Source organism: Streptomyces sp. 8N706, assembly GCF_052245415.1.
GTDB lineage: Bacteria > Actinomycetota > Actinomycetes > Streptomycetales > Streptomycetaceae > Streptomyces.
On the sequence record NZ_JBQQBW010000030.1, the window covers coordinates 1 to 55350 of the forward strand.

The following is a 55350-nucleotide window of genomic DNA, read 5'->3' on the forward strand; positions in this document are numbered from 1 at the left end:
ACCGCGACATCACCGGCGAAGGCCCGCGAGACGGTCTGATCCATCGTCGCCTTCAGCGAGGCGCCGAAGACGGTGAAGAGGGAGACCACCGCGACACCGATCATCAACGCGGTGGCGGTGGCGGCCGTCCGCTTGGGGCTGCGCAGGGCGTTGCGCAGCGCCAGTGAGCCATTGACTCCGCGGAGACGGGCGAGCGGAGCCCCCAGGATCCGTACGGCGCGGGTGGACGCGACCGGCCCGAGCACCACGAACGCGCCCAGGGTGAGCGCCGCTCCGGCCGCGGTCGGCACGATCGACCGACCGGAGGCGACGCCGAACACGGTCAGTCCGGCACCGGCGGCGAGGGCCAGGAGGTCCGTGACCGCCCGGGCCCGGGAAGCGCCGGTGCCGTCGACGGCCGTCTCGCGCAGGGCGGCCAGCGGCGCCGTCCGGCCTGCCCGCAGGGCAGGCAGCAGGGCCGAGCCGAGGCAGACCACGACGCCGACGGCGAGCGGCAGCAGCAGCGAGACCGCGCCGATGACGAGCCCGCTCTCGGGGAAGGGGAATCCGACCGCGGGGAAGAGTGCCTGCAGACCGGCCGCGACACCGATGCCGCCGAGCAGCCCGGCGAGCGAGGCGAGGACCGCGACGACCGCCGCCTCGGCGAAGGTGGCGGCGGCCACCTGGCGGCGGGACGCCCCCAGGGCCCGGAGCAGCGCGTTCTCCCGAGTGCGCTGGGCGACGACGATCGCGAACGTGTTGTGGATGCTGAAGACCGCCACGACCAGGGCGATCCCCGCGAAGACCAGCAGCAGGGTGGTGAACAGGGTGAGGAACTGACCGGTCACCAGATCGAGGTTCTCCTCGGTCGATTCCTGTCCGGTGATGGCCTCGGCGCCCTGCGGCAGCACCGGTTCGATGGCATCGACGAGCTGCTGCTGGCCGATGCCCGGATCCGCGCGCACCTGAAGGCTCGCGGCCCGGCCGGGCTCGAGGGCGAGATACCTCTCCGCGTCCGCGAGCGTCATCCCGGTGAAGGTCACCTTCCCCATACCGTCCTCGCCGCCGAAGGTGGCCAGTCCGACGACCGTCACCGTCATCGGGTCGGGCGTACGGAGCACGGTCCGGTCGCCGATGTCCAGCCCACCGGCCTTCGCCGCCCCGCGGTTGATCACGACCTCGCCGGATGCGCGCGGCTCGTGGCCCTCGGCGACGCGGTACGGGTTGAGCCGGGGATCGTCGATCCAGTTCCCCGCCAGGGTGGGCGGGCCCTGCCCGCCCACCGGCTTTCCGTCGCCGCCGACGAGTTGGCCCGCGCCCTGGACGACCGGCACCGCGGCGGCGACGCCCGGCACCTTCTCGATCCTGTCGGCGAGGGAGCCGGCGATGGGCTGCCGGGTGCCCTGGCCCTCACCGGGAACCGTGATGACGTCGGCGCTGCGCACGACCGCGTCGGTGCCCTTCGCGGCGTTGCCGAACATGGTGTCGAAGCCTGCGCGCAGCGTGTCGCCCATCACGAGCGTGCCGCAGAGGAAGGCGACGCCGAGCAGCACGGCCACGAAGGTGCCGGCGAAGCGACGTTTGTGGGCGCGCAGCGAGGCGTAGCTGATGCGCAGAGGGGCGCGGACGGTGCTCATGTCGTCACCGGACCGGCTTCGTGGTCGACGGCCCGGAGGCCGGGCGCTCCTCGGCGCGGGCCGCCGAGTCCGCCGTATCCGGCAGGAAGCGCTGCATCCGGTCGAGTACGCGCTCCGCGGTCGGCCGTGCCATCCGGTCGACGAGGCGGCCGTCGGCGAGGAAGACGACCTCGTCGGCGTGGGCCGCGGCGACCGGGTCGTGGCTCACCATGACGACGGTGCGGCCCATGTCGCGTACGGCGCGGCCGAGCAGGCGCAGGACCTCCTCACCGGAGCGGGAGTCGAGGTTGCCGGTCGGCTCGTCGGCGAAGACGACATCGGGGCGCCCGGCGAAGGCACGGGCGACGGCGACGCGCTGCTGCTGGCCGCCGGAGAGCTCACTGGGCCGGTGGTGCAACCGGTCCCGCAGGCCGACGACATCGATGAGGGCATCGGTCCACTCCCGGTCGTCCCGCCGCCCGGAGAGATCCTGGGGAAGCGTGATGTTCTCGGCGACCGTCAGGGTCGGTACGAGGTTGAAGGACTGGAAGACGAAACCGATGCGCTCACGGCGCAGCAGGGTGAGCCTACGGTCGTCGAGGCTGCTCAGATCGGTGCCCGCGATGAAGGCGGACCCGGAGGTGAGGGTGTCGAGACCGGCCGCGCAGTGCATCAGGGTGGACTTGCCGGACCCGGACGGGCCCATGATCGCGGTGAAGCGGCCGACGGGGAAGTCGACGCTCACCCCGTCCAGGGCCCGCACCGGGGTGTCGCCCGTGCCGTAGACCTTGACGGCGTCGACGACACGGGCGGCGATCGCGGAGGCATGCTGGGGGGCCGGAGCGGGGGCGTGCCGGGGGGCCGGGGTGGGTGCGGTCATGCCGCACCGCCCTTGTGACGGCCGAACTCCTCGTCCAGGACGGAGAGCCGGCGCCAGTACTCGTCCTCGTCGATCTCCCCGGCGGCGAACCGGCGGCCGAGCAGATACAGCGGCGAGTTCTCGTCGTGCGTCGCGGGGCGCGGCTGCCACGGGGCGCGGCCACGGCCGGGGAAACGCCCGCGCCAGACCGTGCGGCGGAGCAGGATGACGACGCCGGCCACGGCGAGCGCCCAGATCAGGGGGAAGAAGAGGATCCACGGGCCGGGCCCGCCGCCGTCGTAGGCGATGTTCGCCAGGGTGTCCATGGTGGTTCAGCTCCTCGGTAGCGGTGTCGTGCTCACTGCCGAGAATCGCCGCGGAGGGGGCCCACGTCGTCGTACGCCTGTCGGCTCCTGCACTACCTCCCGGGGAGTAGGGCGGTCGCGGAGCTGCCGCCGGGACGCGTACGACGGGGCAGGGTTCACGGCTCCTGGGAGTGCCCGGCCACGGCTCGGGAGTGCCCGGGGCTTCCGCGTACCGCTCTCGGCGCAATTCCCCCGCCTGCGGCTCCGGTCGGAGAGCCTCAGCGCCGAAGGCGGCGGGCCACCGGGCAGGGACGTCCGAGGCCGCGGCGGGGAGTCCTGGTGACAGGCGCAGGCGCGAGGCCCGCGGTTACGCGCCGAGCGCCGCCAGCGGGTCGTCGAGCACCGGCTGCCAGGCCAGCTCCGCCGCGCCCACCAGACTGTTGTGCTCCAGCGTGCACGCCAGGATGGGGACGCCCCCGCTCCGCCCCCACAGACTCCGGTCGGCGACCACGGCACGCAGCCGCTCCGGGTCCGCCTCGAGCAACTCGCGGTGGAGTCCGCCGAGGATGATCCGGTCCGGGTTGAGGATGTTCACGAGCCCGGCGAGGCCGAGGCCCAGACGGTCGGTGAGCATCTCGGCGGCGGTCCGTACGGACGCGTCCTCGTACTCCGTGCGGAGCAGGTCGCGGGCCTGCTGAAGCAGCGACGGCTCGGGGCCGGGGGCACGGCCCGCGGCTGTGAGGAAGGCGAGCGGATCGGCTTCCACATCGAGGCAGCCCCGGCTTCCGCAGTAACAGGCCCGGCCCTCCGGATTGACCGTCAGATGGCCGACCTCGAGCGCGAGGCCCGCACTGCCGCTGTGCAGCCGTCCGTCGAGCACGAGGGCGCCGCCGACCCCCCGGTGGCCCGTGGCCACGCACAGGAGGTCCCGCGCGCCGCGGCCCGCTCCGTGCCGGTGTTCGGCGAGCGCGGCGAGGTTGACGTCATTGCCCGTGAAGGCGGTGATGCCGCTGTCCGCCGCGCCGAGGATGCCCGCCTCCCGTACTCGCTCGGTGAAGACGTCGCGTACGGGGGCGCCCGCGGGCCAGGCGAGATGCAACGGGTTGAGGGCGGTCCCCTCCGGTTCCGCGACGGCCGACGGCACGGCGAGGCCCGCGCCGAGGCAGCGTCGGCCACTGGCGCGCAGCAGTTCCGCGCCGGCGTCGACGACCGCGCTGAGGACGTGCACGGGGTCCGCGGGCACGGTCATGCAGCCGGGGGTGGTGGCGACGATCCGTCCCCCGAGGCCGACCAGGGCGGCACGGAAGCCGTCGGCGTGCACCTGGGCGGCGAGCACGACCGGCCCGGCGGGATCGACCGCCAGCCGGTGCGAGGGGCGGCCCTGCGAACCGGCGGCGGCGCCCGGCCGGGAGTCGACCTGGATCAGTCCGAGCGTCTCGAGTTCGGCGGCGACGGCGCCCGCGGTGGCGCGGGTCACGCCCAGCTCCGCGGTCAGCACGGCGCGGGTGGGCGCGCGGCCGGTGTGTACGAGCTCCAGGGCCGGTCCGAGGGCACTACGGCCTCTCTCCAGGCGTGTTGTCCGAGTCAGGGTCACACCTCTATTCTGACTTTGTGCCGAGCCTAAACAAAATACGGACGGCCCTTCCGGGGGGACAGCGCGGCGACACCGCGGATCCTGCCCTGAACCGCCTCCGTACCGCCCTGACCGCATTCTTCGCCCTCGACGGATTTCTGTTCGCCGGCTGGGTCGTCCGCATCCCCGCGATCAAACAGCAGACCGCCGCCTCCACGGGCGACCTCGGGCTGGCTCTGCTGGGGGTCTCGGCGGGCGCGGTGGCGACCATGATGGTCACCGGACGGCTGTGCGCCCGCTTCGGCAACCACCCGGTCACCGTCGCCACCGGCCTGCTGCTCTCGCTCAGCATCGCGCTGCCCCCGCTCACCGGCTCCGCGCTCGCCCTCGGGCTGGTCCTGCTCGTCTTCGGAGCGGCGTACGGCGCGATCAACGTGGCCATGAACAGCGCTGCTGTCGATCTGGTCGCCGCGCTGCGACGGCCCGTCATGCCGAGCTTCCACGCCGCCTTCAGCCTCGGCGGCATGCTCGGCGCGGGCCTCGGCGGCCTGCTGGCGGGCCATCTCTCCCCCACCCGCCATCTGTTGCTGCTCACCCTCGCCGGCCTCCTGCTCACGGCTGCCGCGGGCCGCACGCTGCTCGCGCACCCGGCGCCGCGCAGGAAGCGGCGGGAGAACCGGAGCGAGGCACCCTCCGGCGGACGCCTCTCGGGCCCTCACCGCCGGTTGGTCGCCGTCTTCGGTCTCATCGCCCTGTGCACGGCGTACGGGGAGGGTGCGCTGGCCGACTGGGGCGCACTCCATCTCGAACAGGACCTGGGCGCACACCCCGGGGTGGCCGCCGCGGGGTACTCCGTCTTCGCGCTCACCATGACCGTGGGACGACTCACCGGCTCCGCGGTCCTCGAACGGCTCGGCCAGACACGGGCGTTGGTCGCGGGCGGAGCGATGGCCGCGGCGGGCATGCTGCTCGGCGCCCTCGCGCCGTCCGTATGGCTCGCGCTCGCGGGGTTCGCGGTCACGGGCCTCGGGCTGGCCAACATCTTCCCCGTCGCCATCGGGCGAGCGGGGGCACTGGCCGGACCGAGCGGGGTCGCCGCCGCGTCCACGCTCGGATACGGCGGGATGCTGCTCGGTCCGCCGGCCATCGGCTTCCTCGCGGACGGCTTCTCGCTGCCCGTCGCGCTCACCACGGTGGCGCTGCTCTCCGGGGTGGCGGCGGTCGTCGCCTACGCCGTCCGGGGCGCGGGCCGGACGGTCGGCGACTGAGCGCGCGGGAGGGGGGCCGAGGTTCCTGACGGCGCCCGGGTACTGACCGCGGACCGTCCGGCGCCGAGTACCCAAACTCCGGGCGGTGGCCGACCGCTGGGAGGTACCGCACTCCGGACGCCAGGCCATCGGCACGGACCCTCGGGACTGGCGCTCCCGACTGACCCTCGGAGATCGCCCGGACCTGGAGCCTCAGGCGCCGGTGTGCCGCTCGGCCAGCATGCGAGCGAGAACGGCACGCTGCAGCGGCAGCACCTCGGCGTGCCGCGCACGACCCTCGTCGGTTAGGACGACGCGCACGCCGCGCCGGTCCTCGCTGCACATGTCGCGCTGCACCAGACCGTCCTTCTCCAGCCGGCCGATGAGCCGGGAGAGCGCGCTCTGACTGAGATGGACGCGGTCGGCGAGTTCCTGGACACGATAGGAGCAGCCGCCGTCCTCCCCGCTGCCCTCGGCGAGCACGTCGAGGACCTCGAAGTCACTGGCGCCGATGCCGTGCCGATGCAGCTCACGGTCGAGTTCGCACACGGTGTGCGCGTGGACGGCGAGGATGTCCCGCCACTCCTCCACGATCACTCGCTCGGCCTTCTTGGCTGCCATGCCCGTACCGTACCAGAAATCACCCCTTCGTTGCACAGGAATTAAATGCGCTTGCATTCAATGCGTGTGCATGTAGTGTGGTCCGTATGACCTCTCCGTCCCCTCTTCCCGCCCCGCAGACGCAGTGGAGCCCACGCCTCTGGGGCACCCTGCTCGTGCTCTGCGCGGCGATGTTCCTCGACGCGCTCGATGTGTCGATGGTCGGTGTCGCCCTGCCGTCCATCGCCGACGATCTCGATCTGTCCACCGCGTCCCTGCAGTGGGTCGTCAGCGGCTACATCCTCGGTTACGGCGGCCTGCTGCTGCTCGGTGGCCGGGCGGCGGACCTTCTCGGCCGCCGCCGGGTCTTCCTCGTCGCCCTCGCGGTGTTCGCGGTGGCGTCCCTGTTCGGGGGGCTCGTGGACTCCGGTCCGCTGCTGATCGCCAGCCGCTTCGTCAAGGGCCTCAGCGCCGCGTTCACCGCCCCCGCCGGCCTCTCGATCATCACCACGACCTTCGCCGAAGGCCCGGTGCGCAACCGTGCGTTGAGCATCTACACCACCTGCGCGGCCACCGGGTTCTCCATGGGGCTGGTGCTCTCAGGCCTGCTCACCGAGGTCAGCTGGCGGCTGACCATGCTGCTGCCCGTGCCCGTCGCGCTGGTGGCGTTGCTCGTGGGCGTCACCCTGATCCCGAAGAGCCCCCGGGACGGCGGCAGGCGCAGCTACGACGTGCCCGGTGCGCTCACCGGCACGGCGGCGATGCTGCTCCTCGTCTTCACGGTCGTCCAGGCTCCCGAGACCGGCTGGGGCACGCCCCGCACGCTGCTGTCCTTCCTCGCCGTGGCCGCGCTGCTCACCCTCTTCGTCATCATTGAGCAGCGGACCGCGCACCCGTTGATCCGTCTCGGACTGCTGCGCTCCGGGAGCCAGATACGGGTGAATCTCGGCGCCGCCGCCTTCTTCGGCTCCTACGTCGCATTCCAGTTCCTCGTCACCCAGTACATGCAGTCGCTGCTGGGCTGGACCGCCTTGCAGACGGCGCTGGCCTTCCTGCCCGCCGGTGCGCTGGTGGCCCTGTCCTCCACGAAAATCGGCGGAATCGTCGACCGGTTCGGCACCCCGCGGGTCATCGCGACCGGCTTCGCCCTGCTCGTGGTCGCCTACACCCTCTTCCTGCGGATCAGCCTGACCCCGCAGTACGCAGTGGTGATCCTGCCGTCGATGCTGCTGCTCGGCGCCGCCTGCGCACTCGTCTTCCCGTCGCTCAACATCCAGGCCACCAACGGCGTGGAGGACCATGAGCAGGGGATGGTGTCGGGCCTGCTGAACTCATCGATCCAGATAGGCGGCGCGATCTTCCTGGCCGTCATCACCGCGGTGGTGACCTCGGACGGCGCGGGAGGCGGCTCCCCGCAGCAGGTGCTCGACAGCTTCCGGCCGGGTCTGGTCGTGGTCACGGTCATAGCGCTCGCCGGACTGCTGATCACCCTCGGCGGGCTGCGGAGCAGGCCGCCGCATCAGACCATCGTGGTGGCGAAGTCCGTTCGGCCGGAGGCCGACGCGGAGCGCGTGACGGCCCACGACGGCAGCTGACCACCGGCCGTGTCGCCCGCGGTCTGCCGCCGCCACGGGGAGTGGCAGACTGCGGGCATGCCCCGCTCCCGTACTCAGGCCGAACGCGACGCGAAGACCGTCGAGATGATGTTCGCCCTCGTCACCGGTGCGGCGCTCGCGGCCGTGCTCTTCCTGGCTGTGGCGAGTCCTGCGCTGCTGGGAGAGCTACCCCGCCGCGAGGAGGAACCGCTGCTCGAGGCGGCCGCGGTCACGGCCGCTGCGGGCGGCCTGATACGGGTGGTGCGGGTGCTGCGGCGTCAGCCGAGCCAGCCGGGGCGGACCAAGCCCGACTCGTAGGCGAGGACGACCAGTTGGGCGCGGTCTCGGGCACCCAGTTTCACCATGGTCCGGCTCACATGCGTCTTGGCCGTGAGCGGGCTGACGACCAGACGGCGAGCGATCTCCTCGTTGGACATCCCGATCCCCACCAGAGCCATGACCTCCCGTTCCCGCTCGGTGAGCCCGCTCAGCCCCTCTGCCGCCGCGGGCTGCTTCGAGCGCGCCGCGAACTCCGCGATCAGGCGCCGTGTCACCCCCGGTGAGAGCAGCGCGTGGCCGTCCACCACGGCGCGTACGGCGCGCAGCAGTTCCTCCGGCTCGGTGTCCTTCACCAGGAATCCGGAAGCTCCGGAGCGGATGGCTTCGAAGACGTACTCGTCCAGCTCGAAGGTGGTGAGCATGACGACCTTCACCTGCTCCAGCGCCGGCTCCTCGCTGATCCGGCGGGTGGCCGCCAGGCCGTCCAGCTCCGGCATGCGGATGTCCATCAGCACGATGTCCGGACGGAGTTCGCGCACGAGCGCCAGAGCTTGGCCACCGTCCGCGGCCTCGCCGACGACCTCGATGTCGGGCTGGGCGTCGAGCAGCGCGCGGAAGCCGGCCCGGACCAGCAGCTGGTCGTCGGCGAGCAGTACGCGGATCACGGAGTCTCCCTTTCCGGAGCGGGGGCCACGGTCGGCGGGGCCGGGTCCCCGGCCACCGTAGCCGCCGCTCCGAGGGGGATGCGGGCAAGGACGCGGAACCCCCCGTCGGGGCGCGGGCCCGCCTGGAGGGTGCCACCGAGCGCCGCGGCTCGCTCCCGCATTCCGACCAGGCCGTTCCCACCGCCGCTGTCTCCACCCGCCGTCACCGGGCCGTCGTCGTCCACCCGGATCTCCAGCTGCCGTGGTTCATGGCTCAGCAGAACCCTGGCCGTGCGCGAGCCGGAGTGGCGCACGACGTTGGTCAGGGCCTCCTGCACGATCCGGAAGGCGGCGAGATCGACACCGGCCGGCAGCTCGGTCCGTACGCCTTCGGTCGTCACATCCACCGTCAGCCCTGCGCCGGACGCCTGCTCCGTCAGCTCGGGCAGCCTGGCCAGCCCCGGGGCGGGGGAGCGCGGGGCGTCGCCGGGTGTGCGCAGGGTGTCGAGGACCTGCCGGACCTCGCCGAGCGCCTCCTTGCTGGCCGCCTTGATGGTGGTCAACGCGGTACGGGCCTGCTCCGGTTGCTGGTCGAGGAGCGCCAGACCGACGCCTGCCTGGATGTTGATGACCGAGATGCTGTGGGCCAGGACGTCGTGCAGCTCGCGAGCGATCCGCAGCCGCTCCTCGTCGGCGCGGCGGCGCTCGGCCTCCTCCCGTTCGGCCCGCTCACGGGCCGTCCGCTCACGGCGGACCCGGGCCAGCTCCGAACCGGCGACGATCGCGACCGCCCAGGCGGCGATGACCCCTTCCTGGTCCCATGGCGCCGGGCCGTCATCGCCCGGCGGCAGCCAGCGGTAGAGCCAGTGGGCGATGAGCAGATGGCCTGCCCAGAGCATCACCAGCGCGGACCAGGCGGCCGGGCGGTGACCGGCGACGATGGCGGTGAAGCAGGCGATGACGACACTGAACAGGATCGGGCCGAGCGGGTACCCGGCACCGAGATACAGCATCGCCGCGGCGGACGCGCCGAAGACCGCGACCCGCGGATATCGATGGCGTACGAGCAGCACGGCCGGGCCGATGAGCAGCAGAACGCGGGCGAAGGTGTCGAGCGGCGCCCGGTCCGGCTGTTTCTGCCCCGCGAAGTGGGACCCCGCCATCTGGACGACGGCCACCGCGACCGAGACGGCGAGGACGGGGAGCCAGGACAGCCGTCCGGCAGGCAGCCCCCGCCATCGCTGCCACACCCGCCCGTCGTACGCCCCGCCCTCCGCCTCCGGCGCCCGTCCCTCGGTCATACGGGCAACGCTAGACCGGGCCGGGTCCGTGCGGCGTCAACCGGGCGTGGTGATCACGCCTACTCCCCGCGGAGTACGCCGCCCCGCTCGGTACTGCGCCACCTCCCCGCGGAATGCCTGCCGCCGCGTATCGCATGGGCCCCGCCCGGGCTCGGTGCCCGGACGGGACTCACGTGAGCTGTTTGTAGAAGAAACAGCAGTCCTTCGGGGTGCCGGCCGGGTCGGTGGCGTAGTCGGGGACGACGCCGTAGCGGGTCCAGCCGGCGGTGCGATAGAGGCGCTCGGCGGCGCTGCCGGTCTCGGTGTCCAGGAGCAGGAGCGTGGCTCCTGCTCCGGCGGCGGCCTGTTCGGCGGTGGTGAGGAGTGCGCGGCCCAACCCCCGGCCACGGGCGTCGCGGCGGACCATCAGCTTGACGATCTCAGCGCGGTGCCGGCCGTTGGGCTTGCGCTCGAGGACGAGGCTGACGGTTCCGGTGATGCCGTCGGGCCCGTGGGCCGCCCAGACGCGGAGGCTGCCGTCGTCGACAGCGGGCTGCCGGGTGTGCCACCAGGCCTCTGCCGCGCTCTGGTCGAAGGGGTCCAGAAAGCCGAGGGAGTCACCGGAGGCGACGGCATCGGCGAGAACATCGGCCAAGCCTTTCACGCTGTCGCGAAACTCGTCGGGAGACAGACGGAAGATGTCCATCGTGGCTCCTTCGCTCTCTGCGAGGTACGGGGGGTACGGGGGTACGGGGCCGGGGAGGCCGCGACGGTTCGTACCGCTCACGGCGGGACGATCACCAGGGCGTACCGGACCGGGTCGGGTCCCGGGCAGCGGAACCGCGAACGGTCCCACACCCGGAAACGCAGGCAGTCCCCTGCCCCGACCTCGTGCACACCACCGCCGACGGTGATCTCCAGTGCGCCCTCCAGGACCCAGATGTGCTGCTCCAGGCCGGGCACGGGCGGCCCGTCGTAGGAAATGTCCGCGCCCGGCCGCAGGGTGCCCTCGACGATCTCGCAGCGCAGCCCGGGGTGGGGTGGCGACACCGACCGCCGGCTGAAGCCCGAGGTCGCGTCCCGCCACACCACCTGCCGGTCGGCCCGCACCAGTTGCGGGGGCTCCGACTCCACCTCGGCCAGCAGCTGCGACATGGTCCGCTCGTACACCGAGCACAGTCGGCCGAGCAACGCCGCCGTCGGGCTGATCTCCGCCCGCTCCAGCCGCGACAGCGTCGAACGGCTCACCCCGGTGCGCCGCGCCAGCTCATCCAGTGACCAGCCGTGCTCCACGCGCAGCGTGGCGAGCCGGCCCGCCAAGCGGGCCTCGAGTGGCTCCGGGCCCGGCTTCTGAGCTCCTCGCCCCTCGCTGTCTCTCATATGCGAGAAGATATCCCAGATATGGGAGGCGGACATGGGGTTCCGCACAAACAAGCGCGTCCGCGGGGCTGCACACAGAGTTCACGGCGAGGCCCGGTGCGAGGCGAGGGGATGATGCACTCACAACGTGAGCAGCGCTCCCACCATCCGCGGAGGTCACGATGGCGCATTACCTCAAGCCCGGCCCGCTCGGCACCCGCTTCAACGCCGCCGTCGGCTGGCTCGCCCGCCACGGCATCAGCATCTTCGGATCGGCCGAGCTCGCCGTACTCGGCCGTACGAGCGGCGAGTGGCGGCGTATCCCCGTCAACCCGCTGGACGTCGAGGGCAGCCAGTACCTGGTCTCCGCGCGCGGCCACTCCCAGTGGGTCCGCAATCTGCGGGCGGCGGGCGGCGGCGAACTGCGGGTGGGCCGCAGAGTCCGCCGCTTCACAGCCGTGGAGCTCCCCGACGGCGACGCCAAGGCCGTCGTCCTGCGCGTCTATCTCAAGCGCTGGGGCTTCGAAGTGGGAACGTTCTTCGGCGAGATCAATGCCAAGTCCTCCGACGAGGAAATCCTCCGGGCCGCCCCCAGGCACCCGGTCTTCCGCATCACAACGGCCGAGTGACCTCGGCCTGATCTGCTTCACCCGGCCCGGCTGCCGCCTCCCCGGCTCCGGCCCCTCCGGCCCCGGTCCGGCCGGGCTCGATGCGATCCAGGGCCATCAGGGCCCGCCGCGCCATCGGACGGGTCCGTACGATCTCGGCGAGCGTCGTACCGCCACGGGTGATCTTCGCAAAGGCGTTCCAGGCCGGGCGGAATCCGGTGATCGCCGCGTGCAGCAGCCCCGGCCGCCGCTCGAAGACGGCCAGCATCCTGCGCCCGACGCCCATCTCGACGCCGAGCCCCGCCTTGATGGCGAAGGCGTAGTTGAGGGCCTGGCGGCGGGCGTCCACGCCGTCGTGCGCCTCCGCGACCCGTACCGCCCACTCCCCCGCGAGCCGCCCCGAGCGCAGTGCGAAGGAGATGCCCTCACGGGTCCAGGGCTCCAGCAGCCCCGCCGCGTCGCCGCACACCAGCACCCGGCCCCGTGAGAGCGGCGAGTCGTGCGCCCGGCAGCGGGTCAGATGGCCGGAGGAGATGCTCGGTTCGAATCCGGCGAGTCCGAGACGGTCGATGAAGTCCTGGAGGTAGCGCTTGGTCCCCGCTCCGTCGCCCCGCGCTGAGATCACCCCGACCGTCAGGGTGTCGCCCTTGGGGAACACCCAGCCGTAACTGCCCGGCATCGGCCCCCAGTCGATGAGCACCCGCCCCGCCCAGTCCTCCGCGACGGTCTCCGGGACCGGGATCTCCGCCTCCAGACCCAGGTCGATCTGGTCGAGCTTCACCCCGACATGGGCGCCGATCCGGCCGGCGCTGCCGTCCGCGCCGACGACCGCGCGCGCCGGCACGATCTCCCCGTCGCTCAGCACCACGGCGACGGTGCGCCGGTCGGGCACGGACGGCCCGTGCTGTTCGACCCGCGAGACGGCGACGCCCGTGCGCAGCCGGGCTCCGGCGGCCTGCGCGGCGGCCACCAGGCCCTGGTCGAACTCCGGCCGGTTGATCAGGCCGAAGAGCATGTGCCGGGAGCGGCGGGTGCGCGCGAGCCGGCCGTTGAGCGAGAAGGTCACGGCGTGCACCCGGTCCCGCAGCGGCAGCTCGAAACCGGGCGGCAGAGCGTCGCGCGACGGGCCGATGATCCCGCCGCCACAGGTCTTGTAGCGGGGCAGCTCCGCCTTCTCCAGCAGGAGCACCCGGCGCCCGGCGACAGCCGCGGCGTACGCCGCCGAGGCGCCCGCCGGGCCGGCCCCGACGACCACCACGTCCCACACCGGGTCGTTTCCCTGTTCCGCGTTCTCGCTGCTCACCTGTGCTTCTGCTCCTGCTCGGCCTGGAGTCCCGCCTGCGGAGCCCCGAGGAGGCTCCGGCTACCGCTCGCATCCTACGGCTCATGGTCACCGAGGCTCACTGTGGGAGGATCGGCAGCGTATGCGCAGTACGGACCCCACGTATGCGTGGTATGGACCCACCCCTGGACGTACCGTCGAACGCCGCACTGACAAGGAGGGCTGCCCATGGAGCCGACCGCGGTCGCCCCGCTCGCCGAATCCGTCGCCTCACTGCTGCCCCGCGCCCGGGCGGAGCTGGCCGAGCTCGTCGGCTTCCCCTCGGTGGCCGACCCCGCGCAGTTTCCCAGGAGCGAGTGCGAGGCGGCGGCCGGCTGGGTCGCCGAGGCGCTCCGCGGCGAGGGATTCCAGGACGTCGCCCTCCTCGACACCCCGGACGGCACCCAGTCCGTCTACGGCCATCTGCCGGGCCCCGCGGGTGCGCCGACCGTCCTGCTCTACGCGCACTACGACGTCCAGCCGCCGCTCGACGAAGCCGCCTGGCTCTCGCCGCCCTTCGAGCTCACCGAGCGCGACGGCCGGTGGTACGGGCGCGGCGCCGCCGACTGCAAGGGCGGCCTGATCATGCACCTGACCGCATTGCGCGCCCTCAAGGCGAACGGCGGCATCCCGGTCGGTGTCAAGGTGATCGTGGAGGGCTCGGAGGAGCAGGGCACGGGCGGCCTGGAGCAGTACGCCGAGGCGCACCCCGGACTACTCGCCGCGGACACCATCGTCATCGGCGACGCGGGGAACTTCCGGGCCGGCCTCCCCACGGTCACCGCCACACTGCGGGGTATGACGCTTCTCCGCGTCCAGGTGGATACCCTCGAAGGCAACCTGCACTCCGGCCAGTTCGGCGGCGCCGCCCCCGACGCGCTCGCCGCGCTGATCCGCGTCCTCGACTCCCTCCGGGCGGAGGACGGCTCGACGACCGTCGACGGGCTCAGCTCCGACGAGCGGTGGGAGGGCCTGCAGTATCCGGAGGAAGACTTCCGCAAGGACGCGAAGGTCCTCGACGGCGTGGGGCTGATCGGCTCCGGGACGGTCGCCGACCGTATCTGGGCGCGGCCGGCGGTGACCGTGCTCGGCATCGACTGCCCGCCGGTCGTGGGCGCCACCCTGTCCGTACAGGCGAGCGCCCGCGCCCTGGTCAGCCTGCGGGTTCCCCCGGGCACCGACGCTGCGGTGGCCACCAAGCTCCTCACCGCGCATCTGGAGGCGAAGGCTCCGTGGGGGGCGCGGATCACGGTCGAGCAGACCGGTCAGGGCCAGCCGTTCCGCGCCGACACCGGCAGCCCGGCGTACACCGCGATGGCGGCGGCCATGCGGGCGGCCTATCCCGGCGAGGAGATGCAGACCGTCGGCCACGGCGGCTCCATCCCGCTGTGCAACACCCTGGCCGCGCTCTACCCGGAGGCGGAGATCCTGCTGATCGGCCTGAGCGAGCCGGAGGCGCGGATCCACGCGGTGAACGAGAGTGTCTCCCCGCAGGAGCTGGAGCGGCTGTCCCTCGCGGAGGCCGTGTTCCTGGCCGACTACGCCGCTTCCCGAACGGGATGACGGCGCCCCGCTCTCGCAGCTGACCGTTTGTCGCAGGTGACCGTGGGCGGCGAGTACGCCCCTGGCGAAGCGTCCGCCGGTCCCCGCCCACCCCGCCTACGGTCGCGGCATGGATGTCATCGACGTGTTTCCGCGGCTGCAGATGTTCCGTTTCCGCATCGGCCAGGCGTATCTGTGGCGCGACGGGCCGGAGTTGACGCTCATCGACGCCGGCACCGTCGGCGAGGGCCCGGCGATCGCGGCGGCGATCCGCGATCTCGGCCATCGCCCCGAGGACGTCCGGCGCGTCGTCCTCACCCACTGGCACCCGGACCACGCCGGCTCCGCCGCGGAGGTCGCCGCGTGGGCCGGAGCCGAGGTGCTGGCGCACCGGCTGGACGCGCCGGTGGTGCGCGGCGAGGTGCCGGGCCCGCCGCCCGTGCTCCTGGACTGGGAACGGCCGTTGTGGGAGCACGCCATGACCGTGCCTCCGGCACCGCCGACGCATGTCGACCGGGATCTGGCGGACGGTGATGTGCTCGACTTCGGAGGCGGGGCGCACGTGGTGGGCGCTCCCGGCCACACCGGCGGCAGCATCGGGATCCATCTGCCGGAGCACGGCGTACTGTTCACGGGCGACAGCGTGGCCAACGTCGGGCAGTTGATGCTGGGCACCTTCAACGTGGACCGGGCCCGGGCCCTGGAGTCGTACGGGCGGCTGGCCGCGCTCGGCGCCGACACGGCCTGTTTCGGGCATGGAGACCCGTTGGTCGGCGGCGCCGCGCGCGCCCTGCGCGAGTCGGCCGAAAGGGAAGCCGCAGAAGCCGCGCGCCCTACGCCCTCAGCCGACCGGGACTCCCGCCTCGAGGTTGAGAACCGTGGACCGCTCACGGGCGCGTAGGGCCCAGCGGAGCCGGTGGAAACGCGCCTCCGGCAGCAGCTCCTCGGCCTCCGTCTCACTGACGAAGCGCCAGCCGCGCAGCTCGGCGCCCGGCAGCAGCACCCGCTCGGCCGAGCTGCTGCCGAGGCGCCCCCCGTCGAAGAGGAGGCGCAGCCCCCCGAACGCCGGAGGCCGGGGCGGCTCCCAGTCGACGAGCAACAGGCCCGGCACACGGTCGAGTTCTATGCCGATCTCCTCGGCCACCTCGCGCATCGCCGCGCGGGCCGGGGGCTCACCGCGTTCGACGACTCCGCCGGGGAACTCCCAGCCGGGCTTGTAGGTGGGGTCCACCAGCAGCACACGGTCCTGCTCGTCGAAGAGAAGCACCCCGGCGGCCAGCGTCTCGGCGGTGGGCTCGGGGGTCTGTACGATCTCGCAGGCCCCGGCGGCGCCGGTGCGTATCGCCTCGGCGATCCGCTCGGCGGTCTCACGAGGGGTGAGCGAGCCGTTGTCGACGACATGGGCGTCGGCGGTGAGCCAGGGCAGCGCCTGGCGGTACGGCGTCAGGTGATCCCGGGGTGTCCGCCGCGTGGCCGCACGGCGTCCGGGGCCGTCCTCGCACTCCTCCCTGGCCATGATCCGTTGCTGCAGGATCGTTTCGTCAGGAGCCAGCAGCACATGCCGGACGGGAATGCGGCGCGAGGCCAGCCCACCGAAGATCTCGTCGCGGTAGTCCTGGCGGAGCACCGTCATGGGGATGACCAGAACCCCGCCCACCTCCGCCAGCAGGGCTGCCGCGGCGTCGACGACCAGCCGCCGCCAGACCGGCAGATCCTGGTGGTCGCTCACCTCGTTCAGCCGCTTCTTCGGGAGCAGATGCGAGACCGCGCCACTGATCGCCGCGGGGTCGTAGAAGGTGCTGCCCGGGATCAGGTCGGTCAGTTCATGAGCCGTACTGGTCTTTCCCGCACTCAACGCCCCATTGATCCAGACGATCACGTTTCCCCCTCATCCGTAGCCCTCTGTGGGTTGCCCGCTACACCTTGCCACGGAAACGCCCGGCGGCAAGGTGGCCCGCCAGGCCATCGATCACCCCTTGCCGGCGCCGAGGGCGAGCCCCGCGATGAACTGCCGCTGGAGGACCAGGAAGACCAGGACGGTGGGCAGCGCGACGATGACCGAGCCCGCCGCCAGCAGGTTGTAGTCGGTGAAGAACTGGCCGCGGAGGTTGTTCAGCGCCGAGGTCACCGGGAGCTTGTCACCGTCGGAGACGAAGACCAGCGCCCAGAGGAAGTCGTTGTACATCCAAGTGAATTCGAGCGTGCCGAGGGCCGCCAGGGCGGGACGGCACAGCGGCAGGGTGATGCGCCAGTACTGCGTCCACACCCCGGCTCCGTCGACCACGGCAGCCTCCAGGATCTCGTACGGCAGGGCCCGCATGAAGTTGGCGAGGACGAAGACGCAGAAGCCGAGCTGGAAGGCGACCTGCACGGCGATGACGGCCCAGTACGAGTCGTACATCGTCATCGACTCGGACATCCAGTACGGCAGCGGGAGCCGGTTGAAGAGGACGTAGAGCGGGGTGACGACGACCTGCTGGGGCAGCAGGTTGCCCGCGGTGAAGAGCATCAGGAGCGCGATGCCGCCGCGCATCCGCACACGGGCGACCGCGAACGCCACGAAGGAGGCGAGAAAGAGCGTCAGCAGTACACCGGGGACGGCGATGAGGAGCGAGTTGGCGAAGTACCTGCCCATCCCCGCCTCGCCGAACGCCTGGAGGTAGTAGTCGAACGACAGCCTCCGGGGCAGCGAGAAGTAGCCGTGCTCGGCGGTCTCCTCGTACGGCCGCAGGGAGGCGTACACGGCCAGCAGCAACGGCGCGAGGAACCCCAGCGAGACGGCCGTCAGAAAGGCGTGCGTACCGAGCCGCCGAGGGTGGGTGCGCCGCCGGGGACGTACGGACACGGGGGCGGCGCTCATGCTCTCCTCTCCCTTCGGAGCTCCTGCAGCACATGGATGACGAGGAAGGACAGGGAGACGGTGAGCAGGATGACGGCGATGGCCGAGCCGAAGCCGATCCGGCTCGCCTCACCGATGATGTTGTCGGTCACCAGCACGGAGAGCAGTTCGAGACCGTTTCTGCCGTGGTTGACGGCGTAGACGATGTCGAAGGCGCGCAGGGCCTCGATGACGGTGACGGCGCCGACGATGACGTTCACCGGCCGCAGTGTGGGCAGCACGACCCGGAAGAAGGTCTGGGTCCGGCTCGCCCCGTCGATGGCCGCGGCCTCCTTGAGCGAGCTGTCCACCGCCTTCAGACCGGCGAGGTAGAGGACCATCACATAGCCCGTGTGCCGCCAGCCGGCGGCCAGCAGGACCACCCAGATGTTGAGGCCGGGATCGCCCAGCCAGTCGGTGGGACGGTCCTGATGGCCGAGCATCGCGTTGAGTGCCCCCTGGTCACGGGAGAAGACCAGCTGGGCGATGAATCCGACGAGGGCCAGGGAGAGCACCACCGGCATGTAGAGGGTCGACTGGTAGAAGCGGCTGAAGCGGACGCCTTGGTCGATCAGGACGGCGAGGAGGAGCCCGAACGGAGTGGCCACCAGTCCGAGGAAGCCCAGCCACAGCAGGTTGTTGCGCACAGCCGGCCAGAACTGCGGGTAGTCGGTGAAGAGGGTCCGGTAGTTCCGGCCTCCCACCCAGGTGATGTCGCCGATGCCGTCCCAGCTGGTGAAGGACAGGGCGACGGAGGCCACGGTCGGGCCCCAGATGAGTGCGATGTCCAGCAGGACGGGTATACCCAGCAGCACGCCGAGGACGGCGAGGTCACGGCGGGTGAAGCGCCGCGGACCCCCTCGTCCGGCGGGCCTCGCGGTCCGGAGCGGCACGACGGATGACTCCTCGTCTCGGGGATTACGCGGCGAAGATGTCCTTCTTCTGCCTCTCGATGTCCTTGAGCAGCCCGTCGATGTCGTCGGGGTTGTGGATGAACTCCTGGATGGCCCGGATCATCACGGTCGAGGCGAAGTCCGGCCGGGTGTCACGGTCCATGAACTGCGATATCTGCCGGGCACCGGCGACGAGTTCAACGGCCTTCTTCTGCAGGACGTTGTACGCACCGGTGTCCGCGCCGTCATGGACGGCGACAATGGTGGGGTCGCTCTCCACATAGACCTCCTCGGCCTCCGGTGTGGCCAGAGATCTGAGCAGATCCCTCGCCCCACCCGTATTCCGGGCCTTCCCTGCCATGAGAAAGCCGTCCACGGGTGCCTCGACGGCGTCCTGACCGTACTCCGGGTCTATTTCCGGGAAGGGGAAGAAGTCGAGGTCCTCCCGCTCGGCCTCGCTGAACTGCTGCCCGGGGTGCGGCAGTCCGAGGACGGCCATCCCCGCCTTCCTCCGCTGGAGGGACTGGGCGGCCTCCTGCCAGGTACGGCCGTTGGCGCCCTTCTGGTGGTACGGCATGAGCCCACGCCACAGATCGAAGACCTGCTTCACACGGGGACTGGTCCAGGACTCCTCACCCCTCATCAACGCGGTGTGGAAGTCATAGCCGTTGGCGCGCAGATCGAGATAGTCGAACGTCCCCATGGCCGGCCAGCCGTCCTTGTCACCGAAGGCGAACGGCACCAGGCCGTCCTTGTCCATCTTCCGGGCGAGAGCACGGTATGCGTCAAAGGTCCTGGGGACCTCGTACCCCCTGTCCTGGAAGACGCTCTTCCGATGGAAGACAGCCCACGGATAGTAGTAGTACGGCACGAGGTACTGCTTGCCGTCCTCCCCGGTCGACTGCTTCTTCAGAGCGCCCGAAAAGCCGTCGAAGCCCTCCCAGAGATCGCTGATGTCGCTGAGCAGACCCTTCTTGGCGAAGAACTGCATCCGGTACCCGGCGAACCACATGAAGACGTCGTCCGGGCTCCCTTGCAGATACCGGTTGATGTTCTCCTGAAAGGAGTTGTGGTCGACGGTGTTGACCCGCACCGTCTTTCCGCTCTTCTTCTCGTAGGCGTCGAAGGCACGGGCGAACGCCTTGCGGGGGATGGCGTCGGAGGCGTTGGAGCCCAGGGTGATCGTCCGCCCGTCGCCGCCGGGTCCGCTGCCGCAGGCCGAGAGCAACGCCGGGAGCGAGACACCGGCTGCCGTTCCTCCTCGCAGAAGAGTGCGACGGGATATCCGATGTCCTGCCACCGGACGACTGAACGAATACTGCGCCATGTCCCCCTCCTCAGGGGTGCAACCGAACACAACCGAACGCGGGTGGTGGGGATATCGCTCCGCACAGAAAGGCGACCGTCAAGGGGTCTGGCGCCCCATGGGACAACTGCTACCGCCTCTCTTCCACCACACGTCGACCGGACTGCCCTCAACGCTCGCAGAGATGACGCCATATCAGTCCTCGCGAGGACGGAGGCCCATGATGCGCCATGCTCCCTGCCCACACCTCCCGTCGAAGAGTAGGCGGAGCCCTGGCTGCGCTGCTGTGCGGGGCGGCTCTGTCCGCACCGGCGACGCTGCACCGGCGGAAACCGACGGCGCCCGGACACCCGGTCGCCCCCTTCGCGCTACGCGACCGACGGCCCCGGGGCCACCGTGGCCGGCCGCCCCGCTCCGGAGGCATCCCACGCCGCGGCCGCCGCGCCCACCAGGCCCGCGTCCGTGCCCATCCGGGCCGGCGCCACCCTCAGCCCCTGGACGAAGGAGAGCGTGGCGTAGTCCCGCAGAGCGCGCCGCAGCGGAGCGAAGAGAACGTCACCGGCCGCGGCCACTCCCCCGCCGATCACCGCCACTTCGATCTCCACGAGGGTGGCCGCCGCCGCGATCCCGGCGGCGAGAGCCTGTGCGGCCCGCTCGAACGACGCCCTGGCGACGGCGTCACCGGCTCGGGCCGCCCGCGCCACCGCGGCGGCGGTGGTGTCGCCGTCGGACCCGGGGCGCCAGCCGCGCTCCAGCGCGCGGCGGGCGATGTTCGGTCCGCTGGCTATGCGCTCCACACAGCCCCGCGCCCCGCACGGACACGGGTCCCCGTCCAGGTCCACGCTGATGTGCCCGAGGTGACCGGCGTTGCCGCTCGGCCCCGGGTGCAGTGTGCCCCCCAGCACAAGTCCGCCGCCGACGCCCGTCGAGACCACCATGCACAGGGCGTTGGCACAGCCGCGGGCGGCACCCAGCCAGTGCTCGGCGGCCGTCATCGCGACCCCGTCACCGATCAGAGCGACCGGAAGGCCACCGGCCACTGTGCCCGCCCCGCCGACGACCGACCCACCGGCGCCCGCCCCGCCGACGACCGACCTGACCCGGTCCACCAGCGGATAGTCCCGCCAGCCCGGCACATTGACCGGGCTGACGGTCCCGGCTGTCGCATCGACCGGCCCCGCGCTGCCGATGCCCACCGCGGTCACCCGGGCCCACCGCGCGTCGTCCGCGAGCTCTCCGAGCACCGCCGCCACGGCCGCCATGACGGTGTCGCCGTCCTCGTGGGCCGGAGTGGGCCGCTGGGCGCGGACGAGAAGCCGGCCGCCGCGGTCGACCAGGGCCCCGGCGATCTTGGTCCCACCGATGTCGAGGGCGGCGACGAGGTCGTTGTGCATCGGTGTCGTATCTCCTGGTGGGCGGCGGTTCCAGCGGTTCAGTCTCGCGAGTTTTGACAACGTTGTCCAGGCCTTATGCTCGTAGCCACCTGACCGTGGACGAACAGGATCCCGCACCGTGGCCGACATCGCCCCTCGCGCCGAGCGCCGCTATGGCACCCGGCCCACCATGAAGGACGTCGCCGCGCGCGCCGGCGTCGGCCTGAAAACGGTCTCGCGGGTGGTGAACGGCGAGCCGGGCGTCACGCCCGACACGGTCCGCAGGGTGCAGGAGGCGATCGACGCCCTCGGCTTCCGCCGTAACGACAGCGCCCGGATCCTGCGCAAGGGCCGTACCGCCAGCATCGGGCTCGTCCTCGAGGACCTGGCCGACCCCTTCTACGGTCCGCTGAGCCGTGCGGTGGAGGAGACCGCCCGCACCCACGGCGCGCTGCTGATCCATGGCTCCAGCGCCGAGGAGGCCGAGCGCGAGCAGGAGTTGGTGCTGGCCTTCTGCGCCCGCCGGGTGGACGGCCTCGTCATCGTTCCGGCCAGCGACGACCACCGTTATCTGGAGCCGGAGATCGCGGCCGGAGTGGCCACGGTGTTCGTGGACCGCCCGCCGGGCCGCATCGACGCCGATGTGGTGCTCTCCGACAGCTTCTCCGGCGCCCGCGACGGCGTCACCCATCTCATAGCCCACGGCCACCGCAGGATCGGCTTCATCGGCGACCAGCCGCGTATTCACACCGCCGTCGAGCGGCTGCGCGGATATCGCGCCGCCATGGCGGACGCCGGGCTCACCGTCGACGACGCCTGGGTGTCGCTCGGCTCCACCGAGCCGGAGCGCGTGCGATCCGCGGCCCTGGCCATGCTCGACGGGCCGGAGCCCGTCACCGCGTTCTTCTCCGGCAACAACCGGGTGACGGTCACCGTCGTCCGGGTCCTGAGCGGCCGGCCCCGGCCCGTCGCCCTCGTCGGCTTCGACGACTTCGAACTGGCCGACCTCCTCTCCCCCGGCGTCACCGTGGTCGCCCAGGATGCCGCCCAGTTGGGGCGCACAGCGGCCGAGCAGCTCTTCCGCAGGCTCGACGGCGCGGCGGACGAGCCTGCCCGGGTGGAACTCCCGACCCGGCTGATCACCCGGGGTTCCGGCGAACTCCCCCCGCCCGACGGGCTGGTCTGAGAAAGGCCCGCCGCGCCCGTCCCTCAGCAGACCGGCAGCCCGGGCACCGGCTGGTCGTTGTCCCCGCCCTTGATGTAGACGTCGCTGACCAGCACTCCCGTGTAGCCGCTGTCGTCGTCGGTCTTGGCCCACCAGGTGTTCGTCCACTGGCCGTACGTCTCCCTGCGGCCCTTGGTCTGGCAGTAGAAGTAGTTGGTGCCGGCGTTGAGTTTGCCGACCTTGGTGCCGGAGCTGTCGTAGGAGTCGGCGGTCCGCCACACGGTGCAGTTGTACTTGCCGTCGCCGATGCCATGGCATACCGGGGCGGGCGTGGACTCTCCTCCTCCCGTGGCGCCTCCGCCGCCGTCTCCACCGCCCGTGGACGTGGACCCGCCGCCCTGCTCGCCGGAAGTGCCGCCGTCGTCCGGCCCTGAGCCGTCGCCCTCGTCGCCGGAGTCCCCGCCCCCGGTCGTGGTCGTCCCGTCCCCGCCGGCGGGCTTCTCGTCGGGCGGCGCCGACGCCTTGCGCGAGGGAGCCGGGGACGTGGAGCGTTCCGCCTTCTCGCCCGCCGCCTTGCTCCCGTCCCGCTTTCCGTCCGTGGTGCCGGCGGGGGAGGAGGAGACACGGTCCGCGGCCGCCCCGTCGGACGTCCCGGACCCCGAGCCGATCATCATCGCGACCGTCGTCCCGGCAGTGGCCAGTAGGAGCGCCGCGCCCACGGCGGCCACGGCGAGACGGCCGCTGCGGCGCCCCTCCGAGCGCCGGTCGGAGCCACCGGTTACCAGCGGACCGTCCGCGGCGGGGCCCGCCGGGTGCGTCACCGGGACCGCTTGCGAGGCCGGGGGCTGAAGCGGCTCCGGCCGGCCCGGACTTGGCCGGCCCGGACTCGGCTGCCCTGAACTCGGCTGCACAGGCGACACCTGCCCATGGAGCTCCGGCGCCGGACCGAAGCCGAGGTTGTCGGGTGCGGTGGGCGACGGGCGCGTCCGGCGGGGCCCCGTACCGAGCCGCGTCGTGTCCGCCGCGCCCGGAGCCCTGCCCGCGCTCTCGTCCGCCCGGCCCGCCGCGACCGCTTCCAGCAGTTCCCGGGCGCGCTGTGCGTCGGGCCGCGCGGCCGGGTCCTTGGCCATCAGCTCGCGCAGCACCGGAGCCAGCGGTCCCGCACGCTGCGGCTCGGGCAGCGGATCGGTGACGATGGCGGTCAGCGTGGACCAGGCCGACGTACGGCGGAACGGCGACGAGCCCTCCACGGCGGCGTACAGCGTCGCGCCCAGCGACCATACGTCGGCCGCGGGCCCCGGCTCCTGCCCCCGGGCGCGTTCCGGAGCGAGATAGTCCAGCGAGCCGACGATGTCGCCACTGTTGGTGAGCCGTGTCGACGCGCCGTCGCCCGGCTCCTCCATCGTGGCGATGCCGAAGTCGGTGAGGACCACCCGCCCACTGCGGTCGAGCAGCACATTGGCCGGCTTGACATCGCGGTGGAGCACCCCCGCGCGGTGGGCCGCGTCCAGGGCGTCCATCACCTTGGCGCCGATGGCCGCTGCCTCGCGCGGATCGAGTACGCCCCGCTCGGTCAGTACGTCGTCCAGCGACGGGCCGTCGACGAGTTCCATCACGATGAGGGGGCGCCCCTCGTCGTCCGCGATGTCGTGCACCGCGATGACCCCGGGGTGCCTGATGCGGGCGGCTGCCCGCGCCTCGCGCTGCATCCGCAGCCGCAGATCAGCGAGTTCGGGGCCGGAGGAGTCGCTGTAGGTGCGCAGTTCCTTGACCGCCACCTCCCGGCCGAGCACCTCGTCCACGGCCTGGGACACCGTACCCATGCCGCCGCGGCCGAGCTGCCGCACCACCCGGTAGCGGCCCGCGAGCAGCCGCCCCTCGCCGTCCTTCCCGTACTCCCCCGAAGACACCGCTGCCCCGTTCCTCGTCACTCCGGACCGTTCCGGCTCCGGTGGACACCCTAAGGGGCGGCGGTGACGGGCCGTTCGGTCTCCCCGGAACACATTCACCAAGGCACTACAACTCGGACAGGCGCCCGCGTCACGGCCTCCGGAGCGGGTCGGAAGCCCGTCGGGCCGACGGCCTGCCGGCCAGCCGCTCGAGCTCGGCCCGGCCGAGTCCGGTGAGCCCGGTGACCTCATCGGGGTCCGAGGCCCCGCAGTCCAGACCGCGGAGCAGATATCCGCTGAGGGCCCTGGCGGTGGCGGGCTCGTCCATGACGGCGCCGCCCGCACGGTTCACATACGCGGCGAGCCGGGCGGCGGCCTGCCCCAACCCCTCGCGGTAGAAGGCGTAGACGGCGGCGTAGCGGGTGGGCAGATGGCCGGGGTGCATGTCCCAGCCCTGGTAGTAGGCGCGGGCCAGGGAGCGGCGTACGAGGCCGTGGTGGAGCCGCCAGGCGTCGTGGACCTGCGAAGTGGGGCCGACGGGGAGGACGTTGGTGGAGCCGTCGGAGAGCCGGACACCGGTTCCCGCGGCGGCGACCTGCATGACGGCCTTGGCGTGGTCGGCCACGGGGTGGTCCAGGGACTGGTGCGCGGCGCTGACACCGCAGGCGGCGCTGTAGTCGAAGGTGCCGTAGTGGAGTCCGCTCGCCCGTCCTCCGGCGGCGTCGATCATACGGGCGACGGTGGCGCGGCCGTCGGCCCCGAGGACGGCCTGCGTCGTCTCGATCTGGATCTCGAAGACGATCCGGCCGGACTCCAGGCCGTGTGCCGACTCGAACTCCTCCAGCAGCCGCACCATGGCGGCGACCTGCTGGGCGTACGTCACCTTGGGGAGGGTGAGGAGGAGTCCGGAGGGCAGGCCTCCGGCGTCCATCAGACCGGTGAGGAAGATGTCCAGGGTGCGGATTCCGCGGTCGCGGACGGGTGCTTCCATGCACTTCATCCGGATGCCCAGGTACGGAGGCGCGGTGCCGTCGGCGACAGCGGCGGCGACGAGGCGGGCCGCGCGCGCGGCCGCCGCGTCCTCCTCGTCACCGGGGCGGGCGCCGTACCCGTCCTCGAAGTCGATCCGCAGGTCCTCGACGGGCTCCCGGCGGAGCTTGGCGCGGACCCGCTCGTAGACGGGCCCGGCGAGCTCCTCGCTCAGCCCGAGGACGGCGGCGAGGGAAGCGGCGTCGGGGGCGTACTCGTCGAGCGCGGCGAGGGCCCGGTCGCCCCAGGTGCGGACGGTGTCGGCAGCGATGACGTCGCCGGGGACGTAGACGGTGTGCACGGGCTGGCGGGTGCCGGGGTCGCCGGGGTAGCGGCGGGCGAGCTCCGCGTCCACCCCGGCCAGCGAGGCTCCGATCTCCTCGCGCACCGCGCCGGCGAGGCTGGTGGGCACCGTCTCCTGCTTCCCCATGCGACAACCCTCCGCTTTCCGCTGTACGGAATCAGCTATCCGTCGAGCGAAGCTATCCACGGCAGGACCGCTGGTCAACATCCTTCCGGAAGGGTGCCGGAAGCGCACCGGCCCGTCGTCCGTCCGAGCCGTGTTGCCCTGCACAAAGCGGTCGTACTGGTCGGGACACCCGGGACTTGGACGCCTGGTTCGGGGAGGCGTCCCGACTCGGCACGCACGTGGCCCCCGGACGCGCTGCGTCCGGGGGCCACGGGGCGAAGCGGCTCAGCCCTTGCGGGACTTGACCTCTTCGGTCAGCTGGGGGACGACCTCGAAGAGGTCGCCGACCACGCCGTAGTCGACCAGGTCGAAGATCGGGGCCTCGGCGTCCTTGTTGACGGCCACGATGGTCTTCGAGGTCTGCATACCGGCCCGGTGCTGGATCGCGCCGGAGATGCCCGCCGCGATGTACAGCTGCGGCGAGACGGACTTCCCGGTCTGGCCGACCTGGTTGGAGTGCGGGTACCAGCCGGCGTCGACGGCGGCACGCGAGGCGCCGACAGCGGCGCCGAGCGAGTCCGCCAGGCTCTCGACGATGTGGAAGTTCTCGGCGCCGTTGACGCCACGGCCACCGGAGACCACGATCGCGGCCTCGGTCAGCTCCGGGCGGCCGGTGGACTCACGCGGGGTGCGGGAGACGACCTTGGTGCCGGTGGACTTCTCACCGAAGGTGACGGACAGCGGCTCGACGGCACCGGCGGCCGGGGCGGCCTCGGGCGCGGCCGAGTTGGGCTTGACGGTGATGACCGGGGTGCCGTTGGTGACACGGGACTTGGTGGTGAAGGCGGCGGCGAACGCCGACTGGGTGGCCACCGGGCCCTCGTCGCCGGCCTCGAGGTCGACGGCGTCGGTGATGATGCCGGAGCCGATGCGCACCGCGAGGCGGGCGGCGATCTCCTTGCCCTCCGCGGAGGACGGTACGAGCACGGCGACCGGCTCGACGGCCTTGTAGGCGGCCTCGAGGGCGTCCACCTTCGGGACGACGAGGTAGTCGCCGAACTCGGGGGCGTCGGCGGCCAGGACCTTCACCGCGCCGTGCTCGGCGAGCACCGGGGCGGCCGTGTCGGCGCCGGCGCCCAGGTGCACGGCGACGGGCTCGCCGACGCGACGGGCGAGGGTCAGCAGTTCGAGGGTCGGCTTGCGGACGGCACCGTCCACGTGGTCGACGTAGACGAGAACTTCAGCCATGGGATTGCTCTCCTGCGAATGCGAAGTATCTGGGGGCAGTTGGGGTGATCGCCGAAGCTCAGATGAACTTCTGGCCCGCGAGGAACTCCGCGAGCTGCTTGCCGCCCTCGCCCTCGTCCTTGACGATCGTGCCGGCGGTACGGGGCGGACGCTGCGCGGCGTCGTCGACCTTGGTCCAGGCGCCCTCGAGGCCGACCGCGTCCGTCTCGATGTCCAGGTCCGACAGGTCCAGCGTCTCCACCGGCTTCTTCTTGGCGGCCATGATGCCCTTGAACGACGGGTAGCGGGCCTCGCCCGACTGGTCGGTCACGGACACGACGGCCGGGAGCGCGGCCTCGAGCTGCTCGCTGGCGGCGTCGCCGTCACGGCGGCCGGTGACCTTGCCGTCCTCGACGGAGACCTCGGACAGCAGCGTCACCTGCGGCACGCCGAGCCGCTCGGCCAGGATCGCCGGCAGGACACCCATGGTGCCGTCGGTGGAGGCCATACCGCAGACGACCAGGTCGTAGCCGATGTGCTCGATGGCCTTGGTCAGGACCAGCGAGGTGCCCAGGGCGTCGGTGCCGTGAAGGTCGTCGTCCTCGACGTGGACGGCCTTGTCCGCACCCATGGAGAGCGCCTTGCGCAGCGCGTCGCGCGCGTCCTCCGGGCCGACGGTCAGGACGGTGATCTCCGCGTCGTCGGCCTCGTCGGCGATCTGGAGGGCCTGCTCGACGGCATACTCGTCGAGCTCGGACAGCAGGCCGTCGACCGCTTCGCGGTCGGTGGTCAGGTCCTCGGCGAAGTGCCGGTCGCCGGTGGCGTCGGGCACGTACTTCACACAGACAACGATCCTCAAGCTCACGCCGGCTCTCCTACTGCATCGTCTCTACTGAGCTGCCTCTTGCTGGCAGCATAGGCGCCATTCGGGGCGGATCCCGGTTGGGGCGGTCCGCGGTCCGACCAAATTGTTACTCGTCAGTACACTCCGGGCTTCCCCGCTAAGCAAGTGCTCACCCAAAAGCCAAGATGCCGGTTGACCAGGTGAAATGCGAGTGGGACGGATGACGAGAGACCGATATCACAGCTCGATCTCGTCCTGGATCGCCATCGCTGCCGCCGTACGGGCCTTCCTGCCCCCAACGCTCCGGGCTCGGGCGGGCGTTCGGCCGCTTCAGTCCCGCAGGGCGTTGAAGCCCCCGTGGTGGTACAGCAGCGGGCGCCCGGTGCCCAGGTCCTCCGGCACGGTGCCGGAGACGACTTCGCCGATGACCACCCGGTGGTCACCGGCGGGTATCCGGGCCGCCACACGGCACACCAGCGACGCCAGCACACCGTCCAGTACGGGAACACCGTGAGGACCGGGCTGCCATCGGGTGGGGGCGGCAAAGCGGTCGGCGCCGCTGCGGGCGAAGGTAGCGGCGAGCTCCCGCTGGTTCTCGCCGAGGATGTGCACACCGACGTGCTCGGCGTCCGCGATCACCGGCCAGCTCGAGGAGCCCGTACCGATGCCGAACGAGAGGAGGGGCGGTTCGGCCGCCACCGAGGTGAGGGAGGTAGCGGTGAAGCCGACAGGGCGGCTGCCGAATGCCGTGATCACGGCGACGCCGGCGGCGTGGCGGCGGAAGGCGGAGCGCAGGAGGTCGGTAGCGGCGAGCTGTGGCGTGCCGAGATCGTGCGTGGCCGTCATGGAATTGTCCTTCTGTGGATTCGAGCCGGGCGGAGTCGTCAATGCTCAGGGGCTCGGACACCGCGCGCTGGCGTGCCGGACGAGGTCCACGTGCACGCGTCCGTAGAGAAGGAATCCCGACCGCATGGCGTCAGCCTGACGAGAGGTAAACGGCGACGTCAAGCGCGGTCCGGGATATGGGAGGACCATCACTCGGCGCGGGCGACGGCTTCGCCCAGGGCCGCGATGACGTCCGCCTTGCGCGGCTGGCCGGAGGCCCGGCGGACGATCCGGCCGTCCGCGTCGAGCACCAGGACCGTGGGGGTGCGCAGAATCCGGAGGGTCCGCACGAGTTCCAGCCGGGCCTCCGCGTCGATCTCCACGTGGGCCACGCCCTCGACCATGCCGACGACATCCGTCAGCGTCCGCCGGGTGGCCCGGCACGGCTGGCAGAACGCGCTGGAGAACTGGACCAGCGTCGCCCGCTGCCCCAGATCCGCTTCCAGTTCGGCTTCGCCCAGCCGCAGCTCGCCGTCGCGACCGCGCACCTTCGGTCTCCCGCCTCGTCGTGTGTGCAGCAGCCCGAAGGCGCCCGCCAGTACGAGCACCACGACGCACACCATCAGTCCGGTCATCGGAGTATGGAGCGTTCACAGGGCCGCAGGAATTCCCGTGGCCGGTCTGCGGCATGCTGGCGGGATGAGCGTGGACATCGACATACGAGGAGCGAGGTTCGGCGCGGCCGTGACGACGGTGGTGCTGGCCGCTGTGCTGATCTCCGGCAGCGGCGGGCTGCTGGCCTGGCAAGCGCTGTGCTTCGCGGTGGGGGCGGTGGCGGGGGTGTCCCGTTCGCCGTACGGATGGCTGTTCCGGACCGTGGTGCGCCCGCGGCTCGGTCCGCCGTCGGAGTTCGAGGATCCCGCGCCGCCGCGCTTCGCCCAGGCCGTCGGCCTGTTCTTCGCCGTCGTCGGCCTCGTCGGCTATGTCGTCGGTCCGGAGTGGCTGGGGATGGCGGCCACCGGCTGCGCCCTGGCGGCAGCCTTCCTCAACGCGGTGTTCGGCTACTGCCTGGGGTGCGAAATGTATCTGCTGCTGCGCCGGGCCACGGGCTGACGGGCGGTGAGGCGGGGCTCCTGTGCCAAGTCCGGGCGCCCCGACGTGACGAGGATCTCCCGCCCAGAAGGCTCCTGGGGTGGCCGAAGTGCGAGGGATCAGGCACGATCTGCCCAAAGCCGCAAACCTACGACTGCGTAACTTCGCCGGGAGAACCCTCCCCAGGCCGCACAGAAGGGTCCCCCTGCATGGCAGAGCTCGTCTACCCACCGGTGATCGGCGTCGCACGCACCATGTTCAAGGCGCTCGACCTGCGCTTCGACATCCAGGGCACCGAGAACATACCCCGGCGCGGTGGAGCCGTCCTCGTCAGCAACCACATCGGCTACCTGGACTTCGTGTTCTGCGGGCTCACCGCCCGGCCCGCCAAGCGCCTGGTGCGCTTCATGGCGAAGGAGGCGGTCTTCCGCCACAAGATCTCGGGTCCTCTGATGCGGGCGATGAAGCACATCCCGGTGGACCGGTCGCAGGGTGAGCACGCCTATGCGCACGCGCTCAAGGCGCTGCGCTCGGGCGAGATCATCGGGGTGTTCCCGGAGGCGACGATCTCGCCGTCGTTCACCCTGAAGACCTTCAAGTCGGGCGCGGCCCGGCTGGCGCAGGAGGCGGGTGTGCCGCTGCTGCCGATGGCGCTGTGGGGCACTCAGCGGCTGTGGACCAAGGGGCGGCCGCGCAACCTCGGCCGCAACCACATCCCCATCACCATGCGGGTCGGCGAGCCGATGGCCGCGGACCCGGGCGAGACGGCGGTGGGCATCACCCAGCGGGTGCGCGCCCGGGTGCAGGAGCTGCTGGAGGCGGCTCAGCGGGCGTACCCCGTACGTCCCAAGGGGCCGGACGACACCTGGTGGGTCCCGGCGCACCTGGGTGGCACCGCGCCGACCCCGGCGGAGGCGGCCGGCCGCTGAGGCCGCGGCAGCCCGTCCGGGGAGGGGCGCTCCTCGGGCGTCATGGTGCGCCGTCCCCGGGCGCCGGCAGGGCGGTGGGCAGCAGCCGCATCAGCTGTGTCACGTCCCCGGCCCGCTGAAGCGCCCTCAGAACGGCGGGGTGCGGCGCGGAGTGCACCGTGCCGTAGTCCGCCTCTCCGAGTTCGGGGCGCACGGGCCAGGCGAGCTGTTCGCGGTCCAGCCTGAACTGGGCGTCCACACCCGGCTTGTTGCCGCGCGGATCCTGGCGGGCCCACCGTTCCTCCGCCGGAAGCCAGAGCGCGATCAGCCCGTGGACCACCTCATGCTTCTGGTAGCAGAAGCCCACGGGGATCGACCGGGCGCGCAGCAGCGCGGCGAGGGCGTGGGACTTGGCGTGGCAGATGCCGTTCCGGGTGGCCAGTACGTCGGAGGCGCGCCAGCTCACCCGGGGATCACCGCTGTCGGAGGAGTGCGGGATCGTGTCCCGGACGTACTCGTAGGCCGCCCTGGCGTAGGCGTGGGGGCCGGATGTGTCCGCCGCCAGGCGGGCGGCGGTCTCCCGCACCAGCGGATGCTCGTGGTCGACGGCCTCGTCCGCGGCGAGATAGCCCGACAGGCCAGGCGTGTCCTGGGTCAGTTCCATGATCGGGAGCGTAGGGACGCGCCCGACCGTGAGTCAATCGAATTACGGCCGAGCGCATACCTATTCAGCGGCATCCACGGCTCGCCGCAACGGCGTCACCGGACGGTCCCTTCAACGGGTCCGCCGGTTCACCGCTTGCCCATCTCCTCCGCGACGGCGGCGGCGAACGAGTCCACGTCCGCCTCGGTGGTGTCGAAGGAGCACATCCAGCGGACGAGCCCGGTCGCCTCGTCCCAGAAGTAGAAGCGGTACCGCTTCTGCAGCCGCTCGGAGACATCGTGCGGAAGGGTCGCGAAGACCGCGTTGGCCTCCACCGGGTGGACGATCTCCACGCCGTCGATCCCGCGCACGCCGTCCGCGAGCCGCCGGGCCATGGTGTTGGCGTGGCGGGCGTTGCGAAGCCAGAGGTCCCCGGCGAGGAGGGCCTCCAACTGCACGGAGACGAAGCGCATCTTGGAGGGCAGCTGCATCGACAGCTTCCGCACATGCTTCATCGCCCGTACGGCGTCCGGGTTGATGACGATCACGGCCTCCCCGAAGACCATGCCGTTCTTCGTCCCGCCGAGCGAGAGGATGTCCACGCCCGCGGCATTGGTGAAGGCGCGCATCGGTCTGTCCACCGACGCCGCGGCGTTGGCCAGCCGGGATCCGTCGAGGTGCACCAGCATGCCGTGCTGATGGGCGTGTTCACAGATCGCCCGCACCTCGTCGGGGGTGTAGACGGTGCCCAGCTCGGTGCTCTGGGTGATCGAGACGACCTGGGGCATGGCCCGGTGCTCGTCGTCCCAGCCGAACGCCTCCCGGTCGATCAGGTCCGGGGTGAGCTTGCCGTCCGGTGTCGGCACCGTGAGCAGCTTGAGCCCGCCGACCCGCTCGGGGGCCCCGCACTCGTCACGGTGTATGTGCGCGGTGTCGGCGCAGATCACGGCACCCCAGCGGTCGGTGACCGACTGCAGGGCCACCACGTTGGCACCGGTGCCGTTGAAGACCGGGAACGCCTGGGCGGTCTGGCCGAAGTGGCTGCCCACGACCCGCTGGAGATGCTCGGTGTACGCGTCCTCCCCGTAGGCGATCTGGTGACCGCCGTTGGCGACGGCGAGGGCCGCCAGAATCTCGGGGTGGGCCCCCGCGTAGTTGTCGCTGGCGAATCCGCGCAGGTCGGGATCGTGGCGCCGCTTGGCGTCGGTGGTCACGCTTGCGGGGTCAGCCACAGACGGTTTCCGTTCACTTCCTCGGCGGGCCGGCTCCAGACACCGACGATGGCCTCGGCCAGGTCCTTGACGTCCGTGAAGCCCGCGAACTTCGCGTTGGGCCGCTCTGCGCGCAGCGCGTCGTGCACCAACGCCTTCACCACCAGGATGGCAGCCGCCGCCGAGGGGCCGCCCTCGCCCCCCTCCTTGCGGAACGCGTCGGCGAGCGCGAGGGTCCAGGCCTCGGCCGCGGCCTTCGAGGCGGCGTACGCGGCGTTGCCCGCGGTGGGCTTGCTGGCACCGGCCGCACTGATCAGCAGATAGCGGCCGTTGCCGCTGCGCTGCAGGGCGTCGTGGAAGGCGAGTGAGGTGTGCTGCACGGTGCGGATGAGGAGATCGTGCAGGGTGTCCCAGTCGGCGAGGGGCGCCTCGGCGAACGTACGGCTGCCGCGCCAGCCGCCGACCAGGTGGACCAGGCCGTCGACCCGGCCGAACTCCTTCTCCGTACGCGCGGCCCACTCCCGTGTCGCGGCGAGGTCGAGCAGGTCCACGGTGTCGCCGGTGACCGTGGCGCCGCCGTGCGCGTACCGGGCCTCGTCGACGGCCTCCGCGAGGCGTGCGGCGTCGGAGTCGGAGGCCACAACGGTGGCTCCCGCCTCCGCGAGGCGGAGCAGCGCCGCCCGGCCCGCGGGACCCGCCGCTCCCGCCACCGCTACGACGGCGCCGTCGAGGGGACCCGTGCCGTTGCTCGTCATCGTCGTCGCCTCTCCGGACTCGGTCACGCGGCCACCTGCTCGACGCTCTGCGCCGTGATGCCCTTGGTCGAGGCAATCACGCCCTTGAGCTTCTTGGCGAGGGCCTCGTAGAACATGCTGAGCGGAAACTCGTCGGGAAGCACATCGTCGACGAGTTTGCGCGGCGGTTGGGTGAGGTCGAGGGCGTCGGGGCCCTTGGCCCAGGTGGATCCGGGGTGCGGGGCGAGGTACGTCGAGACCAGGTCGTACGCGGCGAACCAGTGGACCAGCTTGGGGCGGTCGATGCCGTCGCGGTACAGCTTCTCGATCTCGGCGCAGAGCTGATTGGTGACCTGCGGGGCGCGGTCCCAGTCGATATACAGGGTGTTGTCCGTCCAGCGTACGACGTCGTGCCGGTGGAGGTAGGCGAACAGCAGCTGGCCGCCGAGCCCGTCGTAGTTGCGCACCCGTTCGCCGGTGACCGGGAAGCGGAAGATACGGTCGAAGATCACCGCGTACTGCACATCGCGGGCCTGCGCGAACCCCTCGGCCTCCAGCTTCACGGCCTCCTTGAAGGTCGTGAGGTCACAGCGCAGCTCCTCGAGTCCGTACATCCAGAACGGCTGGCGCTGCTTGATCATGAAGGGGTCGAACGGCAGGTCGCCATGGCTGTGGGTGCGGTCGTGCACCAGGTCCCACAGGACGTACGCCTGCTGGCAGCGCTCCTGGTCGGCGAGCATCTCCCGGATGTCCTCCGGCAGTTCGACCCCGAGGGTCCTGACGGCGGCCTCGCTGACGACCCGGAAGCGGGCGGCCTCGCGGTCGCAGAAGATGGCGCCCCAGGTGAAGCGCTCCGGGGCCTCGCGGACGGCGATGGTCTCCGGGAACAGCACCGCGGAGTTGGTGTCGTAGCCGCTGGTGAAGTCCTCGAAGGTGATGCCGACGAAGAGCGGGTTGTCGTAGCGGGTGCGCTCCAGCTCGGACAGCCACTCGGGCCAGACCACCCGCAGCACGACGGCTTCCAGATTGCGGTCCGGATTGCCGTTCTGGGTGTACATGGCGAAGACGACCAGGTGCTGGAGGCCGTCCGCACGCTGCGCGGCCGGCTGGAAGGCCAGCAGGGAGTCCAGGAAGTCCGGCACACCGAAGCCTCCGTCCGCCCAGCGCCGGAGGTCGGCGACGAGGGCCCGGTGGTACGCCTCGTCGTGGGGCAGCAGCGGAGAGAGATCCTCGATGGCCGCGATCGCGCGCATGAGCACGGCCTCGACGGCGGCCCGGGCGGGCGCCCCGTCGGCCTCGAAGTCGATCGAGCCGTCCTTGGACTGCCAGGGCCGGATCTCCTCCACGGCATCCTTGAGGACCGGCCAGGAGGGATGGTCGACCACGCGCTCTGCGGGCAGAACATCGCCTTCCGCGCGACCCTGCACAAGAATTTCCGTCATTGCTCACCTTCCACGGGAGAACCTCGCGTCTATCCACCGTATATGGACGACGTCCCCTCACTCAACCGGAGTAGCCGGAAATCATCCTGCTTACCACCCCTGCTCACCGATGTTTTTCCTGCCTGCAACGGTACCCACGATCATTCACCCCACTCCCCCCTGTGTTGCTCCTCTCCCCGAGCGGGTACCGGCGCGTGCCACCGGCCGCGAGCGCGGCACGGGCCGCCGCGTCAGCTCAGGCCAGGACGCGCCCACGCACGGGTGACCGGCTTCGCACCCTGCGGCAACAGGCGTACGTGCGGTTAGGCTGCCCTGCTGGTTCAGTGGCCGCCGAACCCGGAATGGAGACAACCTTGACTTTCCTCACCATCGGTCACCGCGGAGTGATGGGTGTCGAGCCGGAGAACACCCTGCGTTCGTTCGTGCGGGCCGACCGCGAGGGGATGGACGTCATCGAACTGGACCTCCATCTGAGCAAGGACGGCGCGCTCGTGGTGATGCACGACGCGGACGTGGACCGCACCACGGACGGCAAGGGCCGTATCAACGACTTCACCCTGGCCGAGCTGCGGGAGCTGGACGCCGGCAAGGGCGAGCGCGTCCCGGTCTTCGAGGAGGTCCTCGACGCCGTGCAAGCGCCGCTCCAGGCGGAGATCAAGGACGTGGCCGCCGCGCGGGCGCTCGCCGAGGTCATGCAGCGGCGCGACCTGATGGCCCGCGTCGATGTCATCTCCTTCCACGACGAGTCCCTCGCGGAGATCCGCCGGCTGCTGCCGGGCGTGCGTACCGCCCTCGTCGCCAGCCGGTACGGCACCGATGTCGTCGACCGCGCGGTCGCGGTGGGCGCCGGAGCGCTCGTGCTGAACATCCGCCGGCTGACCCTGGAGATCGTGGAGAAGGCGCGGGCCGCGGAGCTGAAGGTCATCGGATGGGTGGTCAACACCCAGGACCATCTGCGGCTGGTGCGCGCACTGGGCCTGGACGGCGCGACCACCGACTTCCCGGAGATCAAGCACACCAGCCGCTTCACGGCATAGTCCTCCGCCGGGAGTCACGCGGTGGAGACGTCCGTCCCGCACGCGGGACGGAAGACCACCGCATCGTGGCGGCGGGCCGGATGTGAGCTGCCGCGTTACGCCAGTTCCTTGACCAGCAGTTCGAACTGCGGGTCGTCGCGCTGCGGGACACCGGCCCGCTCGTCGCCGTACGGGAACGGGCTCATCCGGCCCGTACGGCGGTAGCCGCGGCGCTCGTACCAGGCGATGAGGGTGTCGCGGGCGAGGGGGACCTGCCGGGCCCCGCATGACGGAACGTCGTCCGGGCCGGCCCCGTCGTACGGGTTCACTCCACGCGATCCCGCGTAGGGTCCCCGTCATGGTGCATGTACTGAGCAGCCGGATTCTGTTGCGGCCGACCGACCCCGAGCGGTCCCGGGCCTTCTACGGCGAGGCGCTGGGCCTGGCGATCCACCGCGAGTTCGGGACCGGGCCGGAGCGCGGGACCGTGTATTTCCTCGGCGGGGGATTTCTGGAGGTGTCCGGCCGGTCGGCGGAACCACCCGCGCCGGGGCTGCAGATGTGGCTCCAGGTCGCGGACGCGGAAGCGGCGCATGAGGAGTTGGCGGCCCGCGGCGTGGAGATCCTGCGGCCGCCGAAGAAGGAGCCCTGGGGACTGGTCGAGATGTGGATCTCCGATCCGGACGGTGTGCGGATCGCGATGGTGGAGATTCCCGAGGACCATCCGATGCGTTACCGGCCCTGAGCGCCGGGCGCGCTCCCCCGTGTGCGTCCATGCGCTCCCGTGTGCGGTACGGGGCCGGGAAGCCTCCCGGCGTATCCGTCCTGACCGGGAGGTGCGCTGTGCACGGACCACCGCTGGTCGGCTGGCTGGTCGTCGGGCTGTGCGGTGCAAGCGGTGTGTACTGCCTGCTCCTCCTGCGGTCGGCCGGGCCTCCCGGGGCCCGGCGCGACGCGGGCGGCGAGGCGCTGATGGGGCTGGGCATGGCGGCGATGGCGGTGCCGGTACTCGATCCGCAGCCGTGGGCCGTGCGTGTGTTCGCCGCGGTGTTCGCCGTCCTGGCGGTGCGCGGGCTGGTGCACGCGCGCACCGGTGGCCACCACCTCCATCACGCCGTGGGTTCACTCGCCATGGTCTACACCGCGTTGTCGATGCCGGGCGGCGGAGCCTGGGGGCCCGAGGGGCACGCGGGCCACGTCGCGACTCAACCCTCGGGCGGATTCCCGATGTTGACGGGGCTGCTGCTGGTCTACTTCGCGGTGTACGTGCTGCGCACGGGCACCCGGATCGTGCCGCTCGGCGGCGCGGACCCCGCGGGGTCCCCGACGCCCGTGGTCGCCGGCTGGGTGGACCGCCCCGAGCTGGCGACGGCGTGCCGGATGTCGATGGCGATGGCCATGTTCACCATGCTGCTGGCCGTCTGAACCGGCCCACGGCGCTTCAACCCTACGGATTCCGTGGTCTCTATCACTTCGCGGTCCAGGCCATACCCGGGGGGTAGCCCGCGCTCGTAGGCTGGCCGCCATGATGCTCCCGCTCGCCCTGCTCGTTCTCGCCGGGCTGACCGCGGCGATCGCCCCGCGCCTGCTGCCGGGCACCGCGTGGGCGGACCGCGAGCCGGTGCTCGCCCTGTGGGTGTGGCAGTGCGTGGTGGCGGCCGTACTGCTCTGCTGCGGGCTGGCGATGGCGCTCAGCGCCGCGGGCGCCTGGGAGGCCGTACGCGGCCATGTCTTCGCCTCCGCGCCGCGCGGCGTCGTCGAGGCGTACGCCCTCCAGGGCTACGGTCCGTGGGCGGGGACCGTCGCCGGAGTGCTCGCCTGCGGAGGCGCGTGGACCGCGGCCATGCTGGCCCGTGAGGTGTGGGCGGCGCGCGCCAGGCACCGGCAGCGGCGCGCGGAGATGCTGGTGCGCTCCCCCCGGCTGCCCGGCGAGACTCCGGCCGAGGACCGGTTGGTGGTCCTCGAGGGGGAGCGGCCGGACGCCTGGTGGCTGCCGGGCCCCGAGCCCCGGCTCGTCGTCACCACAGGAGCGCTGCGGCGGCTCGACCGGCGCCAGCTGGACGCCGTGCTGGCCCACGAGCAGGGCCATGCGCGGGCGCGCCACGACTGGCTGCTGCACTGCTCGTCGGCGCTCGCCAACGGCTTCCCGCAGGTGCCGGTTTTCGCGGCGTTCCGCGACCAGATGCACCGGCTGGTCGAGCTCGCCGCCGACGACACCGCCTCCCGCCGCTTCGGACGGCTGACGATCGCGCTAGCGCTCGTTGAACTCAACGAGGACCGCGGGGTGTTCGGGCCGTGCCCGACACCGCCGGCCCAGGTCTCGCAGCGGGTGGACCGGCTGCTGTCCCCGGCGCCCCGGCTCAGCCCCGCCCACCGGCTGCGACTGACGGCGGCCGCGGCACTGGTCCCGGTGGTCCCCCTGCTCCTGGCATTCGTTCCGGCGCTCCGCGTACTGGGCTAGAGAAGGCTGTGACCGGGGAGATTCACCGGCCGGCGACGCTCCCCCGGACTCCGTCCGGGTGGGGGCGGTAGCCGGGGGCTTCGCGAGGTGGTGCCCGGCCGGAATCTGGCTCCCTCTCCGGCGGGGTCCTGCGAAGATCTCTTCATGGATGCGCCGTTCCTCCGCTCACCTCCCTCACCCCCCGGCAGCGACACCCCGGCCGGGGCGACGGTCCGGATTCTTCTGTGGACCGCGGCGGTCTGTGGCCTGCTGAGCGCCGTACTGCTGGTGCTGGTGGCCGTCCATTGGGCGCCCCTGATGTCCGCCGACCGGGGCATCGCCCACGACCTTCACCGCTCGGCGGTGGACCACCCCGGCTGGACCCGCACCAACCGGATCATGACGGACTGGGTGTGGGACCCGTGGACGCTGCGTGCGTTAGTGCTGGTCACCGCGCTGCTGTTGGCGTGGCGCGCTCATCGGATGACGGCCCTGTGGCTTCTCGCCGTGACCCTGACCGGATCCGCGGTGCAGCAGGGCGTGAAGGCGGCGGTGGGGCGGCCACGTCCACGGTGGCCGGACCCGGTGGACTCGGCCCACTACGCGTCCTTCCCCTCGGGGCACGCGATGACCGCGGCCCTGGCCTGCTGTCTGCTGCTGTGGCTGCTGGTGAGCGTCGGGGTGCGCGGGTGGTGGCTGCGGAGCGCCGTCACCGTGGGCGCGGTCTCCGTCGTGGGCGTGGGCTTCACCCGGCTGTATCTCGGGGTCCACTGGCTCTCGGACGTGGTGGCGGGCTGGCTGATGGGCGTGGCACTGGCGGCGGTGGCCGCAAGTGTGTTCGTCCGTTGGCCGAAGGAGGGTGGCGCGCGAGAGGTGCCCTTGTCCCGGGACGGGTGACCCGGGAGGATCGCGGCATGGCGATCAAGGGCGTGCTCTTCGACTTCTCCGGGACCCTCTTCCGTGTCGAACCGGCCGATTCCTGGTTGCGGACCGTGCTCGACCGGGCCGGTACCGCGGTTCCGGAGGACGAACTCCTCCACTGGGCCCAGCGGCTGGAGTGGGCCGGTGCCCTGCCGGGCGGACTCTCCCCGCGGATGGTGCCGCCCCACCTCGCACAGCTGTGGGCGGACCGTGACCGCAGCGCGGAACTGCACCGGGCGGCGTACGAGGGCCTGGCCCGGGAGGCCCGTCTGCCCTGGCCGCAGTTGTACGGGCCGCTGTACGACCGCCACAGGGAACCGGCTGCCTGGGCGCCGTACCCGGACGCCTCGGAGGTGCTGGGCGAGCTGCGCGCCCGCGGTGCCGGGGTCGCCGTGGTCAGCAATATCGGCTGGGACCTGCGCCCGGTCTTCCGCACCCATGGGCTGGACGCCTCCGTGGACGCCTACGCCCTGTCGTACGAGCACGGGGTCCAGAAACCGGACCCGCGGCTGTTCCGGGTCGCCTGCGACGCGCTGGGGCTGGCGCCGGAGGATGTGGTGATGGTGGGCGACGACCGCCGGGCGGACGCGGGCGCGGCGGGGCTGGGCTGCGCGGTGCACCTGGTCGACCATCTGCCGGCGGCGGAACGTCCCGACGCCCTGCGCCCCGTACTGGACCTGGTGGGCCGGGAGAGCTGAGGCGGCGTGGGGCCATGACAACGGGGGCAGCGGTGGCGGCACGGCCGTGGGTGGTAGCCGCGGCAGCGATGGCGGAGCAGTGGGTGACGACCGGGACAGCGGTGGCAGCGGGACCACCGGTGACGACCGGGACAACGGCGACGGCCGCGGCAGCGGTGGCGGCGGGGCCGTCGGACATGGCCGGAACAGCGGGACGGTCCGGGGCCGGTGGAGCCCTCGCGGGTGCGGGGCCCCAGCTGCGTGACGGTGGCCAGAAACCGCCGTTTCGGACGATCCCCCGCGTCGCCCGAAACGGCGGCAGCCCCAGAAAACCGGCCCCTGAGCAGGGCCGGACATCCGAAGACCCACTAAGTATATTGGCTCGAAGCCAGTCAACGCAGGAGTTACAGGATGTCCCCGCGCAGCGCATCGGTCAATGAAGAGTTGCGCCGGCGCTCCCGCGAGCGCCTGCTCCAGGCCACGGTCGAACTGGTGGGCGAACGCGGCTATGAGGCGACGACGCTCGCCGATATCGCGGACCGCGCGGGCTCGGCCCGCGGACTCGTCTCGTACTACTTCCCGGGCAAGCGGCAGCTTCTGCAGTCGGCGGTGCACCGGCACATGCATCTGCGGCTCGCCGCCGCGCTGGAACGCGAGCCGCGGACGGACGACGGCGAGGAGCGGCTGGCACGGGCGATCGACGCGATCCTGGGCATCGCCCGTGACCAACCCACGCTGATGCGTACGCACATGGCCGGGATACTCACGGCCGAGGGGTTCATGCAGTGCCCGGAGCAGCAGCGGCTGGCCGCGCTGCTCAGGGACACCGTGATGCGCTACGGCTCGGCCGACCCGGACACCGACTATCCGCTGCTGCGTGCCCTGCTGATGGGTGCCGTGGTGGCGGTGCTCCTGCCGGGCGCGCCCATGCCGATCACGCGGCTGCGCGCCGAGCTGTTCCAGCGCTACGGCCTGGACTGGGAGCGCGGTGTCCCGCCGGACGCGGACCCCCCGGCGGACAGCAGCTACCGGTGGTGAACCGGGCCGGCCAGCGGTACGCCGGCGGCTGCCGGGCCATGGTGTCGCGGCCTTCGGCAGGGGCCGGCGCGCGGCGCTGTCACGGGACGGTGCTCGATGGCGCTCCTGCGGCGGGGAAGTGTTGTGCGTGACGCGCGGTTGCTCGGTTTACGGTGCCGCGGCGTCGTGGCTCAACCGTACGAGGGGCATGTCCTGGACACCGTGCGGTTATCTCCCGCGCGCCCCCCTTCCGGTGGGATGCTGGAAACACCCTGCGGGAAGGAGCCCGCCGTGCTTCGTGTCGCCGTTGTCGGTTCAGGACCGAGTGGGGTGTACACCGCCCAGGCCCTCGTCGAGCAACAAGCCGTGCCCGATGTGCATGTGGATGTGCTGGACCGCCTGCCCTGCCCGTACGGGCTGGTGCGCTACGGCGTCGCTCCCGACCACGAGAAGATCAAATCGCTGCAGAACAACCTCCGGAAGGTTCTGGAGCATCCGCGCGTCCGCTTCCTGGGCCATGTGGAGATCGGGCCGGGTGGCGTACGCCCGGACCAGCTGCGCGAGCTCTATCACGCGGTGGTCTACTGCGTGGGCGCGGCGACCGACCGGCGGCTCGGTATCCCCGGCGAGACGCTGCCCGGCAGCTTCTCCGCCACCGAGTTCGTCTCCTGGTACAGCGCGCATCCGGATGCGCCCGCCGATGACTTCCTGCTCGGCGCGCGCTCCGCGGTGGTCATCGGGGTGGGGAACGTGGCAGTGGATGTGACCCGCATCCTGGCCCGGGGAGCGGAGGAGCTGCGGCCGACCGATGTGCCGCAGGCCGCGCTGGGCCTGCTCGCGGACAGCCGGGTGAACGAGGTGCACATGGTGGGGCGGCGCGGGCCGTCGCAGGCGAAGTTCACCACCAAGGAGCTCCGGGAACTGGGCTCGCTCCCGGGCGCGGAGGTCGTGGTCGACCCCGCGGAGCTGGCGCTGGACCCGGCGGTCGCCGACTCCTCGGGACTTCCGGCGGTGAACCGCCGCAATGTGGAGGTGCTGCGGGGCTGGGCCGCCCAGCCGCCCCGGGACCGTAGCCGCCGCATCCATCTGCGGTTCCATCTGCGCCCGGTGGCCGTGCTCCCCTCTCCCGACGGGGAGCGGGTCGCGGGAGTGCGTTTCGAGCGGACCGTACCGGACGGGCACGGCGGTGTGGTGGGGACCGGGGCGTTCGAGGAGATCCCGGCCCAGCTGGTGCTGCGCTCGGTCGGCTACCGGGGCGTGCCGCTGCTGGGGCTGCCGTTCGACGCGGACCACGGCACGGTGCCGAACGCCGAGGGGCGCGTACTGCGGGACGGCACGCCCTCCCCCGGTGAGTACGTCGCCGGGTGGATCAAGCGGGGACCGACCGGCGTCATCGGCAGCAATCGGCCGTGCGCCAAGCAGACGGCGGCGGCGCTGCTCGCCGACGCGCCGGCCCTGGCGGGCCGACGGGTGCCCGACGACCCGCGGGAGGCACTGCGGCTGCTGGGTCAGGAGCCGGTGGAGTGGCCGGGCTGGCAGGCGATCGAGGCGGCGGAGGCGGCACTGGGCCGGACCCTGGGCCGGACGACCGTGAAGATCCCGGACTGGGCGGGTCTGCTGGGCGCGGCGGGCGACGTCACGGGGCAGGGCGAACGCCCGGCCCGGGGTGACCGTACGGACCGGGGCGACCTCGTGGAGCAAGGGGCCGACCGCGCAGGCCAGGGCGCCCCCGCCGGTCAAAACCAATCCATGGATCAGGGCGAGCCCATGGATCAGGGCGAACGCGCCGGTCGGAACGGCCGCGCGGGTCAGCCCTCGCCGAGCCGCGCCGTCTGACGGTCGACCGCCCGGAGCACGTGGTCGAGTAGTCCGGGGAAGAGCGCGTCGAGATCGCTACGGCGCAGCCCGCTCATCTTGGCGGTGCCCCGGTAGGTCTGGCCGACCACACCGCTCTCGCGCAGCACCCGGAAATGATGCGTGGTGGTGGACTTGCTCACCGGCAGCGCGAACGCGGAACAGGAGAGCTCCTCGTCCGCCTCGGCCAGCGATCGGACGATACGCAGCCGCATCGGGTCGGAGAGCGCATGGAGTACATGCTCGAGCCGGATCTGATCACGCGTCGGGTGGTCCAGCGTGCGGCTCGGCGTCGTGGTCGTCGTCACGGCGGCTCCTCGTCTCTGTGCCCTTGGCCCTGCGGGTCTCCATTGTACGAGAACTCTCGTAGTTCGAGGACCGCGCCGGCCTCTCGAGGAGCCGGGCGTCCGGAGGCCACCTCGCGGCGGCCGGTGCCCCACGGTCACGCCTACCTCCCCGGGCGACGCCCATGCCTCACCCGGCGTCACCAAGGCACCCCGCCGTCGCGCCCACCTCTCCACGGCGCCGCGACGCAGGCCTCCGTACGCCGCCGCCCTCGCCGACGTACCGCCGGATGTGCGGCCGCCACGATCGGGCGGTCGCACATCCGGCGCATGTCCCCGTGCCGGGAGGGATCAGGGAGCGGAGCTCGGACGCGGTCCGCGGCCCCCCGCCTCGGGCGGGGTCGCGTCCGGGTCGACGCCCAGCACGATCGATCCGATCAGGCCCTTGCTGTAACTGCCGGGCCTGACCTGCTTGAGCGTGACCACCGACGCCGCGCCCGCCGACTGGCCGGTACGGTCATCGGTGAGCTTGACCCGCTCGCTCGCCGTGTGCTTGGCATACGGATCCAGCTCGGCGATGGCGTCGGCGACCTCGTCGGAGAAGAAGACCTGGCCGGTGTGGGCGACATGGCCGTCCTCATAGGTCCGTCCCTCTACCTCGCCGCCGTAGTGGACCTTGAGGTGGATGTGGGTGGTGCGGCCGTAGTACCAGCCAGGGAAGATCGTCTCGAAGGTCGCCCTGCCCCGCGCGTCGGTGAGCTGCACGCCGCGCAGGAACGTGGTCTCGTCGGTGTTCGGGATGTGCCCGTTCTCGTCGGCCTTGCTGGGGTCGTAGGGCTCGTCCGGGGAGATGCCCGTGTAACCGGCGTAGACGCCACCGGCGTCGCAGTGCCAGATGTCCACCGCCGCGTTGGGCAGGGGCTTGCAGGATTTGGTGTTCACCACCTGGAAGGTGAGGGCGAGCGGGACGCCCGGGCGGTTCTCCGTGATGTCGCGGCGGACCTTCTCGTCCTCCAGGTAGTAGGGGCCCGTCATCTGCTCCGCGGTGAGGAGGCACTGCGGGGCGGTCGTCGATCCGGCGGCGGGCGATCCGGTGGCCGCCGCGCCCGTGGCGGAGCTCTCCGTCCCGGCCGAGGCCTGAGCGGCGTAGGCGGCAATTCCGGCCACTCCGAGCCCCGCTCCGCCGAGGACGGTCAGAGCCTTCCGTCGGCTGAACCCCGTTGCGGCGGGGGCGTTCTCGTCCTGCGTGTGGCGCGTGTGCCTGGCGTGATTGGTCATGCTGTGGAACCTAGGAGCCGACGATGAGAGAGGTCTGGGTGGCAGCTGTGCGGACCCTGTGAGACGCCGGAGCCGAGTGGTTCTCGTGCAGCCAAGTACGGTTCCCCGGGCGGGATGTGATCGTGTATCAGATTTTACCGAGAAGTCAGGCCAGGGCCACAGCGCGGAAGCGGCCGGACCCCTGCCGACGACTGCCGAACAGGGGTGGCCACCACGGTGGTGGGGCGGCGAGGAAGCTCCTGCGCGACGCAGTGTTCAGACCGCGCGGTGGTACTGCTGGGGCGCGTGCACCCGGCCGCCCAGCTCGCGTGCGGCGTGGCGGGCGAAGGAGGGGTTGCGCAGCAGTTCCCTGCCCAGCAGCACCGCGTCCGCCTGCCCGTCGGCGAGGATCTTCTCCGCCTGCACCGGGTCGGTGATCAGGCCGACCGCCGCGACGGGCAGACCCGCCTCGGTGCGGACCCGCTGGGCGAACGGCACCTGGAAGCCGGGGGCGGCGGGAATGTGCGCGCGGGGCGCGAGCCCGCCCGTCGAGACGTCCAGCAGATCGACCCCGTGCGTCCGCAGGTCACGCGCGAAGCGGACGGTGTCGTCGCCGGTCCAGCCCTCTCGCTCGTCCTCGGGGTTCTCGGTCAGCCAGTCGGTGGCGGAGATACGGAAGAACAGCGGCAGTTCCTCGGGCCACACCGCGCGCACCGCGTCCACGACCTCCAGCGCGAAGCGCGTGCGGTTCTCGAAGGAGCCGCCGTACTCGTCCGTGCGGTGATTGGTGTGCGGAGAGAGGAACTCGCCGATCAGATAGCCGTGCGCACCGTGCACCTCGGCGACCCGGAAGCCGGCCGCGAGGGCCCGCCGCGCGGCATCCGCGAACTCCCCCACGATCTCCTTGATCCGGTCCTTGCTCAGCTCGGCGGGCACGGTGTGGCCATCGTCGTACGCCACCGGGCTCGGCCCGACGGGCTGCCATCCCTCCCCTTCCTCGGGGAGCGGTCCGCCGCCCAGCCACGGGCGGTCGGTGGATGCCTTCCGTCCGGCATGCGCCAGCTGAATTCCCGGCGTCGCCCCATGACGTGCGAGGAAGGCGGCGATCCGGCCGAGCGCCTCGGCCTGCCGGTCGTTCCAGATCCCGAGGTCGGCGGGGCTGATCCGCCCCTCGGAGCTGACCGCTGTGGCCTCCACCAGAATCAGTCCGGTGCCCCCGGTGGCCCGCGCCGCGTAGTGGGCGAAGTGCCAGTCGTTCGCGACGCCGACGTCCGGCCCGGACACCTCCGCGCTGTACTGGCACATGGGCGCCATCCAGATGCGGTTCGGGATGGTCAACGACCGTAGGGTGTAGGGCTCGAAAAGGGCACTCATGAAGGACTCCGTTTCGCCTGTCGCAGCGGGATCGGCCGCTTCGTACGATACTCGCCGTACTACGATGGAAGTCAAATTACGGCGCCTCTCGTACCATGCCGGAGTTCCGCCGGCGGTCGCCATACGGCCCACCCGACCGCCGCACGCGGCCGCCCGCGGCCCCAACGCACCGCCCGCTCCACGGAGTCGGCCGACCGGACTCGGTACCGACGCCGGTACGGACCCGCCCTCACCGGAGACGACGCCGTCCCGGAGAGGGCCCGTAACGACCGACGCACTGCTTCCAGGGCGGACCACGGCGACCGTTGGGGGACCCGTCCTGTGTACGGGGCACCGCTCTCCCCCCGTAGTCCCCCGGTGTGTGCGGAGGGGAGCGGCGTGAGCCAGTAGAGTGACATCCCGTGGCTTCACGATCGTTGAACGAGATTCTCGAGCCGGGATGGGCCAAGGCTCTGGACCCGGTGGCTGAACGGATCGCCGCGATGGGGGACTTCCTCCGCGCCGAGATCGCCGCGGGCCGGACGTATCTGCCCGCCGGAGGGAATGTGCTGCGCGCCTTCCAACAGCCGTTCGACGAGGTGCGGGTGTTGATCGTGGGCCAGGACCCGTATCCCACGCCCGGTCATGCGGTGGGGCTCAGCTTCTCGGTGGCACCGGAGGTGCGCCCGCTTCCGGGCAGCCTGGAGAACATCTTCCGGGAGCTGCACACCGACCTGGGGCTGTCCCGGCCGTCCAACGGCGATCTCACGCCGTGGACGCGACAGGGCGTGCTGCTCCTCAACAGGGCGCTCACCACCGCCCCGCGCAAACCCGCGGCGCACCGCGGCAAGGGCTGGGAGGAGGTCACCGAGCAGGCGATCCGGGCCCTCGCCTCCCGCGGCCGGCCCCTGGTGTCGGTTCTGTGGGGCCGTGACGCCCGGAATCTCCGTCCGCTGCTCGGCGATCTGCCCGCCGTCGAGTCCTCGCACCCCTCCCCCATGTCCGCGGACCGCGGCTTCTTCGGTTCCCGCCCCTTCAGCCGCGCCAATGAACTGCTCGTGCGGCAGGGAGGGCAGCCGGTGGACTGGCGACTGCCGTGAGACTCCGCGCGGAGACGGAGCCCGCCGCGAACCGCCGTCGGCGCGGCGGCGGCTGCGCCGGGCCACGACGGAGTCCTGCCTCATGACGGCCAACGGACAGTCACCGTCCGAGTGGGTGCTCGGGGTCGATTCCGGCGGTTCCGGGATGCGGATCGCCATCGCGCGGTCGGGGGACGCCGAGCCGGTCGCCACCGTGGTGTCCCACGAACCCGTACGCACCGGCCCGGCCGGTATCGATGCCGGGCACCTGCTGGAACTCCTGCTGCCCGCCGCCCGGGAACTGCTCGAGCGGGCCGGTGCCGCCGCACCCGCAGCGGTCGCCATCGGCGCGGCCGGTATGGCGACGCTCGGCGACGATCTGCGGGCCCGGCTGCCCGGTGCGCTGGCGGAGGCTCTGGGAACCCGGCGGCTGGCCCTCGCCGCCGACGCGGTCACCGCGTACGCCGGGGCGCTCGGCCAGCGGCCGGGAGCGGTGGTCGTCGCGGGCACCGGCATGATCGCTCTCGGCACGTCCCTGGGCGTGGGGGCCGGCAGCGGGTGGCGGCGTGCCGACGGCTGGGGGCATCTGCTCGGTGACTGCGGCGGCGGGGCCTGGGTCGGCAGGGCCGGCCTGGAGGCCGCGCTGCGTGCTTTCGACGGCCGTGCCGGGGGGTCGACCGCGCTTCTGGCCCGGCTGGAAGCGGTGTTCGGACCGGCGCCGGAGCTTCCGGGGCTGCTGTATCCGCGCTCCGACCGGGCTGCCGTAATGGCGTCGTTCGCGCCGGAGGTGGGCCGTTGCGCCGCGGACGATCCGGTCTCCGCAGGCATCATGCGGGGTGCGGCCTGCGCCATCGCGGAGGCCGCGGCGGCCGTCTGCCCCTCGGCCGAAGGCTCCCACGTCGCGTGCACCGGCGGCCTGTTCAAGCTGGGCGAGCCACTCCTGACGCCGCTGCACGAGGAGTTGTCCCGACACGTTCCCCACGCACAGCGCGTGGAGGCGGCAGGTGACGCCCTGCACGGTGCCGTGTACATCGCGGCCGCCATCGCCACGGGTGGTCTGGTCCTTCCGGTCGACTCGGCGATGCTGCATCTGCCCGAGCCGTACGCCACATGACCGTCCAGAGGACCATCGGATAATTCGGGACGGATGGCACACTGTCGCCCCCTCCCCGAACAGCCGACCCCCCAAAGGGATTAACATGCGGCGCCATGAGCACCCCCACAGGGCCGGCGCCCGGCCTGCCTGTACGAATGCCGCGTCCCCGCCAACCAGGGCGACACCGCAAACCGGAGCCGGTCGCGGCTCCCGAGGGTGCGCCTGCGCTGGTTCTCGCCGTCCCCGGTAACCCCGGGTACGACACCCGCAGCCTCGCCGAGGAGGCCGTGAGCATCGCACGCTCCGAGCTGCCCGGCCTGGACGCCCATATCGGATATATCGACGGAGGCGACGAGGAGTTCCCGTCGCTCGAGGCTGTGCTGACCCGCGCGGCCGCCGCGCGGACCGCCCGCGCCGCCGCGCGGCAGGAGCAGGAGGGCGCCGAGCGCCCGGCCTACGACGACGGCCCGGTCGCCGTGGTCGTCCCTCTGCTCGCGGGCCCGGACAGCGCCCTTATGCGACGCATACGCCAGGCCGTCATGGACAGCCGTACCGCCGCGGAGCTGACGGATGTCCTGGGCCCGCACCCGCTGCTCGCGGAGGCGCTGCACGTGCGCCTGTCCGAGGCCGGTCTCGCCCGTGCCGACCGGGCCCGGCTGTTCACCGTGGCGACCGCGGCGGACGGCATCATTCTGGCCACGGTCGGTGGTGAGGAGGCCGTGCAGGCCGCAGGCATCACCGGCATGCTGCTCGCCGCCCGCCTCGCGGTTCCGGTGCTGGCCGCGGCGCTGGATGTGGACGGCTCCGTCGCCCGCGCCGCCGAGCAGCTGCGCGGCTCCGGCTCGGTGCAGCTGGCGCTCGCCCCGTACCTGATTGGCCCGGAGGTCGCCGACGGCCTGCTCAAGGCCGCGGCGGACGAGGCCGAGTGCCCCTCGTCCGAGGCGCTGGGCGCCTACCCGGCGATCGGGAAGCTGGCGCTCTCCAAATACGCGACGGCGCTGGGCATCACCCTCCAGTCCCAGCCGCCCGCGCGCTGACAGGCCGCTTTCCTCGAGCGATCCGCCCGGGGCGGCAGGGGCGGTGCCCCGTTTCCGGGGACACCGGCCCTCGCCCCTCTCTCCCCGCCCGGAACGGCGGGGGCCGGCCGACGCCGTTCCGGGCGCAGTACGGCGCGGTCCCGGCTCAGCCGAGGACGACGCAGCTCGCCGCCGGGACAGTGAGTGCGCCCGCGCGGTGCGGGAGGCCTGTCGCCGGGTCCACATCGAACCAGGTGACGTCCCCCGAGCGTTCATGGGCCGCGTAGAGCCGCCGGCCGGAGGGATCCAGGGTCAGATGCCGCGGCCAGTGGCCACCGCACGGCACACAGCCGATGAGCTCCGGCTCCTCCCCCGAGGCCCCCAGCGCGAGGACGGAGATGCTGTCGTGTCCGCGGTTGGCGGTCCAGGCGTACCGTCCGTCCGGAGCGATCACGACGTCCGAGGGATACGTCCCGTTCGCGGCGTCGCCCGGCACGACCGGCGTCTCGTTCAGCGGCACCAGTTCCCCCGCCGCCGCGTCCCAGCGGCAGACCGTGAGGGTGGGATCCAGCTCGTTGATCACGTACGTGCGGTGGCCGCGCGGGTGGAAGGCGAGGTGGCGCGGTCCGGCGCCCGGCCGCAGACGCACTTCGCGGTGCGGGGCGAGCGTACCGGCCGCCCGGTCGAGCGAGCAGACGCGCACCGAGTCCGTCCCGAGGTCCACGGAGAGCACCCAGCGGCCGGAGGGGTCCGGCAGTACCGCGTGCGCATGCGGCTCCGCCTGCCGCTCCAGGACCGGGCCGCGGCCCTCGTGCCGCAGCACATGGCTCGGCTCGCCCAGGGTGCCGTCGGCCCGGACCGGGAGTACGGAGACCCCGCCCGAGCCGTAGTTCGCCGTCAGCAGGTGCCCCTCGGCCAGGGCCAGATGGGTCGGGCCGTCGCCGTGTACGGGAGCGGCCGCGCCCAACGGCTCCGGCCGGCCAGAGCCGTCGCCGAGGCCGAGCGCCACCACCGCCCCGTGGGGCGTCTCGCTCACCGCGTAGAGCGTGCGGGTGCCGGGCGCGAGAGCGAGGAAGGACGGGTCCGGCACGGTGTCCAGGGTGTGCAGCTCGCTGAGCGCTCCAGTGGCCGGATCGACGGACGCGGTGGTGATTCCGCGCCCGCCGGCCGATGTGAAGGAGCCGATGTAGGCCCGTACCGGCCGTGCCGTCCTGCTGCCGTCCACTGTGCCGCCCCTCTCCGCCGTAGCAGTCCCGGCTGACGGTACCTATGGTTCAGACCAAGTACGGGCCCGGGGTGGCGACTCGGAGCATCCGGCGTGGTGACGTGCCAGTCGACGGTTCCGCGGGTCAGAAGGGGGCGAGAGGGGCGCGCGGGTTGCTGCCCAGAGGTGCGGCGAGCTCCGCGAGCGCTGCCTCCAGCTCATGCAGATGAGCCAGGGCCCGTTCGACGCCGGGGTGGTGCGGTCCGGCGGCCGCGGTGGCGGGCACGGAGCTCCGGGCGGGCGCCGGGGCCACCAGGCCTTCCACGGCGGCTTCCACCCGCTGGCAGGCAGCGGTCAGCCGCACGTCGTGCGAGGCGTCCGGGTCGGCGGCGACGTCGGCCAGCCCCTTCACCTGCTGGGCGCAGTCGTCGAGCAGCTCGATGACCTGACGGGCCCGGGCCTTGCGCGCCTTGAGCGGGCTGAGCGGGTGCACCAGCGGGGCGAGCGAGAGCCGTACCCGGCCCAGCAGCATCTCGAGCTCGGCGACGCGGGGGGCGGGATCCGCGTCGGGGGAGCCGCCCAGTCGGGCGGCGGCCTCGGCGGTGCAGGCGTGCACCGAGCGCAGTGCACGCTGGATCCAGGCGTCGGTGGTGGCATGGGTGGTGACGGGCAGCACGAGCAGCACGGCCAGCGCCGCGCCGAGTGCCCCCACGCCGGTCTCCGCGAGACGCAGCGCGAGCAGGCTGTGGTCCAGCACCCCCAGAAGACCGTAGAGCGCCCCGGCCATCAGCGTCACCGCGAGCATCATCCAGGTATAGGAGACCGCGGCTGTGTAGAAGATGACGAAGACGCAGACGGCGACGACAGCGACGGTCGGCGCCTTGTCGCCGTGCAGGGGGACGGCGACCAGCAGTCCGGCGGCGATGCCGACGACCGTGCCGAGGACCCGGCGGAAGCCGCGGACCAGCGTCTCGCCACGCGACGCGGTGTTCACAAAGATCCACCAGGCGGTGCCGACGGCCCAGTACCAGCGGTCCTCGGACAGGAACTGGCCGACGCCGAGCGCGAAGGCACAGGCGGCCGTCGCCTGGATCGCCTGGCGCGTGGTCGCACGGGCCAGGCCGCGGCCGCCCTGCGGCGCGGGTACGGCAGGCGCGGGCACGAGAGGCGGCGGCACACGCCGTTCGTAGCACCAGGCGCCGAAGCGGACGGCCGACGCCGCACCGAGAGCGAGCGCGACGGCCGCGTACAGCTCGGGCAGTTGACTCGGTACGGGGTGCAGAAACTGCGCCACGAAGAAGGTCATGAACGCGAATACGCCGAAGGCGTGGCCGCGCGTGCCCCAGCGGCGCGCGTACACCCCGGCGCAGACGACGAGGAGGAACGCCGCATCGCGCGCCAGGGGGACATCGTGCAGCACCGTCGCGAGGGCGAGCACCGGGAAGCCCACGACCGGCAGCAGCGCGGTGGTGACAGCCTGGCTGCGGACCGTGGCGTCGGTGACCGTGAAGAGCGCGAGGAGTGCGGCGAGGCCGCCCGCGATGGTCGCGACGAGGGAGTGACCGGCCAGGCCGGAGACGGTCACGGCGAGCCCGACCCCGAGAACGGCCCGGGCTGCGCTCCGCAGCCGCAGCCGCCCCGGGTCCGGGGCCACGAACATCCTCTTCAACACGGCATCCCGCTCCCTCTGCACCCCTGCACGCAAAAGGCGCCGCGGGATCCGCAGCGCCATCGACAGGACCATGAGAGCATGCGGAGGCCTCATGGCTCAAGGGACGTCATGAACACTGGACCATTGGCATAGTATCGTCCGCATGTGGCGCGCCAGGGGTGGGCCAACGGACCATGACCGCGTACGAGGCAGGGGCGTACGGGCTCGCCGACGAGGTTCTCACCCGGCGGCTCGCAACTGCCTGACGCTTTTCCGACGCGCTCGGCGTCCGGGCGGCCGCCTGCGGGGGCGGCACCCTCCAGCGGCGGCCACGACGCGCGCGCCTCAGGCGGCGGTCGCCGACTGCCGGCGCCCGGTGGTGCCATCCAGGGACCGGAGAGGCATCCACGGTTCCACCGGCACCCCTGACGCAGAGCCATTGGTACAGTCGCATGCTGGCTCCGACTACCGAGGGAGGCCGTCGGTCATGGCCGCTGTGGACGCCCTGGACGCCCGGATTCTGCGGCTGCTGCTCGAGCAGCCCCGGACCAGCGTGCGCGAGTACGCCCGTGTCCTCGGCATCGCCCGGGGCACCTTGCAGGCCCGTCTGGACCGCCTGGAGCGGGACGGGGTCATCACCGGCTCCGGGCCCCGGCTCTCCCCCGCCGCCCTCGGCCACCCGGTCCTGGCGTTTGTGCACATCGAGGTCACCCAGGGCCATCTGGACGATGTCGGCGACGCGCTCGCCGAAGTGCCGGAGATCATCGAGGCGTACTCGATCACCGGTGGCGGTGATCTGATGACCAGGGTCGTGGCGCGCGACAACGCACATCTGGAGGACGTCATCCAGCGGCTCATCCAGATGCCGGGCGTGGTGCGGACGCGTACGGAGGTGGCGCTGCGCGAGCGTGTGCCGCACCGGATGCTGCCGCTGGTCGAGGCCGTCGGCCAGGCCTCCGCCCGACCCCGCTGAGCTTCGGCCCCGGGCGAGCTCGGCACGCTGCAGCGGCCGGCGACAGCACGGCCGAACTGCCCCGGCGCCGCCAAGGCCAAGTGTTGATCAGCGCCGTTTGCGACTGGTGACACGGTTCTTACCGACACCCCGTGACCCGGCGTTCGGCACCGTGGGGCTCCTCTTCGGTGGCGGCCAGGGGGAGTTCGACATCCGGACCGCCTTCGACCGGGTCACCCTTCCGGACTGAGACCCCGGCGTTTCCTCACACAACAGCCATGGGATCATGCGCAGGCCTTATCCGTACAAGTGAGGAACGGAGCATAAATGGACTCAGGGGGTAGTGCGGTGCGCCGTTGGGGGGCGACGCTCATCGCCACCACGGCGGCCGTGTCGGTCCTGGTGCCGGCGAGCACCGCGCAGGCCGCGAGCGGTCCGTCGGGCGTCACCGCCAAGGGCGCCTATCTTCTCGACAGCGGGCCCAACAAGCAGCTGTGGAGCAAGGGCGCCGACACACGGCGTCAGATGGCCAGTACGACCAAAGTGATGACCGCCGTCGTGGTGCTGGACACCCGTGGGGTGAATCTCGACAAGAGGATCACCGTCAAGAAGGCCTACCGGGACTATGTGGCCCGCGAGGGCGCGAGCACGGCGGACCTGCGCACCGGCGACAAGCTGTCGGTGCGGCAGTTGCTGTACGGGCTGTTGCTGCCGTCGGGGTGCGACGCGGCGATGGCGCTGGCCGACAACTTCGGGACGGGCAGCACCACAAGGGCTCGTACCACGTCGTTCATCTCCAGGATGAACAAGAAGGCCGACCAGCTGGGCATGTCGAAGACCGGCTTCGACTCGTTCGACGGCATCTCAGGGGGCGGCAGGAATGTGTCGACGCCCCGCGACATGGCGAAGCTCGCGCGGCACGCCATCAGGAACAGCACCTTCGGCACGGTCGTGAAGTCCGCGAGCACCAGGCAGAAGGCCACCAACGGCCGGACGTACACCTGGTACAACACGAACAAGCTGCTGGGCTCCTACCGCGGTGCCATCGGCATCAAGACGGGAACCGGCACGGCCGCGGGGCCGTGCCTGGTCTTCGCCGCCAAGCGGGGCAGCCGCACGCTCGTGGGCGTCCTGCTCAACGACGCCAACCGGTACACCGACGCCCGGAAGATGCTCGACTGGGCGTACGGCACGCGCACCGCGATGAAGCTGCGATCGCTCCCGCAGGGCGCACAGCGCGACTGACGCCGTCCGGGGGCCGGCCCCAATGCCGTCGGCTCAGCCAGGACTCGGACGTGCGAGGAAGGTGTCAGCGCACGTCGGAGACTTCGAGTGGGCCATGAGCCACGGACATTGGGGCCGGTCGGGCAGGGCAGCCTCACGTGGCGGTCCGGACTGTTGTCGCGGCGCAAGGGAAAGCCCGCGTCCGGGCCGGACCGCAGCGCTTCCAGCGCCGCGCGGCGAGCGGGTCGGGTCCGCGCCCTGCGCGAGACCGCTCCACCGCTCGGCGGTGCTGCTTCAGCTCAGGGTCCCTGCAGGAGGTGGGTCAGCCCGGGAAGGTCAGCCGCACCTGGCGGTCGGGACTGGCGCGTTTCGTATCCACGAAACGCCGTCAGGGCAACCCTCACCCTGCCCCGCATGTCACTCAGGTCAGGCGGAAAGACGCCCGGCCGCACCGGCCCCGGGCGGATTCCAGGGACCGCCGCTCCGGATGGGGCATCGCATTCCAGCCAGTCAACGGCCCCTGTATCTCTGGCATTTCCCCCAGTCTTCATTGATCAGGATGGTGGAGCCCGGCGGCTCGGGCTGATCGACACGACCCGCAATCCCCGCCGGAACGGCCCCGCGGAACAGCCCCGCGGGGAAGGATCCTGTCGGCGAAGGTCGGGTACTACCAACGTGTTTGAGAACCAGCATCTGTCACGGCGCCGTGTGCTAGGACTGGCCGCCCTCAGCGGCGCCGCCGTCGCCGGAATGACCACGATTTCCGCCGCCCCGCGTGCAGCGGCCGCCGACAAGAGGAGTCCGCAGGGCGGCAGCGGCTCGTTCGTACCGGCCGTGGTGATCGGTACGGGATACGGCGCCGCGGTATCCGCGCTGCGGCTCGGCGAGGCCGGTATTCCGACGCTCATGCTCGAAATGGGGCAGCTGTGGAACAAGCCCGCCGACGACGGCAACGTCTTCTGCGGAATGCTCAAGCCCGACCGGCGGTCCAGCTGGTTCACGTCGCGCACCGAGGCCCCGCTGGGCTCATTCCTGTGGCTGGATGTGATCAACCGGGACATCGACCCGTACGCGGGAGTGCTGGACAAGGTGCACTTCGACCAGATGTCGGTGTACGTGGGGCGGGGCGTGGGCGGCGGTTCGCTGGTCAACGGCGGTATGGCCGTCGTGCCGAAGCGCTCGTACTTCCAGGAGGTCCTCCCCCGGGTGGACGCCACCGAGATGTACGACCGGTACTTCCCGCGCGCCAACTCCATGCTCAAGGTGAACCACATCGACAAGGGCTGGTTCGAGGAGACGGAGTGGTACAAGTACGCGCGGGTCTCGCGCGAACAAGCGGGCAAGGCGGGCCTGAGCACCACCTTCGTGCCCAACGTCTACGACTTCGGCCACATGAGGCGCGAAGCGGCCGGTGAGGTGCCCAAGTCCGCGCTGGCGGGCGAGGTCATCTACGGCAACAACCACGGCAAACAGAGCCTGGACAAGACCTACTTGGCCGCGGCGCTCGGCACCGGCAAGGTCACCATCGAGACCCTGCATCAGGTCAAGGCGATCCATCAACAGCCGGACGGCAGCTATGTGCTGTCCGTGGACCAGCTCGACGCCGACGGCACGGCCGTCGCCCACAAGGAGAT

54 protein-coding genes and 1 pseudogene (1 of these 55 only partly in view) are annotated in these 55350 nt (G+C 71.9%); 24 read left to right on the forward strand and 31 right to left on the reverse strand.

Annotated elements, in window-relative coordinates; genetic code table 11:
- From ACTWQE_RS13830 to ACTWQE_RS13845, 4 genes are all read right to left on the reverse strand, one after another.
- On the reverse strand, nt 1-1616 hold a 1616-nt coding region (locus tag ACTWQE_RS13830; RefSeq protein WP_443329214.1), incomplete at its 3' end, for an FtsX-like permease family protein.
- A gap of 4 nt (nt 1617-1620) precedes the next feature.
- On the reverse strand, nt 1621-2475 hold the full coding sequence (locus ACTWQE_RS13835; protein WP_443329215.1) for an ABC transporter ATP-binding protein: 855 nt from the start codon (nt 2473-2475) through the stop codon (nt 1621-1623).
- The gene (locus ACTWQE_RS13840; protein ID WP_443329216.1) at nt 2472-2780 is read right to left on the reverse strand and encodes an SHOCT domain-containing protein; all 309 of its coding nucleotides are present in this window, start codon (nt 2778-2780) and stop codon (nt 2472-2474) included. Before ACTWQE_RS13840 ends, ACTWQE_RS13835 begins: the two co-directional genes overlap by 4 nt.
- Nucleotides 2781-3126: 346 nt before the next feature.
- On the reverse strand, nt 3127-4347 hold the full coding sequence (locus tag ACTWQE_RS13845; protein ID WP_443329275.1) for an ROK family protein: 1221 nt from the start codon (nt 4345-4347) through the stop codon (nt 3127-3129).
- 23 nt (nt 4348-4370) lie between these two features.
- Between ACTWQE_RS13845 and ACTWQE_RS13850 the strand changes: the two genes are divergently transcribed.
- The gene (locus ACTWQE_RS13850) at nt 4371-5600 is read left to right on the forward strand and encodes an MFS transporter (RefSeq protein ID WP_443329217.1); all 1230 of its coding nucleotides are present in this window, start codon (nt 4371-4373) and stop codon (nt 5598-5600) included.
- 192 nt (nt 5601-5792) lie between these two features.
- Here the strand turns inward: ACTWQE_RS13850 and ACTWQE_RS13855 are convergent, their stop codons facing one another.
- Entirely contained in the window at nt 5793-6200 is a 408-nt protein-coding gene (locus ACTWQE_RS13855) for a MarR family transcriptional regulator (RefSeq protein WP_443329218.1), read from the reverse strand.
- Nucleotides 6201-6286: 86 nt separating this feature from the next.
- On the opposite strand from ACTWQE_RS13855, the gene ACTWQE_RS13860 reads away from it, so the two are divergent.
- Nucleotides 6287-7774 carry an MFS transporter gene (locus ACTWQE_RS13860; RefSeq protein WP_443329219.1) on the forward strand — a complete coding sequence of 496 codons (1488 nt, stop codon included), beginning with the start codon at nt 6287-6289 and terminating at the stop codon, nt 7772-7774.
- Nucleotides 7775-7831: 57 nt separating this feature from the next.
- Nucleotides 7832-8092: a DUF6332 family protein gene (locus tag ACTWQE_RS13865; RefSeq protein WP_443329220.1), complete on the forward strand. Its 261-nt coding sequence runs from the start codon at nt 7832-7834 to the stop codon at nt 8090-8092.
- On the opposite strand, the gene ACTWQE_RS13870 is transcribed toward ACTWQE_RS13865, so the two are convergent.
- The 4 genes from ACTWQE_RS13870 to ACTWQE_RS13885 form a co-directional block, all read right to left on the reverse strand.
- Nucleotides 8053-8718: a response regulator gene (locus ACTWQE_RS13870; RefSeq protein ID WP_443329221.1), complete on the reverse strand. Its 666-nt coding sequence runs from the start codon at nt 8716-8718 to the stop codon at nt 8053-8055. The two genes, ACTWQE_RS13865 and ACTWQE_RS13870, sit on opposite strands and share 40 nt — an antisense overlap.
- Complete coding sequence (locus tag ACTWQE_RS13875) at nt 8715-9998, reverse strand: sensor histidine kinase (protein ID WP_443329222.1); 1284 nt, start codon at nt 9996-9998, stop codon at nt 8715-8717. Before ACTWQE_RS13875 ends, ACTWQE_RS13870 begins: the two co-directional genes overlap by 4 nt.
- 169 nt (nt 9999-10167) lie before the next feature.
- The gene (locus ACTWQE_RS13880; RefSeq protein ID WP_443329223.1) at nt 10168-10683 is read right to left on the reverse strand and encodes a GNAT family N-acetyltransferase; all 516 of its coding nucleotides are present in this window, start codon (nt 10681-10683) and stop codon (nt 10168-10170) included.
- A 77-nt stretch (nt 10684-10760) separates the two neighbouring features.
- Nucleotides 10761-11357, reverse strand: coding sequence for a helix-turn-helix domain-containing protein (locus ACTWQE_RS13885; protein WP_443329224.1), 597 nt, complete (start codon nt 11355-11357; stop codon nt 10761-10763).
- 161 nt (nt 11358-11518) lie between these two features.
- On the opposite strand from ACTWQE_RS13885, the gene ACTWQE_RS13890 reads away from it, so the two are divergent.
- The gene (locus ACTWQE_RS13890; RefSeq protein WP_443329225.1) at nt 11519-11965 is read left to right on the forward strand and encodes a nitroreductase family deazaflavin-dependent oxidoreductase; all 447 of its coding nucleotides are present in this window, start codon (nt 11519-11521) and stop codon (nt 11963-11965) included.
- Here ACTWQE_RS13890 and ACTWQE_RS13895 read toward each other — a convergent pair.
- A complete protein-coding gene (locus tag ACTWQE_RS13895; RefSeq protein WP_443329226.1) occupies nt 11949-13247 on the reverse strand; it encodes a geranylgeranyl reductase family protein in 1299 nt (432 codons plus the stop codon). The genes ACTWQE_RS13890 and ACTWQE_RS13895 overlap by 17 nt on opposite strands.
- 207 nt (nt 13248-13454) lie before the next feature.
- Here ACTWQE_RS13895 and ACTWQE_RS13900 point away from each other — a divergent pair, with 207 nt between their 5' ends.
- Both ACTWQE_RS13900 and ACTWQE_RS13905 read left to right on the forward strand, forming a co-directional pair.
- Nucleotides 13455-14828, forward strand: a complete 1374-nt coding sequence (locus ACTWQE_RS13900) for a dipeptidase (protein WP_443329227.1) — start codon at nt 13455-13457, stop codon at nt 14826-14828.
- A gap of 109 nt (nt 14829-14937) precedes the next feature.
- Nucleotides 14938-15708 (forward strand): MBL fold metallo-hydrolase, encoded by a 771-nt coding sequence (locus ACTWQE_RS13905; protein WP_443329228.1) that lies wholly within the window; start codon nt 14938-14940, stop codon nt 15706-15708.
- Here ACTWQE_RS13905 and ACTWQE_RS13910 read toward each other — a convergent pair.
- From ACTWQE_RS13910 to ACTWQE_RS13930, 5 genes are all read right to left on the reverse strand, one after another.
- Complete coding sequence (locus tag ACTWQE_RS13910) at nt 15649-16686, reverse strand: NUDIX hydrolase (RefSeq protein ID WP_443329229.1); 1038 nt, start codon at nt 16684-16686, stop codon at nt 15649-15651. The two genes, ACTWQE_RS13905 and ACTWQE_RS13910, sit on opposite strands and share 60 nt — an antisense overlap.
- A 90-nt stretch (nt 16687-16776) precedes the next feature.
- Nucleotides 16777-17667: a carbohydrate ABC transporter permease gene (locus ACTWQE_RS13915; RefSeq protein ID WP_443329230.1), complete on the reverse strand. Its 891-nt coding sequence runs from the start codon at nt 17665-17667 to the stop codon at nt 16777-16779.
- Nucleotides 17664-18578 carry a carbohydrate ABC transporter permease gene (locus tag ACTWQE_RS13920; RefSeq protein ID WP_443329231.1) on the reverse strand — a complete coding sequence of 305 codons (915 nt, stop codon included), beginning with the start codon at nt 18576-18578 and terminating at the stop codon, nt 17664-17666. Before ACTWQE_RS13920 ends, ACTWQE_RS13915 begins: the two co-directional genes overlap by 4 nt.
- A gap of 25 nt (nt 18579-18603) precedes the next feature.
- A complete protein-coding gene (locus ACTWQE_RS13925) occupies nt 18604-19905 on the reverse strand; it encodes an ABC transporter substrate-binding protein (RefSeq protein ID WP_443329232.1) in 1302 nt (433 codons plus the stop codon).
- 347 nt (nt 19906-20252) lie between these two features.
- Nucleotides 20253-21278, reverse strand: coding sequence for an ROK family protein (locus tag ACTWQE_RS13930; protein ID WP_443329233.1), 1026 nt, complete (start codon nt 21276-21278; stop codon nt 20253-20255).
- Nucleotides 21279-21396: 118 nt separating this feature from the next.
- Here ACTWQE_RS13930 and ACTWQE_RS13935 point away from each other — a divergent pair, with 118 nt between their 5' ends.
- Nucleotides 21397-22443 carry a LacI family DNA-binding transcriptional regulator gene (locus ACTWQE_RS13935; RefSeq protein WP_443329234.1) on the forward strand — a complete coding sequence of 349 codons (1047 nt, stop codon included), beginning with the start codon at nt 21397-21399 and terminating at the stop codon, nt 22441-22443.
- A gap of 23 nt (nt 22444-22466) precedes the next feature.
- Here the strand turns inward: ACTWQE_RS13935 and ACTWQE_RS13940 are convergent, their stop codons facing one another.
- The 6 genes from ACTWQE_RS13940 to ACTWQE_RS13965 all read right to left on the reverse strand — a co-directional run bounded on the left by ACTWQE_RS13940 (nt 22467) and on the right by ACTWQE_RS13965 (nt 29280).
- Nucleotides 22467-24332, reverse strand: a complete 1866-nt coding sequence (locus ACTWQE_RS13940) for a protein kinase domain-containing protein (RefSeq protein ID WP_443329235.1) — start codon at nt 24330-24332, stop codon at nt 22467-22469.
- 130 nt (nt 24333-24462) lie between these two features.
- Entirely contained in the window at nt 24463-25770 is a 1308-nt protein-coding gene (locus tag ACTWQE_RS13945; RefSeq protein ID WP_443329236.1) for a DUF6986 family protein, read from the reverse strand.
- A 264-nt stretch (nt 25771-26034) separates the two neighbouring features.
- On the reverse strand, nt 26035-26997 hold the full coding sequence (locus tag ACTWQE_RS13950) for an electron transfer flavoprotein subunit alpha/FixB family protein (RefSeq protein WP_443329237.1): 963 nt from the start codon (nt 26995-26997) through the stop codon (nt 26035-26037).
- Between the two features lie 58 nt (nt 26998-27055).
- The gene (locus ACTWQE_RS13955) at nt 27056-27841 is read right to left on the reverse strand and encodes an electron transfer flavoprotein subunit beta/FixA family protein (RefSeq protein WP_443329238.1); all 786 of its coding nucleotides are present in this window, start codon (nt 27839-27841) and stop codon (nt 27056-27058) included.
- Between the two features lie 309 nt (nt 27842-28150).
- A complete protein-coding gene (locus tag ACTWQE_RS13960) occupies nt 28151-28666 on the reverse strand; it encodes a flavin reductase family protein (protein ID WP_443329239.1) in 516 nt (171 codons plus the stop codon).
- A 188-nt stretch (nt 28667-28854) separates the two neighbouring features.
- Nucleotides 28855-29280 (reverse strand): TlpA family protein disulfide reductase, encoded by a 426-nt coding sequence (locus ACTWQE_RS13965; protein WP_443329240.1) that lies wholly within the window; start codon nt 29278-29280, stop codon nt 28855-28857.
- Nucleotides 29281-29350: 70 nt separating this feature from the next.
- On the opposite strand from ACTWQE_RS13965, the gene ACTWQE_RS13970 reads away from it, so the two are divergent.
- Nucleotides 29351-29758: a DUF4395 domain-containing protein gene (locus tag ACTWQE_RS13970; RefSeq protein WP_443329276.1), complete on the forward strand. Its 408-nt coding sequence runs from the start codon at nt 29351-29353 to the stop codon at nt 29756-29758.
- A 188-nt stretch (nt 29759-29946) separates the two neighbouring features.
- The gene (locus ACTWQE_RS13975) at nt 29947-30666 is read left to right on the forward strand and encodes a lysophospholipid acyltransferase family protein (protein ID WP_443329241.1); all 720 of its coding nucleotides are present in this window, start codon (nt 29947-29949) and stop codon (nt 30664-30666) included.
- A 40-nt stretch (nt 30667-30706) separates the two neighbouring features.
- Here ACTWQE_RS13975 and ACTWQE_RS13980 read toward each other — a convergent pair whose 3' ends face one another.
- From ACTWQE_RS13980 to ACTWQE_RS13995, 4 genes are all read right to left on the reverse strand, one after another.
- Nucleotides 30707-31309 (reverse strand): transglutaminase-like domain-containing protein, encoded by a 603-nt coding sequence (locus ACTWQE_RS13980; protein WP_443329242.1) that lies wholly within the window; start codon nt 31307-31309, stop codon nt 30707-30709.
- A gap of 128 nt (nt 31310-31437) precedes the next feature.
- Nucleotides 31438-32520 (reverse strand): threonine aldolase family protein, encoded by a 1083-nt coding sequence (locus ACTWQE_RS13985; RefSeq protein ID WP_443329243.1) that lies wholly within the window; start codon nt 32518-32520, stop codon nt 31438-31440.
- Nucleotides 32499-33254, reverse strand: coding sequence for an SDR family oxidoreductase (locus ACTWQE_RS13990; protein ID WP_443329277.1), 756 nt, complete (start codon nt 33252-33254; stop codon nt 32499-32501). Before ACTWQE_RS13990 ends, ACTWQE_RS13985 begins: the two co-directional genes overlap by 22 nt.
- Before the next feature lie 23 nt (nt 33255-33277).
- Nucleotides 33278-34675: a DUF6421 family protein gene (locus ACTWQE_RS13995; protein ID WP_443329244.1), complete on the reverse strand. Its 1398-nt coding sequence runs from the start codon at nt 34673-34675 to the stop codon at nt 33278-33280.
- Between the two features lie 353 nt (nt 34676-35028).
- Here ACTWQE_RS13995 and ACTWQE_RS14000 point away from each other — a divergent pair, with 353 nt between their 5' ends.
- The gene (locus ACTWQE_RS14000) at nt 35029-35712 is read left to right on the forward strand and encodes a glycerophosphodiester phosphodiesterase (RefSeq protein ID WP_443329245.1); all 684 of its coding nucleotides are present in this window, start codon (nt 35029-35031) and stop codon (nt 35710-35712) included.
- Between the two features lie 95 nt (nt 35713-35807).
- Here the strand turns inward: ACTWQE_RS14000 and ACTWQE_RS14005 are convergent.
- Nucleotides 35808-35951, reverse strand: a pseudogene (locus ACTWQE_RS14005) (GNAT family N-acetyltransferase); the annotation flags it as partial.
- A 98-nt stretch (nt 35952-36049) separates the two neighbouring features.
- Between ACTWQE_RS14005 and ACTWQE_RS14010 the strand changes: the two are divergent.
- The 7 genes from ACTWQE_RS14010 to ACTWQE_RS14040 all read left to right on the forward strand — a co-directional run bounded on the left by ACTWQE_RS14010 (nt 36050) and on the right by ACTWQE_RS14040 (nt 42582).
- Entirely contained in the window at nt 36050-36436 is a 387-nt protein-coding gene (locus tag ACTWQE_RS14010) for a VOC family protein (RefSeq protein WP_443329246.1), read from the forward strand.
- 98 nt (nt 36437-36534) lie between these two features.
- Entirely contained in the window at nt 36535-37116 is a 582-nt protein-coding gene (locus tag ACTWQE_RS14015; RefSeq protein ID WP_443329247.1) for a DUF5134 domain-containing protein, read from the forward strand.
- Between the two features lie 100 nt (nt 37117-37216).
- Nucleotides 37217-38152 carry a M56 family metallopeptidase gene (locus ACTWQE_RS14020; RefSeq protein WP_443329248.1) on the forward strand — a complete coding sequence of 312 codons (936 nt, stop codon included), beginning with the start codon at nt 37217-37219 and terminating at the stop codon, nt 38150-38152.
- 144 nt (nt 38153-38296) lie between these two features.
- Nucleotides 38297-39028, forward strand: coding sequence for a phosphatase PAP2 family protein (locus ACTWQE_RS14025; RefSeq protein WP_443329249.1), 732 nt, complete (start codon nt 38297-38299; stop codon nt 39026-39028).
- 17 nt (nt 39029-39045) lie between these two features.
- A complete protein-coding gene (locus ACTWQE_RS14030) occupies nt 39046-39750 on the forward strand; it encodes an HAD family hydrolase (RefSeq protein ID WP_443329250.1) in 705 nt (234 codons plus the stop codon).
- 390 nt (nt 39751-40140) lie between these two features.
- Nucleotides 40141-40767, forward strand: a complete 627-nt coding sequence (locus ACTWQE_RS14035; protein WP_443329251.1) for a TetR/AcrR family transcriptional regulator — start codon at nt 40141-40143, stop codon at nt 40765-40767.
- A gap of 270 nt (nt 40768-41037) precedes the next feature.
- Nucleotides 41038-42582, forward strand: coding sequence for an FAD-dependent oxidoreductase (locus tag ACTWQE_RS14040; RefSeq protein ID WP_443329252.1), 1545 nt, complete (start codon nt 41038-41040; stop codon nt 42580-42582).
- On the opposite strand, the gene ACTWQE_RS14045 is transcribed toward ACTWQE_RS14040, so the two are convergent.
- The 3 genes from ACTWQE_RS14045 to ACTWQE_RS14055 all read right to left on the reverse strand — a co-directional run bounded on the left by ACTWQE_RS14045 (nt 42555) and on the right by ACTWQE_RS14055 (nt 45515).
- Nucleotides 42555-42908 (reverse strand): ArsR/SmtB family transcription factor, encoded by a 354-nt coding sequence (locus ACTWQE_RS14045; RefSeq protein WP_443329253.1) that lies wholly within the window; start codon nt 42906-42908, stop codon nt 42555-42557. The genes ACTWQE_RS14040 and ACTWQE_RS14045 overlap by 28 nt on opposite strands.
- A gap of 327 nt (nt 42909-43235) precedes the next feature.
- Nucleotides 43236-44162 carry an intradiol ring-cleavage dioxygenase gene (locus tag ACTWQE_RS14050; RefSeq protein WP_443329254.1) on the reverse strand — a complete coding sequence of 309 codons (927 nt, stop codon included), beginning with the start codon at nt 44160-44162 and terminating at the stop codon, nt 43236-43238.
- A gap of 255 nt (nt 44163-44417) precedes the next feature.
- Nucleotides 44418-45515, reverse strand: a complete 1098-nt coding sequence (locus ACTWQE_RS14055; RefSeq protein WP_443329255.1) for an NADH:flavin oxidoreductase/NADH oxidase — start codon at nt 45513-45515, stop codon at nt 44418-44420.
- 401 nt (nt 45516-45916) lie between these two features.
- On the opposite strand from ACTWQE_RS14055, the gene ACTWQE_RS14060 reads away from it, so the two are divergent.
- From ACTWQE_RS14060 to ACTWQE_RS14070, 3 genes are all read left to right on the forward strand, one after another.
- Nucleotides 45917-46594, forward strand: coding sequence for a uracil-DNA glycosylase (locus ACTWQE_RS14060; RefSeq protein WP_443329256.1), 678 nt, complete (start codon nt 45917-45919; stop codon nt 46592-46594).
- A gap of 82 nt (nt 46595-46676) precedes the next feature.
- A complete protein-coding gene (locus ACTWQE_RS14065) occupies nt 46677-47687 on the forward strand; it encodes an N-acetylglucosamine kinase (protein ID WP_443329257.1) in 1011 nt (336 codons plus the stop codon).
- Nucleotides 47688-47782: 95 nt separating this feature from the next.
- A complete protein-coding gene (locus tag ACTWQE_RS14070) occupies nt 47783-48706 on the forward strand; it encodes a sirohydrochlorin chelatase (RefSeq protein WP_443329258.1) in 924 nt (307 codons plus the stop codon).
- Between the two features lie 145 nt (nt 48707-48851).
- On the opposite strand, the gene ACTWQE_RS14075 is transcribed toward ACTWQE_RS14070, so the two are convergent.
- Entirely contained in the window at nt 48852-49910 is a 1059-nt protein-coding gene (locus ACTWQE_RS14075) for a lactonase family protein (RefSeq protein WP_443329259.1), read from the reverse strand.
- A gap of 124 nt (nt 49911-50034) precedes the next feature.
- On the reverse strand, nt 50035-51561 hold the full coding sequence (locus tag ACTWQE_RS14080) for an FUSC family protein (protein ID WP_443329260.1): 1527 nt from the start codon (nt 51559-51561) through the stop codon (nt 50035-50037).
- A 466-nt stretch (nt 51562-52027) separates the two neighbouring features.
- Here ACTWQE_RS14080 and ACTWQE_RS14085 point away from each other — a divergent pair, with 466 nt between their 5' ends.
- The 4 genes from ACTWQE_RS14085 to ACTWQE_RS14100 form a co-directional block, all read left to right on the forward strand.
- On the forward strand, nt 52028-52513 hold the full coding sequence (locus ACTWQE_RS14085) for an Lrp/AsnC family transcriptional regulator (protein ID WP_443329261.1): 486 nt from the start codon (nt 52028-52030) through the stop codon (nt 52511-52513).
- A gap of 106 nt (nt 52514-52619) precedes the next feature.
- Nucleotides 52620-52742 (forward strand): hypothetical protein, encoded by a 123-nt coding sequence (locus ACTWQE_RS14090; protein ID WP_443329262.1) that lies wholly within the window; start codon nt 52620-52622, stop codon nt 52740-52742.
- A gap of 77 nt (nt 52743-52819) precedes the next feature.
- Nucleotides 52820-53737, forward strand: a complete 918-nt coding sequence (locus ACTWQE_RS14095; RefSeq protein WP_443329263.1) for a D-alanyl-D-alanine carboxypeptidase family protein — start codon at nt 52820-52822, stop codon at nt 53735-53737.
- Nucleotides 53738-54466: 729 nt separating this feature from the next.
- Nucleotides 54467-55350: the 5' portion of a GMC oxidoreductase gene (locus ACTWQE_RS14100; RefSeq protein ID WP_443329264.1), read on the forward strand. It continues 694 nt past the right edge of the window; the window shows 884 of its 1578 coding nt (coding positions 1-884); it begins with the start codon at nt 54467-54469; its stop codon lies beyond the right edge, outside the window.

What these genes read in the sequence shown, in the direction of transcription:
- ACTWQE_RS13880 (WP_443329223.1), bottom strand. Translation starts at nt 10,683, where the DNA reads ATGGACATCTTCCGTCTGTCTCCCGACGAGTTTCGCGACAGCGTGAAA.
- ACTWQE_RS13835 (WP_443329215.1), bottom strand. Translation starts at nt 2,475, where the DNA reads ATGACCGCACCCACCCCGGCCCCCCGGCACGCCCCCGCTCCGGCCCCC.
- ACTWQE_RS14050 (WP_443329254.1), bottom strand. Translation starts at nt 44,162, where the DNA reads ATGACCAATCACGCCAGGCACACGCGCCACACGCAGGACGAGAACGCC.
- ACTWQE_RS14065 (WP_443329257.1), top strand. Translation starts at nt 46,677, where the DNA reads ATGACGGCCAACGGACAGTCACCGTCCGAGTGGGTGCTCGGGGTCGAT.
- ACTWQE_RS13950 (WP_443329237.1), bottom strand. Translation starts at nt 26,997, where the DNA reads ATGGCTGAAGTTCTCGTCTACGTCGACCACGTGGACGGTGCCGTCCGC.
- ACTWQE_RS14070 (WP_443329258.1), top strand. Translation starts at nt 47,783, where the DNA reads ATGAGCACCCCCACAGGGCCGGCGCCCGGCCTGCCTGTACGAATGCCG.
- ACTWQE_RS13875 (WP_443329222.1), bottom strand. Translation starts at nt 9,998, where the DNA reads ATGACCGAGGGACGGGCGCCGGAGGCGGAGGGCGGGGCGTACGACGGG.
- ACTWQE_RS13855 (WP_443329218.1), bottom strand. Translation starts at nt 6,200, where the DNA reads ATGGCAGCCAAGAAGGCCGAGCGAGTGATCGTGGAGGAGTGGCGGGAC.
- ACTWQE_RS13915 (WP_443329230.1), bottom strand. Translation starts at nt 17,667, where the DNA reads ATGAGCGCCGCCCCCGTGTCCGTACGTCCCCGGCGGCGCACCCACCCT.
- ACTWQE_RS14010 (WP_443329246.1), top strand. Translation starts at nt 36,050, where the DNA reads ATGGTGCATGTACTGAGCAGCCGGATTCTGTTGCGGCCGACCGACCCC.
- ACTWQE_RS13885 (WP_443329224.1), bottom strand. Translation starts at nt 11,357, where the DNA reads ATGAGAGACAGCGAGGGGCGAGGAGCTCAGAAGCCGGGCCCGGAGCCA.
- ACTWQE_RS13900 (WP_443329227.1), top strand. Translation starts at nt 13,455, where the DNA reads ATGGAGCCGACCGCGGTCGCCCCGCTCGCCGAATCCGTCGCCTCACTG.
- ACTWQE_RS13840 (WP_443329216.1), bottom strand. Translation starts at nt 2,780, where the DNA reads ATGGACACCCTGGCGAACATCGCCTACGACGGCGGCGGGCCCGGCCCG.
- ACTWQE_RS13930 (WP_443329233.1), bottom strand. Translation starts at nt 21,278, where the DNA reads ATGCACAACGACCTCGTCGCCGCCCTCGACATCGGTGGGACCAAGATC.
- ACTWQE_RS13925 (WP_443329232.1), bottom strand. Translation starts at nt 19,905, where the DNA reads ATGGCGCAGTATTCGTTCAGTCGTCCGGTGGCAGGACATCGGATATCC.
- ACTWQE_RS13990 (WP_443329277.1), bottom strand. Translation starts at nt 33,254, where the DNA reads ATGACGAGCAACGGCACGGGTCCCCTCGACGGCGCCGTCGTAGCGGTG.
- ACTWQE_RS14020 (WP_443329248.1), top strand. Translation starts at nt 37,217, where the DNA reads ATGATGCTCCCGCTCGCCCTGCTCGTTCTCGCCGGGCTGACCGCGGCG.
- ACTWQE_RS13945 (WP_443329236.1), bottom strand. Translation starts at nt 25,770, where the DNA reads ATGGGGAAGCAGGAGACGGTGCCCACCAGCCTCGCCGGCGCGGTGCGC.
- ACTWQE_RS13965 (WP_443329240.1), bottom strand. Translation starts at nt 29,280, where the DNA reads ATGACCGGACTGATGGTGTGCGTCGTGGTGCTCGTACTGGCGGGCGCC.
- ACTWQE_RS14085 (WP_443329261.1), top strand. Translation starts at nt 52,028, where the DNA reads ATGGCCGCTGTGGACGCCCTGGACGCCCGGATTCTGCGGCTGCTGCTC.
- ACTWQE_RS14030 (WP_443329250.1), top strand. Translation starts at nt 39,046, where the DNA reads ATGGCGATCAAGGGCGTGCTCTTCGACTTCTCCGGGACCCTCTTCCGT.
- ACTWQE_RS14035 (WP_443329251.1), top strand. Translation starts at nt 40,141, where the DNA reads ATGTCCCCGCGCAGCGCATCGGTCAATGAAGAGTTGCGCCGGCGCTCC.
- ACTWQE_RS14095 (WP_443329263.1), top strand. Translation starts at nt 52,820, where the DNA reads ATGGACTCAGGGGGTAGTGCGGTGCGCCGTTGGGGGGCGACGCTCATC.
- ACTWQE_RS13975 (WP_443329241.1), top strand. Translation starts at nt 29,947, where the DNA reads ATGGCAGAGCTCGTCTACCCACCGGTGATCGGCGTCGCACGCACCATG.
- ACTWQE_RS14055 (WP_443329255.1), bottom strand. Translation starts at nt 45,515, where the DNA reads ATGAGTGCCCTTTTCGAGCCCTACACCCTACGGTCGTTGACCATCCCG.
- ACTWQE_RS13865 (WP_443329220.1), top strand. Translation starts at nt 7,832, where the DNA reads ATGCCCCGCTCCCGTACTCAGGCCGAACGCGACGCGAAGACCGTCGAG.
- ACTWQE_RS13890 (WP_443329225.1), top strand. Translation starts at nt 11,519, where the DNA reads ATGGCGCATTACCTCAAGCCCGGCCCGCTCGGCACCCGCTTCAACGCC.
- ACTWQE_RS13860 (WP_443329219.1), top strand. Translation starts at nt 6,287, where the DNA reads ATGACCTCTCCGTCCCCTCTTCCCGCCCCGCAGACGCAGTGGAGCCCA.
- ACTWQE_RS13995 (WP_443329244.1), bottom strand. Translation starts at nt 34,675, where the DNA reads ATGACGGAAATTCTTGTGCAGGGTCGCGCGGAAGGCGATGTTCTGCCC.
- ACTWQE_RS13905 (WP_443329228.1), top strand. Translation starts at nt 14,938, where the DNA reads ATGGATGTCATCGACGTGTTTCCGCGGCTGCAGATGTTCCGTTTCCGC.
- ACTWQE_RS13980 (WP_443329242.1), bottom strand. Translation starts at nt 31,309, where the DNA reads ATGGAACTGACCCAGGACACGCCTGGCCTGTCGGGCTATCTCGCCGCG.
- ACTWQE_RS14025 (WP_443329249.1), top strand. Translation starts at nt 38,297, where the DNA reads ATGGATGCGCCGTTCCTCCGCTCACCTCCCTCACCCCCCGGCAGCGAC.
- ACTWQE_RS13960 (WP_443329239.1), bottom strand. Translation starts at nt 28,666, where the DNA reads ATGACGGCCACGCACGATCTCGGCACGCCACAGCTCGCCGCTACCGAC.